The organism is Clostridium sp. MCC345 (assembly GCF_018785345.1).
In the GTDB taxonomy this organism is placed as follows: domain Bacteria; phylum Bacillota; class Clostridia; order Lachnospirales; family Anaerotignaceae; genus Anaerotignum_A; species Anaerotignum_A faecicola.
The window spans coordinates 111,667-169,337 of the sequence record NZ_WQPP01000003.1 but is presented as its reverse complement, the minus strand read 5'-3'; the positions used below and the strand labels follow the sequence as shown (position 1 = coordinate 169,337).

At 46.4% G+C, this 57,671-nt stretch carries 48 protein-coding genes, 3 tRNA genes, 2 pseudogenes and 2 riboswitches (2 of these 55 only partly in view); of the genes and pseudogenes, 11 read left to right on the top strand and 42 right to left on the bottom strand.

What is annotated here, in order from left to right:
- The 9 genes from GPK49_RS00920 to GPK49_RS00880 all read right to left on the bottom strand — a co-directional run.
- Positions 1-433: the 5' portion of a dihydrolipoamide acetyltransferase family protein gene (locus tag GPK49_RS00920; protein WP_215676472.1), read on the bottom strand. Its footprint begins 806 nt before the window's first position; 433 of the gene's 1,239 nt are visible here — the first part of the coding sequence; the start codon lies at positions 431-433; the stop codon falls past the left edge of the window.
- 12 nt (positions 434-445) lie between these two features.
- Positions 446-1,426, bottom strand: coding sequence for an alpha-ketoacid dehydrogenase subunit beta (locus GPK49_RS00915; protein WP_215676471.1), 981 nt, complete (start codon positions 1,424-1,426; stop codon positions 446-448).
- Positions 1,423-2,391 carry a thiamine pyrophosphate-dependent dehydrogenase E1 component subunit alpha gene (locus GPK49_RS00910; protein ID WP_118581209.1) on the bottom strand — a complete coding sequence of 323 codons (969 nt, stop codon included), beginning with the start codon at positions 2,389-2,391 and terminating at the stop codon, positions 1,423-1,425. The genes GPK49_RS00915 and GPK49_RS00910 overlap by 4 nt, the downstream gene beginning before the upstream one ends.
- A gap of 75 nt (positions 2,392-2,466) precedes the next feature.
- Entirely contained in the window at positions 2,467-2,943 is a 477-nt protein-coding gene (locus GPK49_RS00905) for a PPC domain-containing DNA-binding protein (protein ID WP_016407895.1), read from the bottom strand.
- A 238-nt stretch (positions 2,944-3,181) separates the two neighbouring features.
- Positions 3,182-3,949 carry an MBL fold metallo-hydrolase gene (locus GPK49_RS00900; protein WP_215676470.1) on the bottom strand — a complete coding sequence of 256 codons (768 nt, stop codon included), beginning with the start codon at positions 3,947-3,949 and terminating at the stop codon, positions 3,182-3,184.
- A 106-nt stretch (positions 3,950-4,055) separates the two neighbouring features.
- Positions 4,056-5,330 (bottom strand): TRAP transporter large permease, encoded by a 1,275-nt coding sequence (locus tag GPK49_RS00895; RefSeq protein WP_118580795.1) that lies wholly within the window; start codon positions 5,328-5,330, stop codon positions 4,056-4,058.
- Positions 5,331-5,333: 3 nt separating this feature from the next.
- On the bottom strand, positions 5,334-5,831 hold the full coding sequence (locus GPK49_RS00890; protein ID WP_215676469.1) for a TRAP transporter small permease: 498 nt from the start codon (positions 5,829-5,831) through the stop codon (positions 5,334-5,336).
- Positions 5,832-5,867: 36 nt separating this feature from the next.
- The gene (locus GPK49_RS00885) at positions 5,868-6,872 is read right to left on the bottom strand and encodes a TRAP transporter substrate-binding protein (RefSeq protein WP_016407899.1); all 1,005 of its coding nucleotides are present in this window, start codon (positions 6,870-6,872) and stop codon (positions 5,868-5,870) included.
- A gap of 32 nt (positions 6,873-6,904) precedes the next feature.
- Positions 6,905-7,651 carry an SDR family NAD(P)-dependent oxidoreductase gene (locus tag GPK49_RS00880; RefSeq protein WP_118581212.1) on the bottom strand — a complete coding sequence of 249 codons (747 nt, stop codon included), beginning with the start codon at positions 7,649-7,651 and terminating at the stop codon, positions 6,905-6,907.
- A gap of 365 nt (positions 7,652-8,016) precedes the next feature.
- Here GPK49_RS00880 and GPK49_RS00875 point away from each other — a divergent pair, with 365 nt between their 5' ends.
- Positions 8,017-8,679, top strand: coding sequence for a GntR family transcriptional regulator (locus GPK49_RS00875; protein WP_215676468.1), 663 nt, complete (start codon positions 8,017-8,019; stop codon positions 8,677-8,679).
- Positions 8,652-8,816 (top strand): hypothetical protein, encoded by a 165-nt coding sequence (locus GPK49_RS00870; RefSeq protein ID WP_423780972.1) that lies wholly within the window; start codon positions 8,652-8,654, stop codon positions 8,814-8,816. Before GPK49_RS00875 ends, GPK49_RS00870 begins: the two co-directional genes overlap by 28 nt.
- 281 nt (positions 8,817-9,097) lie before the next feature.
- On the opposite strand, the gene GPK49_RS00865 is transcribed toward GPK49_RS00870, so the two are convergent.
- Positions 9,098-9,898: an aldo/keto reductase gene (locus GPK49_RS00865; protein WP_016407902.1), complete on the bottom strand. Its 801-nt coding sequence runs from the start codon at positions 9,896-9,898 to the stop codon at positions 9,098-9,100.
- A 207-nt stretch (positions 9,899-10,105) separates the two neighbouring features.
- Here GPK49_RS00865 and GPK49_RS13110 point away from each other — a divergent pair, with 207 nt between their 5' ends.
- Both GPK49_RS13110 and GPK49_RS00855 read left to right on the top strand, forming a co-directional pair.
- Entirely contained in the window at positions 10,106-10,456 is a 351-nt protein-coding gene (locus GPK49_RS13110; RefSeq protein ID WP_118580804.1) for a transposase, read from the top strand.
- A 20-nt stretch (positions 10,457-10,476) separates the two neighbouring features.
- Positions 10,477-11,295: pseudogene (locus GPK49_RS00855) on the top strand (IS3 family transposase); the annotation flags it as partial.
- 162 nt (positions 11,296-11,457) lie between these two features.
- Here the strand turns inward: GPK49_RS00855 and GPK49_RS00850 are convergent.
- The 3 genes from GPK49_RS00850 to hcp form a co-directional block, all read right to left on the bottom strand.
- Complete coding sequence (locus tag GPK49_RS00850; protein WP_118580810.1) at positions 11,458-15,723, bottom strand: DUF3783 domain-containing protein; 4,266 nt, start codon at positions 15,721-15,723, stop codon at positions 11,458-11,460.
- Positions 15,724-15,930: 207 nt separating this feature from the next.
- Complete coding sequence (locus GPK49_RS00845) at positions 15,931-16,143, bottom strand: hypothetical protein (RefSeq protein ID WP_016406712.1); 213 nt, start codon at positions 16,141-16,143, stop codon at positions 15,931-15,933.
- A 210-nt stretch (positions 16,144-16,353) separates the two neighbouring features.
- Entirely contained in the window at positions 16,354-18,024 is a 1,671-nt protein-coding gene (gene hcp, locus GPK49_RS00840) for a hydroxylamine reductase (RefSeq protein ID WP_215676467.1), read from the bottom strand.
- Positions 18,025-18,320: 296 nt separating this feature from the next.
- Here hcp and GPK49_RS00835 point away from each other — a divergent pair, with 296 nt between their 5' ends.
- The 3 genes and pseudogenes from GPK49_RS00835 to GPK49_RS00825 all read left to right on the top strand — a co-directional run.
- Positions 18,321-19,634, top strand: a complete 1,314-nt coding sequence (locus GPK49_RS00835; protein ID WP_215676466.1) for a hypothetical protein — start codon at positions 18,321-18,323, stop codon at positions 19,632-19,634.
- Positions 19,635-19,942: 308 nt separating this feature from the next.
- Positions 19,943-20,608, top strand: coding sequence for a hypothetical protein (locus GPK49_RS00830; RefSeq protein WP_215676465.1), 666 nt, complete (start codon positions 19,943-19,945; stop codon positions 20,606-20,608).
- Between the two features lie 67 nt (positions 20,609-20,675).
- Positions 20,676-20,876 (top strand): annotated as a pseudogene (locus GPK49_RS00825) (manganese catalase family protein); the annotation flags it as partial.
- Between the two features lie 129 nt (positions 20,877-21,005).
- Here the strand turns inward: GPK49_RS00825 and GPK49_RS00820 are convergent.
- From GPK49_RS00820 to GPK49_RS00740, 17 genes are all read right to left on the bottom strand, one after another.
- Positions 21,006-21,090 (bottom strand) — tRNA-Leu (locus tag GPK49_RS00820).
- A 501-nt stretch (positions 21,091-21,591) separates the two neighbouring features.
- Entirely contained in the window at positions 21,592-21,912 is a 321-nt protein-coding gene (gene cas2, locus GPK49_RS00815; RefSeq protein ID WP_215676464.1) for a CRISPR-associated endonuclease Cas2, read from the bottom strand.
- Entirely contained in the window at positions 21,905-22,804 is a 900-nt protein-coding gene (gene cas1, locus GPK49_RS00810; protein ID WP_215676463.1) for a type II CRISPR-associated endonuclease Cas1, read from the bottom strand. The genes cas2 and cas1 overlap by 8 nt, the downstream gene beginning before the upstream one ends.
- Before the next feature lie 12 nt (positions 22,805-22,816).
- Positions 22,817-26,023, bottom strand: a complete 3,207-nt coding sequence (cas9, locus tag GPK49_RS00805; protein ID WP_215676462.1) for a type II CRISPR RNA-guided endonuclease Cas9 — start codon at positions 26,021-26,023, stop codon at positions 22,817-22,819.
- Positions 26,024-26,342: 319 nt separating this feature from the next.
- Positions 26,343-26,427, bottom strand: a tRNA-Leu gene (locus tag GPK49_RS00800).
- Positions 26,428-26,595: 168 nt separating this feature from the next.
- Positions 26,596-26,680, bottom strand: a tRNA-Leu gene (locus tag GPK49_RS00795).
- Positions 26,681-26,761: 81 nt separating this feature from the next.
- Complete coding sequence (locus GPK49_RS00790) at positions 26,762-27,349, bottom strand: lysine exporter LysO family protein (RefSeq protein WP_016406707.1); 588 nt, start codon at positions 27,347-27,349, stop codon at positions 26,762-26,764.
- A complete protein-coding gene (locus GPK49_RS00785) occupies positions 27,346-27,627 on the bottom strand; it encodes a LysO family transporter (protein ID WP_016406706.1) in 282 nt (93 codons plus the stop codon). Before GPK49_RS00785 ends, GPK49_RS00790 begins: the two co-directional genes overlap by 4 nt.
- 81 nt (positions 27,628-27,708) lie before the next feature.
- Complete coding sequence (locus GPK49_RS00780; protein ID WP_016406705.1) at positions 27,709-29,328, bottom strand: ABC-F family ATP-binding cassette domain-containing protein; 1,620 nt, start codon at positions 29,326-29,328, stop codon at positions 27,709-27,711.
- 196 nt (positions 29,329-29,524) lie between these two features.
- The gene (locus GPK49_RS00775) at positions 29,525-30,418 is read right to left on the bottom strand and encodes a hypothetical protein (RefSeq protein WP_215676461.1); all 894 of its coding nucleotides are present in this window, start codon (positions 30,416-30,418) and stop codon (positions 29,525-29,527) included.
- A gap of 165 nt (positions 30,419-30,583) precedes the next feature.
- The gene (locus tag GPK49_RS00770) at positions 30,584-31,915 is read right to left on the bottom strand and encodes an MATE family efflux transporter (RefSeq protein ID WP_215676460.1); all 1,332 of its coding nucleotides are present in this window, start codon (positions 31,913-31,915) and stop codon (positions 30,584-30,586) included.
- Between the two features lie 177 nt (positions 31,916-32,092).
- Positions 32,093-32,812 (bottom strand): tRNA threonylcarbamoyladenosine dehydratase, encoded by a 720-nt coding sequence (locus tag GPK49_RS00765; RefSeq protein ID WP_118580831.1) that lies wholly within the window; start codon positions 32,810-32,812, stop codon positions 32,093-32,095.
- A gap of 10 nt (positions 32,813-32,822) precedes the next feature.
- Positions 32,823-34,184 (bottom strand): HAD hydrolase family protein, encoded by a 1,362-nt coding sequence (locus GPK49_RS00760; RefSeq protein ID WP_215676459.1) that lies wholly within the window; start codon positions 34,182-34,184, stop codon positions 32,823-32,825.
- A 157-nt stretch (positions 34,185-34,341) separates the two neighbouring features.
- Entirely contained in the window at positions 34,342-35,160 is an 819-nt protein-coding gene (locus GPK49_RS00755; RefSeq protein WP_215676458.1) for a hypothetical protein, read from the bottom strand.
- Positions 35,161-35,172: 12 nt separating this feature from the next.
- Complete coding sequence (locus GPK49_RS00750; RefSeq protein ID WP_215676457.1) at positions 35,173-35,937, bottom strand: amino acid ABC transporter ATP-binding protein; 765 nt, start codon at positions 35,935-35,937, stop codon at positions 35,173-35,175.
- Positions 35,938-35,953: 16 nt separating this feature from the next.
- The gene (locus GPK49_RS00745; RefSeq protein ID WP_016406698.1) at positions 35,954-36,604 is read right to left on the bottom strand and encodes an amino acid ABC transporter permease; all 651 of its coding nucleotides are present in this window, start codon (positions 36,602-36,604) and stop codon (positions 35,954-35,956) included.
- Positions 36,605-36,721: 117 nt separating this feature from the next.
- Complete coding sequence (locus GPK49_RS00740; protein ID WP_016406697.1) at positions 36,722-37,510, bottom strand: amino acid ABC transporter substrate-binding protein; 789 nt, start codon at positions 37,508-37,510, stop codon at positions 36,722-36,724.
- Between the two features lie 333 nt (positions 37,511-37,843).
- Positions 37,844-37,931: riboswitch (cyclic di-GMP riboswitch) on the top strand.
- A gap of 12 nt (positions 37,932-37,943) precedes the next feature.
- Between GPK49_RS00740 and GPK49_RS00735 the strand changes: the two genes are divergently transcribed.
- From GPK49_RS00735 to GPK49_RS00725, 3 genes are all read left to right on the top strand, one after another.
- On the top strand, positions 37,944-38,771 hold the full coding sequence (locus tag GPK49_RS00735; RefSeq protein ID WP_016406696.1) for a transglutaminase-like domain-containing protein: 828 nt from the start codon (positions 37,944-37,946) through the stop codon (positions 38,769-38,771).
- Between the two features lie 529 nt (positions 38,772-39,300).
- A riboswitch (cyclic di-GMP riboswitch) is annotated at positions 39,301-39,388 on the top strand.
- Between the two features lie 57 nt (positions 39,389-39,445).
- On the top strand, positions 39,446-40,693 hold the full coding sequence (locus GPK49_RS00730) for a hypothetical protein (RefSeq protein ID WP_215676456.1): 1,248 nt from the start codon (positions 39,446-39,448) through the stop codon (positions 40,691-40,693).
- Positions 40,659-43,361: an S-layer homology domain-containing protein gene (locus GPK49_RS00725; protein ID WP_215676455.1), complete on the top strand. Its 2,703-nt coding sequence runs from the start codon at positions 40,659-40,661 to the stop codon at positions 43,359-43,361. Before GPK49_RS00730 ends, GPK49_RS00725 begins: the two co-directional genes overlap by 35 nt.
- Before the next feature lie 159 nt (positions 43,362-43,520).
- Here GPK49_RS00725 and GPK49_RS00720 read toward each other — a convergent pair whose 3' ends face one another.
- The gene (locus GPK49_RS00720) at positions 43,521-45,917 is read right to left on the bottom strand and encodes an S-layer homology domain-containing protein (protein WP_215676454.1); all 2,397 of its coding nucleotides are present in this window, start codon (positions 45,915-45,917) and stop codon (positions 43,521-43,523) included.
- Positions 45,918-46,318: 401 nt separating this feature from the next.
- Between GPK49_RS00720 and GPK49_RS00715 the strand changes: the two genes are divergently transcribed.
- Positions 46,319-47,434 carry an alanine racemase gene (locus GPK49_RS00715; RefSeq protein WP_215676453.1) on the top strand — a complete coding sequence of 372 codons (1,116 nt, stop codon included), beginning with the start codon at positions 46,319-46,321 and terminating at the stop codon, positions 47,432-47,434.
- Positions 47,435-47,496: 62 nt separating this feature from the next.
- On the opposite strand, the gene GPK49_RS00710 is transcribed toward GPK49_RS00715, so the two are convergent.
- From GPK49_RS00710 to secA, 11 genes are all read right to left on the bottom strand, one after another.
- Positions 47,497-48,408, bottom strand: coding sequence for a stalk domain-containing protein (locus GPK49_RS00710; RefSeq protein WP_215676452.1), 912 nt, complete (start codon positions 48,406-48,408; stop codon positions 47,497-47,499).
- A gap of 181 nt (positions 48,409-48,589) precedes the next feature.
- A complete protein-coding gene (locus GPK49_RS00705; RefSeq protein ID WP_016406691.1) occupies positions 48,590-48,787 on the bottom strand; it encodes a DUF896 domain-containing protein in 198 nt (65 codons plus the stop codon).
- Positions 48,788-48,807: 20 nt separating this feature from the next.
- Complete coding sequence (gene thiI, locus GPK49_RS00700; protein ID WP_016406690.1) at positions 48,808-49,983, bottom strand: tRNA uracil 4-sulfurtransferase ThiI; 1,176 nt, start codon at positions 49,981-49,983, stop codon at positions 48,808-48,810.
- Positions 49,984-49,998: 15 nt separating this feature from the next.
- Positions 49,999-51,147 carry a cysteine desulfurase family protein gene (locus GPK49_RS00695; RefSeq protein ID WP_118580855.1) on the bottom strand — a complete coding sequence of 383 codons (1,149 nt, stop codon included), beginning with the start codon at positions 51,145-51,147 and terminating at the stop codon, positions 49,999-50,001.
- Between the two features lie 10 nt (positions 51,148-51,157).
- Positions 51,158-51,883 (bottom strand): 16S rRNA (uracil(1498)-N(3))-methyltransferase, encoded by a 726-nt coding sequence (locus GPK49_RS00690; RefSeq protein WP_215676451.1) that lies wholly within the window; start codon positions 51,881-51,883, stop codon positions 51,158-51,160.
- Between the two features lie 5 nt (positions 51,884-51,888).
- Positions 51,889-52,866 (bottom strand): 50S ribosomal protein L11 methyltransferase, encoded by a 978-nt coding sequence (prmA, locus tag GPK49_RS00685; RefSeq protein ID WP_215676450.1) that lies wholly within the window; start codon positions 52,864-52,866, stop codon positions 51,889-51,891.
- A 150-nt stretch (positions 52,867-53,016) separates the two neighbouring features.
- Positions 53,017-53,751: a nucleotidyltransferase family protein gene (locus tag GPK49_RS00680; protein ID WP_215676449.1), complete on the bottom strand. Its 735-nt coding sequence runs from the start codon at positions 53,749-53,751 to the stop codon at positions 53,017-53,019.
- 27 nt (positions 53,752-53,778) lie between these two features.
- The gene (locus tag GPK49_RS00675) at positions 53,779-54,753 is read right to left on the bottom strand and encodes an RluA family pseudouridine synthase (protein WP_215676448.1); all 975 of its coding nucleotides are present in this window, start codon (positions 54,751-54,753) and stop codon (positions 53,779-53,781) included.
- 19 nt (positions 54,754-54,772) lie between these two features.
- Positions 54,773-55,877, bottom strand: a protein-coding gene (gene prfB, locus GPK49_RS00670; RefSeq protein WP_118580866.1) for a peptide chain release factor 2 whose coding sequence is annotated in 2 segments (ribosomal slippage) — positions 54,773-55,801 and positions 55,803-55,877 — 1,104 coding nt in all. Because the reading frame shifts where the segments join, the coding sequence is not laid out codon by codon here.
- Between the two features lie 92 nt (positions 55,878-55,969).
- Positions 55,970-56,590 carry a C39 family peptidase gene (locus GPK49_RS00665; RefSeq protein WP_160117362.1) on the bottom strand — a complete coding sequence of 207 codons (621 nt, stop codon included), beginning with the start codon at positions 56,588-56,590 and terminating at the stop codon, positions 55,970-55,972.
- Positions 56,591-56,683: 93 nt separating this feature from the next.
- Positions 56,684-57,671, bottom strand: the end of a protein-coding gene (gene secA / locus GPK49_RS00660; protein ID WP_016406682.1) for a preprotein translocase subunit SecA. The gene runs 1,607 nt beyond the window's last position; only the last 988 of its 2,595 coding nucleotides appear in the window; the start codon falls outside the window, past its right edge; its stop codon occupies positions 56,684-56,686.

The following is a 57,671-nucleotide window of genomic DNA, read 5'->3' as shown; positions in this document are numbered from 1 at the left end:
GAGGGCCGGAGCCTGCCACTGTTGTATAATCTACCCCCAGCTTTGCCGCTGTTTTCTTTGCCAGAGGGGAAATTCTGATTCTGCCGCCTGCCACAGGTGCAACAGGTGCTGCAGGTGCTGCTGCGGGCACGGGTGCCGCCGCTTCAGCCGCAGGCGCTTCTGCCTTTGCCGCAGGTGCATCCCCAACCTGTTCGCCTGCTTCGCCAATATATGCCAGCAGACCTTTTACAGGAATGTCCTCGCCTTCCTGCGCAACAATCTTCAGCAATACGCCGTCATGCTCGCTTTCTACTTCGCTTGTCAGTTTATCTGTTGTAATTTCCAGAATGACATCACCTGCTTTTACAGTGTCGCCTTCCTGTTTTACCCATTTTGTGACTGTGCCTTCTTCCATTGTCAGTCCCAACTGAGGCATCTTTACTTCAAAAGCCATGGTTTTCCCTCCTTATTTATTCAGAACCTTTTTCACTGCCTTTACGATATCTGCGGGATGAGGGAAGTTTTCATCCTCCAATGTAGGGCTGAAGGGAGAAACGATATTCAGACCGCAAACACGTTCTACGGGTGCATCCAGTTCATCAAACAGCTCCTCTGCAATCTGTGCGGAAATTTCAGCCGCATAGCTGCCACGCTTTACCTCCTCGGACAGAACGATTACATTGTGTGTCTTGGAAACGGATTTCACAATTGCATCCCAATCCAGAGGAACCAGTGTACGCAGATCCAGAACCTCTGCGTTGATGCCTTCCTTCGCCAGCTCTTCCGCTGCCTCCAGTGCAAAGTATACCTCACGGCTCCATGTTACGATTGTAATATCTGTACCCTCTCTTTTCACATCCGCAACACCCAGAGGGATGGTGTATTCCCCTTCGGGAATCTGCTCCTTCTTTGCATACAGCAGCTTATGTTCAATAAAGATAACGGGATCCTCATCACGAATCGCGGATTTCAGCAAGCCCTTTGCATCCTCCGCGCTGGAGGGTGCCACAACCTTCAGACCGGGTGTGTGGCAGAAAATATTTTCAAAGCACTGCGAATGCTGCCCTGCGTTTCTTCTGCCTGCGCCCATGGGCAGTCTCAATACCATGGGTACGGTTGCCTGTCCGCCTGTCATATATCTCATCTTTGCAGCCTGATTAATGATAGGATCTGCCGCAACGGTGATAAAGTCATCATACATCAGCTCTACCACAGGGCGAATCCCTCTCATTGCAGCCCCCACTGCCATGCCGCAGAAGCCGGATTCGGAAATCGGGGTATCAAACACGCGATTTTCACCGAATTCCTCCTGAAAGCCAACCGTAATGCCGAAAACATTCCCCATCTTACCCATGTCTTCGCCCATGATAATTACATTTTCATCTCTTGCCATTTCCTCATGAAGAGCCTCGCCGATGGCTTTACTGATGCTCAATTTTTTACTCATCTTACAACGCTCCTTTCATTATCAGAGAAATATACGTCTGTTGTTGCTTCGGAAGGGTCAGGATATGCGGATTCATTTGCAAACTGATAAGCCGCTTCCATCTCATCCTCTACTGCCTTTTCCACAGCCAGAATTTCTTCCTCTGTTGCCACGCCATCCAACAGTCTCTTTCTCATATTGGGGATTGCGTCCTTCTTATGCGCTTCCTCCATGTAGGATGCAGGGCGATAATTTGCAGGGTCACCGCAATAATGTCCCTGATGGCGGAACGTCATGCACTCTACGATAGAAGGGCCGTTGCCCTCTCTTGCATAATCTACCGCTTCTTTTACTGCTTCATATACGGTAACGGGATCATTGCCGTCAACTGTTTTGCCGGGGATATTATACGCCTGCGCACGCACTGCAATCGTATCCGTATTGGTTACGGAATGAATATTAACAGAAACGCCGTAGCTGTTGTTTTCACACAGGAATACTACAGGCAGCTTCCATGCCGCCGCCATATTTACCGCTTCGTGGAAGGTACCCTGGTTGGATGCGCTGTCACCGAAGAAGCACAGGGTAACATGCTTATCTCCCTTAATCTTGGACACCAGTGCAGAGCCTGCCGCAATGGGAATACCTGCGCCTACGATGCCGTTTGCACCAAGGCTGTGCAGTCCTGCTACATCCGCGATGTGCATGGAACCGCCCTTACCCTGACAATACCCTGTTTTCTTACCGAACAGCTCTGCCAGCATTTTATCCAGAGATGCGCCCTTTGCGATACAGTGACCATGCCCTCTGTGGGTAGATGTCATATAATCTTCGGGTTCCAGTGCATAGCAAGCACCTGTGGGCACTGCCTCCTGCCCGATGCACAGGTGAATATTCCCTGCCAGCATACCCTTTGTGAAGCATTCTGCCGCTTTTGTTTCAAATGCTCTGATACTCAACATTGTTTTGTACATATCCAAAAGCATTTCCTTGGGATATTTTTTACCTTTAGAAGCCAATGTGATTCACACCTTTCTTTTTTCTCATTCTTTTTATGTTTTTTATTTTTGCTTGGGTGCAAACAGAGGCACCCCGAGTTCCTCATCAAATCTTCTGCCCATAACCAGCCCATCCAGCTCCGCAATCACCATATCCGTGGTCAGCAGAACCTTTGTGCCTTCAATAAGATGACCGCCATGCCCTGTGCCATGCTGGTCGCTCATGCTCATGTGTACATGAAGCAGAAGGTTGCCGTCATCATCGTGGCAGATCATGCCGGCTGCCGCAGTCAGCTCGATGGGACCATACAGAATCGTAGGTTCTCCGTAGCCGTATCCTGCTTTTTTATCCTTCAAAGGAACAGGATTACAAAAGGCTGCACCGTCCAGACTACCAATCCCGCTGAGGATTACGCCGTTTTTAATATTTTCTGCTTTGCAAATCTCCTCGATGCCCTTCAAAACATCCATACCGGGCTTCAAGCGGAATGCAACGACTCTTTTTATGCTGCCTGCAGCATGTTCGATGGATTGCATCATTTGTATCTCCCCTTCTTTATTTTGTATTCTTTTTATTTATTTTGTATTCAAATTTTATCATTAGAATTTTTATGTGTCAATACAATACCGCCATTTTTTTCCTTTTTGGCGTAATTTACAGAATGTATTTCTGATTTTTATTTAAAATTCATAAAACTACTTTTGTATACAAAATGATGTCTAAAAAAAGAGGTTCTTGTCAGAATTTTTTATCAAAAACCTCAGAATCCTATTTTTCTTAAATCAGGCAGGTCTGTCCTTCCTCCATAAAGAACAGCGCATTTTCCTGCCTTCCTGCGCGCATTTCCTGCTCCACAATCTTCCGTATCATCATTTTATCCTCTCCTGCAAAGGGAATATGATAAACAATCTTCGTTTTTGTCTGCAATACGCCTGCTGCAAATAATGCCTTGCCCTCCTCGCTGTGGCTCATCAGCGGATTGACAAACACCGCATCCAGCGCCATGCCACGCACCATGGAAAAATCCTCCTGTGTAAAATCCACATCCGCCGTAAAAAGCAGCTTCTTCTCGCCGCACTCTAATAAATAACAGAAATGCGGCACATCCCAGTAAAGCTTATCCAGATGTCTGGTCTGGAAGGCACGAATACGAATCTCCTGCTCCGGGCGAAAAACGGTTTTCCTGCATAATTCCCGATGCAGCAGAACACACGGAATCCCCATCCCCTCCGCCTTTTTCTGCAACGCCCGCAAGGCAGCAGAGCCGTCTCTCGGCATGAAAATCGCCTTCGGCTGCCGGTACTCCAGATATTCCGCCACCCTCTGCGGCGAAAAATGATCCCCATGCTCATGGGTAAACAGCAGATACTCAATACCTGCAAATTCTCCCTCGCCCGCCTTCAGCTTTTCCCATTGCCTTTCGGAAAGATTGCTGAAGCAATGTCCGTTTTCATCATAAATCCCGTCGATTAGCAGCTTCGTCCCCCGAAACTCCAGAAGCACTGCCGCATTTACCAGAAACGTTGCCTTTACCTGCTCCTGCATCTCTGTTCCCTCCTTCTGAAAAATGCTGCATACCCAAGCAGTATGCAGCATTTTCTTTTCTCAAAATTACATTTTCAAATCTATTTTTTTATTTATTTTTTACATCTTATTTAATCAATCCCGGCAGGAAGGTTGTAACCTGCGGAATATAAGTAACCAGCATCAGCACCACAACACCGATGAGCAGCATTGGCATAACCGATTTTAGCGTTTGCACAAAGCGTGCCTCGGCAATCTGGTTTGTCATCAGCAAGCAGATGCCGACCGGCGGTGTAACCAGACCGATACACAGGTTGAAGCTCATCATGATACCAAACTGCAAAGGGTCAATGCCAAACGCATCCAGCAGAGGCAGCAGGATAGGTGTCATCATGATAATCGCTGCATTTGCCTCCATCAGCATACCGATAACCAGGAACAGAATATTCAGCAGCAGCAGAATGACAACTGTACTATTGGTAAAGGAGCTGAATACCTCCAGAACCTGATGAGGCAGACCGGATGTTGTGATAACATAACCGGAGGATTTGGAAATCCCTACCAGCATCAGAATGGTTGCTGTAGAAATCGCACCATCCACGAAAATGCCGGGGATATCCTTAATCTTAATATCCTTATAAATCAGCAGGCTGACCAGAAGCGCATACACAACTGCAACCGCTGCGGATTCCGTTGGTGTAAAAATACCGCCGAAAATACCGCCCAGAATGATAACGGGCATCAGCAGAGCCCAGATACTGTCTTTGAAAATAAGCAGAACCTCTTTTGCAGATTTTCTTTCATGCGCAGGCAGGTCATTCTTCTTACCATAGAACAGCGCATAAATAATCAGACCGACTGCCATCAGGATACCGGGAATGACAGAGCCGACAAACAGCTTGGATACGGACAAATCCGTAATGCTCGCATATACGATCAATGTAATGGAAGGCGGGATGATAGGCCCCAGAATAGCCGCAATACCGGAAATCGCCGCTGCGAAATGGTCGGGATAGCCTTCCTCCTTCATGGCAGGAATGGTTGTGCCGCCAACCGCAGATGCCGTTGCAACACCGGAACCGGAAATCGCACCGAACAGCGCAGATGCCAGTACGGTAACAACCGCCAGAGAGCCTTTAATCCAACCGATCAAGGCATTGGAAACATCAATCAGCTTCCCTGTAATACTGCGAGACATAATATTCCCTGCCAGCATAAAGAACGGGATTGCCAGCAGTGAGCTGGAGTTCATGCCTGCAAAAAGCTTCTGCGGAAGCACGATAAACGGCATATCTGCCATATTCAGGGCAACCAGTGTGCCAATACCCAACGCAAGATAAATCGGAATACCCAAAATGGATAATACCAATAACAAAATAATTACAATCAAACCGGCATTCATGTGTTACGCCTCCCTTCTGCTTAATTCCGCAATTTCCGCAAGCTGCTTCATAATAACCTCAATAGAGGTCAAGATCATCAATACTGCACCAATCGGCATACATGCATACGGCACAGACATCGGAATCTTCAAGCCGGCAGAAACATTCACTGCCGCTGCCTGACACAATACAACAGAATAGCAGAACAGAAATACCAGAAATACAATCCCTACGATGGTTGCAATCACTGTATAGATTGCCTTCGTTCTGGGCTTAAGAATACCGATAAACGCATCCACCTGCAAATGGCTGTTTCTTCTTGTGGCAATGGCTGCTGCTACCATAACATCATAGATAAACAGATACCTTGCCAGTTCCTCACTCCACGCATTGGACGCAGAAAAAACATATCTTAAAATAACCTGATAGGTAATGACAATAATCATGATTGCAACCGTTACCGCCAGAAATAATTTTTCTATCTTTTCAATTCCGTCCAGAAATTTTCCGTACCCTTTCATTCGATTCACCTCGATTTTAATGATTTTCCTTTGTATTTACTCCTCTGTGCCGACAGCACGAATCTTTGCTGCCCAATCTGCCAAATAAGGGAATTTTTCATCTGTAAAGTCCTTGAAATATTCGATAAACTGGTCTGTATCCACTTCAATGATATGGCAGCCCTTATCAATCAGCTCCTGCTCTGCTTCCTTTTCCTTCTGCAGCTGCTGTTCACTGACAGTTACGCCTGCATATTCAGCTGCCTCCCGCACTGCCTGCTGAATATCCTCAGGTAATGCATCAAAGTATTCTCTATCCATGATGATAACGTTACTGCTGTAAACATGGTTTGTCTTAATCCAATATTTGCAGACCTCATCAAATGCATAGTTCAGGGAGTCCGTCATAGGGTTTTCCTGCCCGTCTACCGTCTTCTGCTGCAAAGCTGTATAGGTTTCTGTCATCGCAATGGGTGTAGGTGCTGCCTTCATCCATTTCCAGGTTTCCAGATACATCTCCAGATTTGGTGCTCTCAGCTTAAAGCCCTTGAAATCCTCGATATTTTTCATTTCCTTTGTTGCCGTTACGATACGGGGACCTCTGTATGTGCCGCCCAGCAGCTTAAAGCCGCTTTCCTCACCGACAGTCTCCTTGATTTCCTCGCCGACATCGCTGTTCCATGTTTCCATGAAGTGATCATAATCGCGGAACAGATACGGGGTTGCGTCAATATTCGCCATCGGGGTAAAGGTTGCCAGTGTACCTATTGATTCACACATCACGTTGGCAACGCCGAATTTCATCCCTTCCAGAACCTCAGAAGTTGTACCAAGGCTGCCGCCGCCATAAAGAACAACCTCTACTCTGCCATCCGTCAGCTCCTCTATCTTTTTCGCGAAGGCTGCGCCTGTATCGTAAGCATTGTCCCCTTCTGTGGAGTTCAATGCCATTTTCCATGTATATGTACCGTCATCATTGATACCCATACCATTATTACAGCCGGTCAAGCCCAATGCCGCAACAATGGCTGTCATTGCAATCGCCAAAATTTTCTTTTTCATGAAAATTCCTCCTCAACCTTTTCTTACCGATATCAGCCGTCCATTGTTACGCCACCGTCCACATCACTGATTTCACCGGTAGCAAAGCTTGCCAGATCAGATGCGTAGAACAGAACCATATTTGCAATTTCTCTCGGCTGTGCGCCTCGTCCCAAAGGAATGGTTGCGATAATCTTCTTTGTCTTTTCTTCTCCCATATTGGCAGTCATCGGTGTCATTGTCAAGCTGGGGCATACGCCGTTGCAGGCAACCCCATAAGGTGCGCCTTCTCTTGCAACTGCCTTTGTCAGCCCGATTACGCCTGCCTTGGAGGCCGCATAGGCGCTTGTTCCCAAAAGACCGCCGCCTCTTTTTGCCGCTACGGATGCTACATTTACAATTCTGCCATATCCGTTTGCCTTCATAGAGGGATAAACTGCACTAATTGCAGTATAAACACCTGTCAGGTTAATGGCAATTACTTTATCCCATTCTGCCTGTGTTACCTCATCAAAGGGTACCGTGCTTACGATGCCTGCATTGTTGATCAGCCCATGTATCTGCTTAAAATCTGCAACAATTTTGCCAAATACCTCTCTGATTTCAGCACTGTTCGCCAGATTTACCTTGTAAGCAGAGGTTTTGTCCTTGCCCAGCTCCTCTCTGAGCTTTTCGGCTGCATCCAGATTCAGATCAACAATAATCGCATGACCGCCGCCTTCTACCACGCCGGTTACGATTGCTTTGCCGATGCCGCTCGCACCGCCTGTCACAATAATGTTCTTTCCTGTGAAATCCATACTTATTTCCCCTTTCGCTTTTGTATTGTTTTCGTTATTTTTGTATTCAATTTTTCTTTTTTGAATTTGTAATTTGATACTAATATTCATTTTTGCAAATGTCAATCCATTTTTTGTTAATTTTTAAAATTTCTTTATTTTTGTATATTTTTGCAAAAACGCATTTTTGCGTATTGCTAAAAACCAACTTTTTTGAATTGTCGAAATTTATCAAATTTTCACAGTTTTCTTATTTTGAAAGAAATCCTATTTTTTGTATACAAAATCTGCTTTTTGATGTATAATGATAAAAATTGTTTTTAAGGGGATACGCTCACATTTGTTGAGGTATGATTTATTTATTTTTTTATTTTAGGAGAGATAGTATGAAAACTTCAGATTCTTTACAGGATTTCGCTTATGAAGAAATTAAAAAACGAATTCAAAACGGGGAATACGCCCCCGGAACAAAATTAAATACGCAGGAAATATCCGATTCACTGGGCATCAGCCGCTCCCCTGTCCTTGCTGCAATCAACCGTTTGATTGCGCTTGGTCTGGTAGAGGCAACGCCGAGAAAGGGCACAACCGTTGCACAGCTTTCCGATACCCAGATTAGAAATATCATTGAAGCACGTCAGATGATGGAGCTTTTCTGTGTAAAGCTCTGTATCCGCAATATTGAGTATCATCCCAGCATCATCAAGGAGATGGAGACCGTTGTACAGGAATTTGAAACCGCACTGGAAGCCGGATATCCCGCGGCGGCAGAGCTGGAAACAAAATTCCATACACTCTATATCTCCCTCTGTGGCAATCCGCAGATTATGAAGCTCTATGAATCCAACTGGAGCATCGGCACCATGTTTTATATGTATAGCGCAACCAACCTCCCTCTGGATCAGCTCAAAACCTCCTTCCATCAGCATAAAGAAATTCTCAATACGCTGAAGGCAAAGGACGAAGCCGCCTTACAGAAAATTATTGAAGAACACATGAGCATTGTTTATGAAACACTGGAATGGTATTCTCAGGCAGCCAAGCACTGATTCCCACAAGGATTGATTGCCCTTACGCCATCGCAGCAGTAGAGCCTGTCAGCACAATGCAGCCGCCCGTATTGGTTGCCATGGCGGTTTATATCGGCAAAACCAGATTGATTGATAACTTCATTTACGAAGGCTGAGGATATAAAAACGGTCTGAACCGCAGGGTTCAGACCGTTTTAAGGTGTCGACAAAGTCGACCCCTAAGTCGAAATCAGGATTTCGACTTGTTGAAACAGAAGAATAAACAGATGCGTTCCGGCGATAGCAAGCACCTTGAAACGCCCTGTTTTCCTCGAGGGGGCAAAGCTCCCTCTGCGGATTCCATTCCGGAGAATACTTACCTCCCAAGAAGGGGCGGCAGGCAAAGCCTGCTTTGCGGAGCAAAGTAATGAGCTATTCGTTTCCCGAACCCTTCCGCTCAATACCACCCAAACAGGGTTTTTCCGCCATCCAATTTCTCAATTTTTTTCATATCCTCCTGCGAAATTTCAAAATCAAAGACAGCGAGGTTTTGTTTCATGCGCTCCTGATGGACGGATTTCGGAATTACCGCAATTTTATTCTGCACCAAATACCGCAGTGCAATCTGTGCAGATGTTTTTCCGTATTTGTTCCCAAGCTCCTGCAATAACGGCTCCGCAAAAATATTTTTTCTGCCCTCCGTAAAGGATGCCCAAGACTGCATTTGCGTTCCATGCTTTTCCATTTCCTTTTGCAATGCCAGCTGCGGATAGTACACATGGGATTCCACCTGGCTGACCGCAGGCACAATATCACAGGCGGCAACAAACGCCTGATATTTCTTTTCATTAAAATTGGAAATGCCGATTGCTCTTACCTTTCCTGCCCGATAGGCCTCCTTCATGGCTTCATACATTTCCAAAGCGGAATCATACGGCTCATGAATCAAAAGCAAATCAATATAATCCGTCTGCAATGCCTGCAAAGATTTTTCGATTGCGGCCTTTGCTTTTTCGTAGGTAACGCAGGGACGGTACAGCTTTGTTGTAAGAAAGACCTCTTTTCTCTCCAGACCGCTTTCTTTTACCGCCTGCCCGACGATATCTTCATTTTCATACATTTGCCCTGTGTCAATCAGCCTGTATCCGCTGTCCAATGCGGTGAGAATCGTTTTCTTGCCTGCCTCTCCACGCACATCCCATGTACCAAAGCCAATCATCGGCAGCTGCACGCCATTATTTAAGGTTACATATTCCATCTGCGTTCCGACTCCTTCCCAATTCTATGATTCTGTCTATCCGCTTTCCGAAAGCCTGCCGAAAATATGCTTCTGTCACAAGCTTTCTCTTAAAATTTGAATAATCTCCTCTCGATTTAATACCTTATATCCCTAATGAAAGATAAGTGAACTGCACCCCATTTGTTAGACAGTATGATATACTATTTAGCAAGTGGGGTGATTTTTATGCCAAAAGGAGCACCAAACAAACGATATACTCCAGAATTTAAGAAACTGGTGGTAGAAACAATGCTGGAAGAAAAACTGAGCTACAGTGAAGCGGCAAGACAATTTGAAATAAATGATCACGGAATCATTCAACGTTGGGAGCGAATTTATCTCGAAGAAGGTTCAGAGGGGCTGGCTATCGAGCGTCGTGGACGCAAAAGCACCGGACGGCCAATGAAACTACAAAAAGAGGTAGAGGAGGATTTGATCGCAGGGGTGCAGCGATTGCGCGCAGAAAACGCATACCTAAAAAACTTGCAAGCCTTGGTTTTGGAAAACGAGCGACAGCATCACAGAAAACACAGGTGATTTAGAAACTAAGGCAAGAATTTTCACTGGCAATCCTGCTGGATGTCGCTCAACTGCCTCGTGCAACCTTTTACTATCATCTAAAACAACTGAAGAAAGCAGATAAATATCATTCTGTGAAAGAAGAAATCACTGCTATTTTCCATGAGAATAAAGGAAGATACGGTTATCGACGTATTACTGCAGAACTTCGAAATAGGAATATTTATTTAAATCATAAAACTGTTCAGCGTCTTATGCAGAAGTTGGGCTTAGTTTGCCGTGTCAGGATGAAGAAGTATCGTTCTTACAAGGGTGAAGTGGGCAAAATCGCACCAAATCTGTTAAATCGGAACTTCCATGCCGAAAAACCGAATCAGAAATGGGTCACGGATGTGACAGAGTTCAGCCTGTTTGGTGAGAAACTGTATCTGTCCCCAATTCTCGATTTGCACAGTAGCGATCTGGTCAGCTATACCATATCGGATCGTCCTGTGCTGCGCATGGTGACAACTATGCTGAACGAGGCATTTGCAAAAATTCCGGACGGAACAAATCACATTCTCCATTCTGATCAGGGCTGGCAGTATCAGCACAGGCAGTATCAACGGATGCTCCGGGAGAAAGGCATCCGGCAGAGCATGAGCCGAAAAGGGAATTGTCTGGACAATGCTGTGATAGAAAATTTCTTTGGACTGCTCAAGAGCGAACTGCTGTATTTGCAGGAATTTCAGTCCATGGAGCACTTCAAACAGGAACTCGTTGCATATCTGGATTACTACAACAACCGCAGGATCAAGGCAAAACTGAAGGGCTTGCCGCCTGCAATTCACAGACAACAAGCCCTTTCGGCTGCTTGAACAATTTTTACTTCAAAATATTTGTCTAACTTTTTGGGGTCAGTTCAATGCCCTATTTTACTCAAATCGAGTCTATTTTAACTCATAGAGTCAATCTTGACTCAACCTTTTCATAAAAAATAGTCTGAACCACAAGGATTCAGACCATTTTTATTTTCCGCTTTAGCCTTCCCTTACGAGCGTAACTGTTTTTTCCGCTTCATTCCAAGAAGTCTGTGCGCCAAGCGCATCCGCTACAAAGCGAACAGGCACATAGGTACGGCTATCCATGATGACAGGTGCAACGCCATATTTTTCAAGCGTTTTCCCAATCGTCATCTTAATTTCCTTTCCATCCAAAAGCAAGGTAACCTCTTTGCTTTCGCCGTTCCATGCAACCGCACCGCCCAAAGATTCTGTAATGAATCTGATGGGAACCAAGGTTCTGCTATTCTGAATCACGGGAGCCGCATCCTTTTGGGCGAGATTCCCGTTAACAGAAATGCTCTTTCTGCCAATCTGCATTTCGACGATTGTTTTCTCCTTTGCTTTTGTTTCGTTGTTTTCCTTCGTTTCCTCTACTTTTGTTTCGTTTTTCTGTGTTTTGGATTTTCTGCCGCCGGAGGAAGAACCGCCGCCGCTCTCCGGCTTGGCAGTCAGTGCTTTATAGGCATCCTGCAAGGCTTTTGTGGCATTGTTATATTCCTCTGCCGTCGCTTCAACCTTGGAAACCTCCTTTGCATCCGCCAAAACCTTTGCAAATGCCGCCCATTTCTCTGCGGAGTAATCCGCTTCCTGCAAAGCCTCTGCCTCTTTCACTGCATTTTTCAGTGCAAGCCAAGCCTGCATTACTTCATGCTCCTCTTCGATTTCACCAATCAGCTCTTTAAAGCTCCACTGCTTATTGGTTTCTGTCACTGTTGCCTTATGGTCAATCACCGCATCTGCCGCACGCATTTTTGCAAGAAACTGGTCAAGCTGTGTTTCGCTCAAGCCGCTCATCAGCATAAATTCCGCTGTGTAGCCACTGCCTGTAAATGCCTCTGCATCCCCTGCAAAGCCTTTGTACCCTGCAAGATATCCAACGGACTGGTTAATCTGGCTTTTTTCAACCGTAACTGCCTTAATTCCCATTTCCTCCAGAATTGCTCTGATTTTGCTGCCCTTTACGGTATCCGCACCGAGGTTGAACAGCAGTACCTTTGCTGCGGGGATTTCTTCCTCCGCACCAATAATGGGAACGGAATAGGAAAGATAATCCGCTTCCTCTCCTGCCCATTCGGGATGAGGCAGTCTAAGCTTTACAATCAATCGTTTTCCTGCCTCAAACGTATTCGCCTTAACGGGAATATTGATGGTTGTGAAATGCTCCTTGCTTGCTTTATTCGCATCACGCTGACCGATACGCTGTGTAATCGAGCTTTCATGCAACTCCTTCTTCTCAAATTCATCATCTGTATAGTCGGAGGGGAACTGATATGCTGTTACGTTGCAATAATAGTCGCTCATTTCCGTATAGCCTGCATCGTATGTCACTGTTACAGGAATGGTAGTATCTGTCACTCTGACTGCGGCAACATCAATAGAAACGGTAGGTGTTGCCCAATCGGGTGCCGCCTCAACGGTTTTCGCATTGGAATATACCACTTTGCTTACGCCGTTTTTCACAAGCGTCAGCTTAATCATCAGCTTGGAGCCTGCTTTCAGCGGCTTTACGCTTTCTCTAAAGCCCATGGTTGTTACGCCGGGGCTGTAAATGCTGCTTTCTGCCGCAATTTTTGCTTTGCTTTCATCCAATTCCTCGCCTGTGTAGTTATACAGTACATAGCTTACGGAATCATAATAATTTCTTTCAAAGTTCAGATAGGTTTCCATCTTTGTATCGCCTTCGGATACATGCTCCTCTCTGATATAAGCAGAGGGTTCTATAATCTGAGGGGGTGCCTGAATGGTTTTTGCATCGGAGATTTTTACCACTTCGCTTTCGCCGCCTGGCAGCGTAAGCACCGCAACGATTTTATCTCCTGCCGTCAAATCATTGGTAAATGTAATTTTACTGCTGTATGCGGAAGGCGTTACCGCACCGGAATACAGCAAAGCATTTCCTACATTTGCACTGTCAAATGCACCACCATAGCGGTAGGTATACAGCTTCAAATTGCCTGTAAGCGCATTGTCGAAATCCGCCTTTACATAAAGATTCTTATCCGTAGAAAGAATTTTGGAGGAGGTAATTTCAACAGAAGGCTCTTTTACCACCTTGCCACCAATCAGAATATAAACCTTATCATCACTGTAATGGGTTCTGCCAGTGTCAACATCATATTTGTAAAGATATACCAATACATATTTTTCAGGCGTAAGATTTCCCTTTACATCAAAGGTATAGCTGCCGCTTCCCGTAAAGCTCTGACTCTTGAGGGATGCCGCATCATCCGGATGTGTATTGTTTCTGTCTGCAAGCCTTACAAACACATAGCCGCCCTTATAGCTGTCATATCCGTTTACGGAAACCGTAATGCTTTCCGTATCTGCTGTGAGTGCTTCGGGGGAAACGCTGATGCTGTCCCCTTCCGCTTTCGCTTTTACCGTAAAGGCTGTGCCGGGGTAATAATGCGTTTTATCTTCATCATCAACATAATAGATATAAGGAATAATCACATCCCCTGCCGTTAAAGCCTTTGTAATAGTGATTTCTACATTATCCCCACTGATAACAGGACTTTTACTGCCGACAGAAACGGGGTCTCCATATACATCAGCGTCTCCGTTTTCTTTTGCTTTATATAGGATAATCATTCCCTTGCCGGAGGGGATTAAATCCGTTTTGCTCACCGCAAGACTTACCTTGGTATCCCCTTCATATACATTCCCGTTCACAATCAGTACGGGCTTTTCCATCTCTGTCTCCAAAACAACGGGAACCGCATTGGAATATGCAACAACCGTTCCGCCCTTCATCAGCACTGCCGCAACATATTTGCCTGCTGCCAATTCCTTTTTTATAGCGGAATTTTTCTCTACCGAAACCGTTCCTGCTTCGGAAACACTCTTGTTGCCGAAAAATTCCCAATCGTCCCCCTGTACCGCATCCGCAGACGCATATTGTCTGATGATAAGGTTAGAGCCTTCTTCCACATCACCGGCAACCACAACGCTTACTGCGCTCGCACCTGCCTTAATTTTATCTGCGTTGATTTTCACTGTCGGCGCAACAGGCACAGCAGGAATCAAAACGGAATCATCAGGGATGCTCTCCGCCTCATAGTCATTGCCTTTGGGGATATACAGCGCCGTATTCTGGTTCCAATATACAACGGCACGCACACGATAGCCTGCCAGAAGCGGTTCCTCCAGATTGATTTCATAGTTTGTCAGATTTTTCGTAAACTGCAGCGGAATCGTCAATCTGCGCATATAGCTGCCTTCAAAGTCGAATGTTTTATCCTGCGGATATTGCTGGATGGAAACTGTCATATTGAAATCTACATTTTCATCCTTTGCGTATGCAAGCAATCTCTCATCTGCGGAAAAATTGATGTGCAGCTTGGTATCGCCTGCTTTTAAATCCGTATCCGCAATGCTTACCTCGGGCCATGTGTAATCCCGAAAGCCCTCGCCGTTTTTATCCACAACCGTAAGCTCACGGGATTGCTTTTGCTTGTAAAAAACATCATTCTTCGTTTCTGCAACAGGCACATTCAGATAAGCGCATACCTTCTGCCCCACCTTCAAAGGGAGAAGGGACCCTGCGAAATTACAGGTATAGCTTTTTCCGTTTTCCACCCGTACCGAATAAAGTTGCTTTGTGGCGGTGCTGTCGGGATCAAAGACTGTATTTGCGGGGTATACCGCAACAATCATGTAGCAGCTTTTCACACTGCTGTGCAGCTTCACATTTGCCGTAAGGGATGTTGCATCCTCTGTAATTTTTCCGTCTGCAAAACCATCTATTGTTACCTCGCAGCCTGCCAAAATTTCCGCCTGTGTCGGTTTGGTTGTTTCTCCGCCGGAAGAACCTTCGGAGGCAGTGACCGTAATCGGTGCAGAAGTATATTCCTGCATTTCACCGCTTGATCTATCATGCAGTACCGCTATTACCTCTTTGCCTTCCGTTGGTGCTGTTGTAAGCGTAATCGTATTACTTCCTTCGTTCAAAGCTGTATATCCAATCACACCGCTCAAGTCCGTATAGCTGAAAAGTTTAGTCGTGTCATACTCTTCTCCGCTGTCAAGCTGTATGACCTTTGCAAAGCCGGTTGTAATACCTTGTGCAAGTGTAACCTCAATCGATTTTGTATTCGGTGTAATGGTGCTTGTTGTGATGGAAATTCCCTGTTCCTGCGCAAATGCCGAAGCTGCCGCAAAAGGAACTGTCGAAATTGCCATAATAAGTGCAACAAGCAGACTGAATACTCTTTTACTGATGCTGCTGTAAATTGTTTTCATTTTCCTCCACCCTTCTCTAGTGATTTTTATATTGTTAGCTGCGGCTAACTAAATTCCATTATAATTTGCCTCTTTTTCATTTGCAACCGCTTTTTTCCTTCTTGATAAGTGTTCTCATTTTGGCACTGCAATAAAAAAATACCCTCCCTGCCATTTGGCAAAGAGGGTATCCTCCATTTAACAAATCAATTTTATTTTACGAATGTTTCACAAAAGCGCCTCAGCATAGATGCCACCCTGAGATACATCTACTTCTTCCTTGGGTGCTTCCTGCGGCTCTGTTTTTCCTTCTTCCTTGCCCTCTGCGGCACCCTCATTTACCTCCGCCGCTGCGTTTGTTTCCTCAGCAAGCGCCGACACAGACGTAAGAGAAAGCGCTATTGTCACGCACACCAACTGACTGATTAGCTTTTTCTTCATAAAATCCCTTCCTTCTCTTGTGTCCTTCCATCAAGCAATATCCTGCGAACGCTGTATTTTTCGACAAAACCCGCGAAAATACTGCATTTGCCAAAATTATAGCAGATTCTTTTCGCAATGAACATCCTACCAAAGTATGAGACGGCAACCTTATTTTTTCGCCGTTTTTGTAATAAAAAAATCGGCTTCCGCCGAAACCGATTTTTCTTCTTACATATTCTGCTTCAAGCAGGTTTTGATATCATCCTCGGGGTTGCTGACAGCACGCAAATCAAAGGTATCCACCAGATACTGCAGCACATTCGGGCTTAAAAATGCAGGCAGTGTCGGCCCCAAATAAATGCCCTTCACGCCAAGGCTCAAGAGTGCCAGCAAAACCGCCACCGCCTTCTGCTCATACCACGAAAGAATCATGGACAGCGGCAAGCCGTTCACATCCGTCCCAAAGGCATCTGCCAAAGCCGTTGCAATGCGGATGGCGGAATAGGCATCGTTGCACTGCCCCACATCAAGCAATCTCGGCAGACTTGCCACCTCGCCGAACTCCAGCTTATTAAATCTGTATTTGCCGCACGCCAAGGTTAAAATGATACAATCCTGCGGCACCTTTTTCGCAAATTCCGTATAATAATTTCGCCCCGGCCTTGCGCCGTCACAGCCGCCAATCAAAAAGAAATGTCTGAGCTTTCCGCTCTTGACCGCCTCCACGATTTTATCGGCATAGCCTAATGTGGCATGATGCCCGAAGCCGACCAAAATTTCATGTGCCTCCTCATCCTCGGGATAGCCGCCCAATTCCAACGCCTGCGCAATGATTTCGCTGAAATCCTTCTCGCCGTTTTCCTTCTTGCCGATATATTTCACGCCCTCCCAGCCGACCACATTCGTGCTGTAAATACGGTCCTTGTAGCTTTCTCTCGGGCGCATCAGGCAGTTGGTTGTCATCAAAATACACCCCGGCAGATTGTCGAACTGCTTTTGCTGATCCTGCCACGCACCGCCGAAATTCCCGACCAAGTGCGGATATTTTTTCAAGCCCTCGTAGCCATGGCAGGGCAGCATTTCCCCATGCGTATAAATATTGATGCCCTTGCCCTTCGTCTGCTTCAAAAGCATTTCCAAGTCCTTCAAATCATGCCCGGAAACCACGATAAACGGACCTTTTTTCATGTGAACATCAACGGTATGCGGAGAAGGATTGCCGTAAACCTCGGTGTTTGCCTCGTCCAGCTTCTGCATAACGGCAATCGCCATCTCGCCTGTGCGCATCGTCAAGCGAATCAGCTCCTCTACCGTCAGGTTATCATCCGTAATTGCCTCCAATGCCTCGATATAGAAATTGTCCACCTCGTCACTGTAATACCCCAACTCCCTCGCCTGATGCCCGTAGGCACTGATGCCCTTCAAGCCATACAGCACCGTCTGCCGCAAGGAGCGGATATCGGGATCTAAATCCTCATACATAATGCCTGCCATGGGTGCATCCTTGAGCATTTCGGTTTTGGTTTCGGGGAGGGTATAGGTAACGTGTGCCGTATGATTGTCAATCTCCCCTGTCATGCCTTTCAGCGTATCCTTGATTTCCTGCGATTCCTTCAGCAGCTCCACATGAACCGCCGCATCAAAGTTTACATTCGTCAGCGTGGTAAACAGCACATTTTCGATAAAGCGAATCACGCTTTTGTCAATCTCCTTCCCCTGCGCAAGCAACGCCTTGCCGTAACAGCTGATACCCTTAATTTGAAAAATCAGCAAATCCTGCAAATTGGCAACCTCCGCCGTTTTTCCGCAAACGCCCAGCTTCGTACAGCCCTTGCCGTTTGCCGTCTGCTCGCATTGATAGCAAAACATTTCATAGCCTAAATCCATATTGTTGCTCATAAATCAACCGTCCCTTCTTTTCCTTTTGCAAGCTAGTGTTTCCCAACAAATGGAGATTATACGCAAACCGAAGCAGGAATCCGCCTGTTAAAATAATATACAAATTTTTTCCAATCCTACTTTAGTAGGATATACAAAAAGAATTTTTCCTGCTATAACGAATGTGAAATCACAATTAGAATTTTATGATTTTCACGGAAAAGGAGGAACGAGATGGGAAGACACACTTTTACCCAAAAATTCCTGCCTCTGGCGCTGGCGGCGCAAACGGCGTAATGCTGGATAGCAGCCTAAGCGTGAAAAAGACGGTAACCGCCACAGGGGTAAAAGCGCCCACCATCACAGGCGGCAGCAGTGGTGGTGGTGGCGGCACAGCATCCACACCGAAGATTGCAATCAACGGTTTGAAGAACCCCATCGGTGAGATTCAGATGAATGTCGGCGACCTCAAGGACGAGACAGAGGCGAAAAAATCCCTGCCGAGCATGGTAACGCTGTTGGTGGATAACAAGAAAATCAAGGATGTTACGGCGAAAATCAAAAATGGTGCCTTCGATGGAAATACCGCGGGCAGCTATACCTTTGTCGGGACGGTAAAAATCCCCGAGGGCTACGCCTACAGCAACGGCACACTGACCGCAAAAGCCACCATTACGGTTGTGGCAAACAATGCAACGAAGAAACAACTGACAACGGACACCATTGTGCAGTATGAACGAATAGAGTCGTACACTGAGATTGACAAGGAAATAAAAGAGGCTCTCCCGACCGAGGTTCTCCTGAAATGCGAGGATGGTTCTCTGATTGTAGGTACAATAAAAAATAAAGACAGCTGGAATCGTTTCGGTTCGCCATCGTCCAGCTCAGGCGAAATGAGTGGATATATGGAGTATCCATTCCACTGTGATTGCGCCAATATTACTCTACCCGCCGGGTATGTATTCTCACAATCAAGCACAATTACCGCTCATGTTTATGTAAAGAATAGGGATAATAGAAAGCTGCAGACAGCACTTAATGCGGCATGGGTGCAGTTGGATAGAACCATAAATTCGGAAGCCGAGGCACTGGCGAATCCGGACAAAATCTATCTGCTGCCGACAAACGACGACGAAAGGAATGTTTCTCAAGGGGTAAAATATGTGCAGGAAAGCGTAGCCGGTGCGCTGAAGAAACTTTTGACCGACGGCGAACATTCAATAAAGAACGCAGACAGCTATAACCCCGGTGCAGACAACCGCAATCAGAAAACCATTGATACCTTTGCGGATCAGATAACGACTGCAGCGAAAAAACTCGAGACTGATCTGGGTAACGCCAAAACAGGCGATGCATTTACGGATGAGAATATTTTGGCAAATATAAGGACATGGCTGGGGACGGGTAACAGCAATTATGCTTACTCAGATAGCAAACAGCCATGGACACCGGAGAAGTACAATGCGATTGGCAGTACGAATGGCATTGCCTTGCCGTGGGAGGCTACATGGATCAAAATCAATGACACCGGAGATACCGCGTCAAGCTTGTATGGAGCATGCAAGATAATGCCGGTGCAGAACTACTATGGGAGAATACCGGCGGAGACAAGAGACAATATATACGGGTAACCGGAAAGGCGACTGAGCCGCAAACCGTACAGCTGACCGTTACGGCACTAAATTATACGGATTCCAACGGTAGCACGGTGAACTTGGGCCAAGAGGTTGCGACTTACACCTGCACAGTCGGTGCGCCGGTCAGCAAAGCAGACGAATTACCCACACTGCTTACCTCCGGCAAAGATAAAGCTAATGTCTATATTCGCCTGAAAGGCACGGGAACCGCTTCTGTGATTACAGTGTCCGATGAAGCAGACATAAGCGCGGAAGAGACCGTCAATTCTAGCAATTCCGGATTGTTTCAAGATTCTATCTCCGTGGGATCAGCCACTACGGAAACAGATACCACTCCACCAAATTTTGTTGTATTTTTAGGCATGACAGTCACATCGGAGCAGCTTCCTGCGGTTGCGGTGAATAGCTTCGATAGAGAGGAAAAGAACCCCCACAAAACAACCTCAGTGACATTTACCATCCCGTCCGACAAAGTTTCCCTCGCGAATGAGGGGAAAACAGCCGGCTGGTATATCCCGCAGGGTGGCTTGAAGCTGACAGCGGAGGATGTGCGGGTGTACCAACCCAAGGTTCTTGCCGAAAAAGCTAGCGTTGCGGATACAACAGTGACAGTGCCGCTCCAAGTTCTGTTTCTGAATGAGGGTAAGACTCTGAATGTGGCTCTTGTACCGACGAGCACAACATCCTACGACGGCAAAGACAATAATGCAATTTCCGGCACAGATATGCGCAATACGGAAAGTAAAGAGCCTCATTACTACTTCGCCCTATCCGGCAGCCAAAAGTACGAGTACCGTATACCCATCAGGCGCTATACGGCAACATTCGACAATGTCACAGCAGGTACCTATGCTGTTTGGGTTCAGGTTGATGACACGGATACGTGGGTCAAGGTAGGGGATAGCATAACTGTCGGCAATACGGCAGGCGGGGATTCCGATAACACCGGGAATCCTACCACCGAATAATCGCAAAATTCAAAAAGGCAAGGGAATCCTTTGATTCCCCTGCCTTTTTCTTTGCACTTACGCCAACGCAGCAGAGCAAAAAGCGCGCAGCACCTACGAATATCTCATCGACCTGACGGATGACCCCGATGTGCTCGCGCCACTACGCTTCCTGCGAGAACGGGAAATCGTGCATTTCCAGCGTTTCGGAGAAGCTCTGGACTACGCCAGAGATTATCTGAAGCAGCAGCATTATTTCTTCATGCAGAAAAACGGCTGCAACAGCTGACAAATCATAGACACTGTTAAGCCGGTGTATGCACTGCATTCCTATTTCAGGCAGCCGTTAAAGGCCCGTCTTATTCTGCCTGCATAAAAAAAAGACCATCGATTTCTCGATGGTCTTTTCCGCAATTACTGCGGATGACAGGACTTGAACCTGCACGGGCGCAATGCCCACTAGAACCTGAATCTAGCGCGTCTGCCAGTTCCGCCACATCCGCACAACTTAGTGTGCTTGACTATAATACCGTATCAAAAAGAGTTTGTCAACACCTTTTTTAAAATTTGTTCCCCAAAAAATACATTCTTTTTCAAATCGAAATTCAATCCTTCCTTACCGCCTGACACCGGATGAAAAGTTGAAGTTCCCTATTTATTTTGGTATGGTATAATAGTATTCTATTCAAGAATGGTATAGGAGCAGTTGTAGTTCCCTATTTATTTTTGGTATGGTATAATAATCACGCCCACCATCCGCCTGTCCTCAATGTTGTAGTTCCCTATTTATTTTTGGTATGGTATAATGCAGAAGGATACAACCAACGTGTCAGAAACGTTGTAGTTCCCTATTTATTTTTGGTATGGTATAATCCTTTTGGCTCACGTTAAGCAGAATATGATGTTGTAGTTCCCTATTTATTTTTGGTATGGTATAATAGGCAGATAAAACCCCTTGAAATCTAAAGATTCCAAGGGGTTTTATCATTTTGTTTTTTCCCTTTTTATAGCAGTGTAAGCTGTTCTCCGGAAAAAGATTTTTCATTTTTTGACATCACTCCAAGAAGAACAGCCATATTTTGATATTGCTTCTCCGTAATTACCAATAATCTAACCGAGCCATTCGGCGGTAAGCTTGCTTTTAATCTCTTTGTATGCTTTTCTACTGCATCATTTCCATTGCAAACACGAGAATAAACAGAAAATTGAACCATATAGTATCCTTCTTTTAACAAAAAGCTTCTAAACCTTGCTGCTGCCTTTCGTTCTTCCTTCTTTGTTACAGGGAGGTCAAAAAATACAAGCATCCGCATATACTTACTCATATTCATGCTGCCTCAAGGGCAAAATTGCACATAATTTTAATTGATCTTCTCCCGCAATAATACTCGATTGAAAGGTCTGCACTGTTTTTTCCACTCCATAAAACAAAGGATGCTTCTGTGTACCAAACAAAACATCACAGCTTATCAAATGGTATAATATCTGTTTATCTTCCGTTGTTAAAAAATTCTGCTCTTTCTCCTGCATCTGATACACACATAAATCTACTACGGGACGAAACACCTCCATGATGTCATCCGCAAGATTAAATGCATTTAATTGGCTATGGTGATGAATACCAAGGGCCGGCTCCAGCCCATATACTGTTAAGCTACGGCAAACTAAGCCTCTGATAATAGCATATCCATAGTTCAATCTGGCATTCGTCACAGTATCTTGTCCTCTTGAAAATCCACTGCCGAACAAATATTTGAAGTATTGTGCAGCCGCAACCGCTTCCATGTTATCCTTATCATTCAGTTTTACCTTTTTCGCAAATGACATAATTTGGTCATCTCCGGATAACGATGCTAACTCCAGAACCTTCGCTTGATTCCTAATCTTCTCAACAACTATTTTTGACCACAAATGTTTCTTCAATGTCTCTTTCGTCTGTATCTGTGCCTGCAACAGTTTATATTTTCTGCTATGTGTATGAAATCCATTGACTATTCCACAAGGCAAATGCTTTTCATCACAAAAGAAAACCAAAATACCATTTCTCGCACACTCCGAAAGAGCAGCAACGGAAATATTGCTTTGATTGTTTTCTATCATGACAGTAGAAATATCTTCCATAGGAAACGAGTATTCTTCCGTTGTTTTTACAACCAATTGTCTATTCCTTATATTGATTTTAGAAGGTGATGATATAAAAATATTTCGGTATGCCATAAGACCACCTCTTTACTTTCTTTCCTCCACCGCCGCCTTGTATTTATTGCCTAATACATCCACATGATATTTTTCAATACGGCTTAATGTTTTAACACCCAAGCTCTGAATCGTATAGTTGTTATCATGTGTCACAACTGTAATAGTGGCCCCTGAGATTTTTGCCTCTCTATAATAAACAAACGCTTCTTCTGCCTCAAAGGAATCTTTTTTCTCGCCTTTTTTCTTTGTAAACTTCTTAGGAGTAGAGGACTTAATATACAGTAAGTCATTTGGATAAATCGAATACAGGAAATCTTCATCCTTCATGTTCTTCCAATCATGATACTCCTTATGTGGCACACAGGCTTTTTTAGGCAGTTCCTTTTTAATTAAATCGGAAATATAAATCGGAATAAAATAATATCCTTCCCCCTCTACATAATACAAATCAATCCTTACCATATTGCCATTTGCGGCAACACCATGATTGACGGGTATATTCAAATTAGAAACATCGTAAATCTTAACCTTTTTCACTTTTGGAGCAACACCCCCATTCGGTGTCGGTTTATACACAAAGCCTTCGGGGAATGCCTTTTTCCCGTTTCCGCCGGCTTCTTTCAGGCGGCTCCGTAACAGCTCATATAACAGAATATCACTGGAAGGATTATAATACCCCTCAATTTCGCCGTCCTTGTCCAGCTTCAGTTCCTGAATAGGTGTCTTTGTTACAGTTCTCATTTTGCCATCTACTTCACGGTAGGCACGAATCGTCTCTTTATGCGCTTGTCCTGTCACCTTTTTCTTTGTCATTCTGGAAACAAAAATCGGTTTGATACTATCGATATCCACATCCTGATAATTCGCAAGAGACACCTTCCGCAGCATCTCTTTTGGCTCCTTACAGGTACGAATATCCAATTCTGTTGAAAATTCCGGCCATGGCATAGGAAATTTTTCCCTCATCACAGCATCATCTTTATTCAAATATCGATTTTCTTCCCGCTTCGCATATTCCGTTACCGTCCGAACGATACCCGGCGTAATACATGCGACTACAACCGCATCAACGCTGTGGTGCAAATCACCATCTTCTCTGACTTTGTTGATCCCCCAGCGCTTTCTCATATATGCAGTTACTCGACCATTTACAGCGGTAACACGCTGTTTTCTATCATATGCTTCATCAAACAAAAGGTAATCCTTGATGTAGTTCATCATAAATCTCGTAATAAACTGTGTATCCTGTAAGCTTCTCTGCTTCATCTCTCCTATATCTTCCTCTGTAAGTATAGGCTTCAGCAGCTTTTCTCTTTTTGCTCTGTTTTTTATCAGCGTGTTTACACGAATTTCATATTCTTCCTTATCCGCAACATATTGCATCGGAATCCGATTTCCTTTATCCCTGTTTGCTTTTGTCAGAACAAGCACCTTGTTGGTATAGCTATCATCAAAAGAAATACTATACGGAATAATATGGTCAACCTCATAATAACCGGGTACAAACAAATTCTCCGCCTTGATTGGTTGGCCGGTATAAACACATTTGCAATCCTGCTCCTGCCAAAGCTTATACTTCACAATATCCTGACCGGAAGGTTGTGCAACATGGAAGGTATCCTTAATCTCATCATAAATTCTTTGGTTCTGTGCAGCATTATCATTCTGCTCTTTCTCAATTCGTTTCCTATCCTTAAAGGACTTAGACATCTCTCTTGCAAGCTCGATATTAACTGCAGCCGGAGAACCATGTCTTTTAATAATCTCATTTACAACCTTGATTGTCTGATTGATTGCTCTTTTTACCACAGGGCTTGTAATATCATATGTATCTCCCGGAAGCTTCGGCAAATACTTTTTCTTTTCCGCAACACTGTGTGCCCGAAAATCATAACCGGCCTGTTCGCAAGCCTTATCATAAGTCAACCCTTTTTCTAAATAAGGAATCACCTTCTGCATTGCTTTTACAGACAAACTACCAAATTTTGAAAAATTTTTCATTCCCAAAATTGCATTGATTTCCTCTTTTGAAAAATTACCTTCTAAAAGCGCTTGTTGAATTTTGTCATCGGTTTTATAATATGTAATTGCAGTACCGATTAAGTCTCTTTGCGTATTGCTAATCTGTAAAATATGATTTTTACTTATCTTATCAAATGCTTTACGCATCTCATGGTACACAGGCAAATACTGGAATTTTGCAGCCTCTACCTCTTCCACTTCTTTTCGGCCATAGGTTAAATTAGAAAACAGCGCATCTTGCCCCATCTCCAATTCCTTGCGTATTCGCTTGTAATCAACCTTCTCCGTTTTATGGCATAAAGCAAACAATTTATTTCTTTCATCATCCGTCAATCGTCTTTTAATGCCGTCTTGTAAAATACCGATACTATTCATTTTCTGCCACAAATTAAATAGTTCAAATGTATAAGTAGCCTTTGATGCACGTTTTTCCTCTTTCTCAAAGGGACATTTTCCAACCATTTTTTCAATCTGATTTCCGGCATAAGGACTTTCTCCCCCCGGACCTTCTTCAAATGCTCTTTGGCTAAAAAGAATCTCCAAATATTTTTCAGAAAATGCATCCGTAACATATAAACTGCCGAATGCCTTCTGCTTCTCAAAAATGATTCCAATTTCTTCTTTCAATTGACTGCGCAGAAATGTATTGGAATAATCCCCGCCTTTGTTCCTTTTGTTTTCCGCAAACCGTTCATCTTTCCACAGCATCTCACCAACTGTGCGATATCCTTTTTCCTTCAAATATTTTTCATTATCGGCTGTTGCGGCAAGCAGCTTTCCTTCATCAGAACCCTTTTTTTCATTTTTGCGATTCGATTTAAAGCCTCTTCTTTGCGCAAAATGAATCAAAAGCCTTGTCAGCTCCTCATTATTTAACTTTCTCTCCAATGATTCATATCTAATTTGGTAAATATCCATTAGAATATTACCTTTTGCATGATATAGAGAATCCAATTTTTCTTTTGTGTAGATACCTTCGCTCTGTATAAGTGCTTTGATTCTGTCCAATCTATGCTTATGCCTTCTATTTCGCCTGCGAGCCCCCCTCGCCTCTCTGCGAGGTGCTGCAAGAGAAGACCCATCATTCGGATTCTCTGCCGCTTCAAAAGTCCTCACATGCATATCAATGATTCTATTTGGCTCTCCATAATGGTCTATATTTAGTATCGCAGCCCCTACCGATGTAGTACCAATATCTAAACCTAATCTGTACACAAAAGCACCCCCTCATATATCACAAAAATATTATATAATCAATTATAAAACAAAAGCGCCGCGACAAGCGCGGCACTTTCGGGTTACAGCACCATGCTTTCACAAGGGCTTTATTGCAGTAACCTATTTACTTTTGGTATAGTATAAGTATTTTCATACTAACATGTTCCTTCTTGGCTGTCAAGCTCTCCTTGTCGATGAGCTACACCCTCGTTTTCAAATTTTGTTCTCAAAAAATACAATCCATTCTCTCAGATAAGGACTCCCCTCGGAAAACAAAAAAGACCACCGATTTTCTCGATGGTCTTTTCCGCAATACTGCGGATGACAGGACTTGAACCTGCACGGGCGCAATGCCCACTAGAACCTGAATCTAGCGCGTCTGCCAGTTCCGCCACATCCGCACAACTTAGTGTGCCTGACTATAATACTGCATCAGAAGAAAAATGTCAAGCATTTTTCGATAAAATTTTTTCTTTTTTTTAAATCTTTCTTTTATCTCCGGAAATACAACTTCTTTTTGGAGAATAAAAAAGACCACTGCAATCCACAATGGTCTTTTCCGCAATTACTGCGGATGACAGGACTTGAACCTGCACGGGCGCAATGCCCACTAGAACCTGAATCTAGCGCGTCTGCCAGTTCCGCCACATCCGCACATCTCAGTGCGCTTGATTATAATACCGCACCGAAACACTTTTGTCAACACATTTTTTATATTTTTTTCATTTTTCTCTTTTACAGGAACAGCGGCACCAAAAGCGGCACCAGAAGCGTACACACAATGCCGTTCACAAAGGCAAGCACAGCAATCGTACCATTCGTGTTCTTGCTGATAATGCCCAAGGTGGTATCCATAGAGGTAGCCCCTGCCGGCGCAATGGCGGAATAATAATTCAAATGGCTTGCCACAAACGGCACAATGACAAACGTCAGCATTTCACGAAACACATTTGCGAGAAACGCAATCGTACCGCCGACGGGGTTGCCTGCCTCCGTAATCAGCACGCCGGAAAGGCTATACCAGCCCAAGCCTGCGGAAATCGCCAAGCCCTCCTTTGCAGGCAGGGAAAGCAAAAAGGCAGTCACCACACCGCCGCAAAGGGAGCCGAGCGCAACCCCGAACGGAATCAGCAAAATCCGAAAGCCCAATTCCCTAATGCGTGTGAAAACAGCCTTATTCAGCCCTGTATCAATCCCGACGGAAAACAAAAGGAGCAGCAGCATATAGGTGGATGCGCTATCCAGAAAGCCGCTCACATCCGCAGGCATCAGGTATCCTGCCCCAACGCCAAGCACCAGAACAATCAAAATCACAAGGCTCATTTCTTCCCCTCCTTCTCCAAAAACAGCGTGGAAAGAATATAAACCACAGCAATACTGCCAATCGCCGTCATCACTGCAAACAGCACTGCCTTACCACCCAAAAGCGGCAGGCTTCTGACCACCTCACCATTTCTGCCGATACTCACGCCCATGCAGAAAATCAAAAGCAGCAGCCAAACCGTCTGCAATCTGCTGTTCCAGCGGATTCCCCTCTCCCGAATCCAACCTTGATAGCCAATCAAAACCCCTAATCCGATTGCCAAAAAGATATATCTCATATTTCATCCCTCCAAAAGCTGCCCCTACGCAAAGCGCAGAGGCAGTAAGCTTACAGAACTTATTTTTTTAGCATATCCCGTTTAGGATAATTTTTCGCGGATTGCGTCAATGCTTTCATCCTCGATATATTCGTCATAGGTCATCTGTCTGTCGATGATGCCGCCGGGCAGGATTTCAATGATTCTGTCTGCAATGGTCTGCACAAACTGATGGTCGTGGGAATCAAACAGCAGTGTCCCCTTATACTCCGTCAGCCCTTCATTCAGTGCTGTAATAGATTCCAGATCCAAATGGTTGGTAGGCTCATCCAGAATCATCACATTTGCGCCGCTCATCATCATCTTGCAAAGCATACATCTTACCTTTTCACCACCGGAAAGCACGCCGGCCTCCTTCAGCGCTTCCTCACCACTGAACAGCATTCTGCCCAGCCAACCGCGAATATCGGAATCGTATTGCTCGCCTTCCTTTGCAAAGGGACGCAGCCATTCAATCAGGCTGTCCTTGTTGCCCTCAAAATATTCTGTGTTATCCTTCGGAAAATATGCGGTTTTTGTGGTAATTCCCCATTTAAAGCTGCCCTCATCCGGCTCCAGTTCGCCCATCAGAATCTGGAACAGCGTAGTTCTTGCGATTTCATCCTTGCCGACAAAGGCAACCTTTTCGTGCGGGCGAATCATAAAGCTAACATCATTCAGCACCTTCTTGCCGTCAATGGTTTTGGAAATTCCATCCACCAAAAGCACATCGTTGCCGACCTCTCTGTCCTGCTTAAAGCTACAGAAGGGATATCTGCGGCTGGAGGGCTTAATGGTATCCATCTGCAGGTTATCCAACAGCTTCTTTCTGGAGGTTGCCTGCTTCGCCTTGGAGGCATTCGCACTAAAGCGCTGGATGAAGTCCTGCAGCTCCTTAATCTTCTGTTCCACGCGCTTATTCTGATCCTTCAGCTGACGCTGTGTCATCTGGGTATAACTGTACCAGAAATCATAGTTGCCGACAAACATGGTAATCTTGCCATAATCGATATCCGCAATATTTGTGCAGACCTTATTCAGGAAATGACGGTCATGGGAAACTACGATAACCGTATTTTCAAAGTTCATCAGGAAATCCTCCAGCCATTTGATCGCATGGATATCCAGATGGTTGGTAGGCTCGTCCAGAAGCAGAATATCGGGATTGCCGAACAATGCCTGTGCCAGAAGCACCTTCACCTTCTGTCCGCCTGTCAGCTCCTTCATCTTCGCATAATGGAATTCATTCGTAACCCCCAGACCGTTCAGCAGCATTTCCGCATTGGATTCCGCAGCCCAGCCGTCCAGCTCCGCAAATTCACCCTCCAGCTCTGCCGCCTTAATGCCGTCCTCGTCTGTGAAGTCCTCCTTCATATAAAGTGCGTCCTTCTCCTTGCGGATATCATACAGTCTTTTATGCCCATATAACACGCACTCTACCACATCAAACTCATCAAACAGGAAATGGTCCTGCTTCAGAACTGCCATTCTTTCCCCGGGGGTAATGAATACAGAGCCCTTATTGGGTTCCAGCTCCCCTGCAAGAATTTTCAGAAATGTGGACTTACCGGCACCATTGGCACCAATCAGTCCGTAACAGTTGCCCTTTGTGAAATTGATATTCACATCGTTGAAAAGTACTCTGCCGCCATATTGGAGGCTGACACCCTGTGCAGCGATCATGTTTTTCTCTCCTTTTTCTCATTCCTTTTTTTATTACGCTACGGCACCTTCGCCGCCATGTTCAAAAAACAAACTAAATTTGATTATAACATGAATATCATACAAAATAAAAGCCCTATTTCCCATAAAATCCACTGAAATCAAAGAAAAACCCGCCCTGCGCCATGCAAAACGGGTTTTTGTTGTCTCTTATTTCTTATTTATCGGATTCCAACATGGAAATCTCTCTTTCATAATTGATAGCACTGCTCTTGACCTCATCCGGAATCTCTCCAGCCTTCACATTGCCCAGTTGTGTCAGCTCGGAGGAAATGCGGTAGGTTTGCACGGTGATACCACTGCTTTCATTATCACTGCTCAGCTCCGAAAGCACATTATTCGTGACCTTTTCCAAGGCCTGCGCCAAATCTATTTCATAGGAAATCGGCGCGCCTGTTTTTTTGTCCAACACAAAGGTAACAGGCACATCCCCTATACCCTTGAAATAAACCTCAGAAAGGCTGCTCATGCCTGCAATCTGGAAGAAACGTCCTGCCGCCTCCACATCATACAGCTTTTCCGCAGGGATATCCGCAGAAATGACAGCCTTGCCGCCGTTCTCCTGCATGGTGCAGTTTTCTGCCGCCGCAAGCAGGGTTTCCATGTTTTCCGCCGTGTTGTAAATCTGCACGCTGTTCATGGCATCGGTTTTCTGCAAGGTCATTTCCGTCCATTGTCCATCATAATTCATGTATTGATTCACGCCATCCTCGTTCTTTTCCGCTTCGCCCTTTTGCAGATAAAGAATGTATCTCTGGCTGCCATTATCAAAGCCCATATCCGTATCCACTTTCATATAAAGCGGCTCCTTCACGAAGGTTACGGTTCCCTTTGTAGTCATGCTGCCCCTTCCTGCGTTGTTCATTGCAATCGTGGCATCAAAATTCGCCGTAAAGCTGTCCTGTCCTGCAAGTGCCGTTTTTGCCGCCTGCACATATTCCTCCGCAGAGCCGAGCGCCGCCTCCTGTGTACCTGCGCCACAGCCGGATAAAACCAGACAGACAATAATAAAAGTCATACCCAATCCTCTGCTTTTTCTTTGTTTCTTCATAGGGATTCCTCCTTCATGCCTTCGCGCCGCAGCCCGACAAAAGGCAACAGAACACCGCTTTTCTCAATCCGATTGTAGCGTAAATCTCCACTCATTGCAAGTAAGTTCCCCTTTTCTTCATAAAATTCTAAGAAAATTGTAAGAATTGAGGGATAATTCTCCACTTCACAGATACTGATACCTCTTTCGCAGGGCGGAGAAAGCACCTATGGTAATCAGGATAGAGGCAAGCTCCGCCACCGTAATGGCGCACCAAACGCCATCCAAGCCAAAAAAGAGAGGCAAAATCAAAACTGCCGCCACCTCAAAAACAACTGTACGCAGGAAGGAAATTGCCGCAGAAACCATCCCGTTGTTCAATGCCGTAAAGAAGGACGAACCGAAAATATTAAAGCCGCTCAAAAGGAAGGAAACCGCATAAAAGCGAAGTCCTCTCACAGTCATGGCATAAAGCTGTGCATCATAGCCGACAAAAAGCCCCGAAAGCACGCCGGCAAAAAGCACCCCTATCGAAAGCAGCACAATGCCTGTCCCCAAAAGCAGCTTCAGGCTCTTTTTCAGCACATTCTGCAGCTCCGCCTTCTTCCCCGCACCATAGTTGAAGGCAACGATGGGCGCAGAGCCATAGGCATAACCCAGATAAATCGCAATAAAAATAAAATTGACATATAGAATCACGCCATACGCCGCCACGCCGTTTTCCCCCGCAACCTTCATCAGCTGTGCATTATAGAGCATTCCCACCGAGGACATGGAAATATTCGACACCAGCTCGGAGGAGCCGTTCGTACAGGTTCGCAGCAGCGCACCCCCCAGTAATTTTGTTTTTACCAAGGCAAGCCGACTGCTGTTTTTCCTTGCAAAATAAACAAAGGGAATCAAGCCGCCGACACATTGCCCCAATGCCGTTGCCACCGCCGCACCTGCCACGCCCCAGCCAAGCACCGCAATGAACAGCGCATCCAGAACCATATTCGTCAGCCCTGCCGCAACCGTTACAATTAAGCCAAGCTGCGGCTTTTCCGCTGCAATCAAAAAATTCTGGAACATATTCTGGAGCATATAAAAGGGAATCCCCAAAAGCACAAGCCTCCCGTAAATCATGCCGTAGCCGAGCATGGCATCATCTGCGCCCATTTTAAGAAGGATTTTTTTCAATGCCGCAATGCCGAGCATCGTCAGCACAAGCCCCAAGCCAATCGCAAAATAAATCAGCATGGAAAAAATCCGATTTGCCTCCTCTTGCTTGCCCTCTCCCAAGGTTTTCGCCACAAGGGCAGTGCCGCCTGTCCCCAGCATAAAGCCGAAGGCGCCCAAAACCAATGTGAAAGGGATCACAAGATTGACTGCCGCAAAGGCGGTTTTCCCAACAAAATTGGAAACAAACAGCCCATCGACCACGCCATAAATCGAGGTCAAAATCATCATGGCAACCGAAGGGATGACAAACCGAATCAGCCTGCGATAGGTAAAATGATCCGATAATTGGATATTCATACGTCTTCTCTCCTTTTCAATTCAAAAAAACAGCCCGGTTATTTGCATAACCGAGCGCACTCGACATCTTTTCAACTTTGTAATTGCGACTACAAGTTCTCCGATGAAGATATATTTTATTTGATGATGACTATTGTAACAGAAATAAAGGTGCTGTCAATCCCCTTTCTTATGCCCTTATGCCAAATCCACGCCAGCAATATGCCGGATAACCTCTCCTGCCAGAATCATCCCTGCCACAGGCGGCACAAAGGAAAGACTTCCGGGAATCTGTCGTTTGCCCGTCTCCTGCGATTCTGCCGGCTTTTGGGGCAGCTCCTTGGAATAAACCACCTTCACGCCGCGAATGCCGCGCACCTTCAATTCCTTCCGCATCACCTTCGCCAGCGGACAGACGCTTGTTTTGGAGATATCCGCCACCTCAAAACGGGTCGGGTCAAATTTATTTCCTGTCCCCATGGAGCTGATAACCTCTGTCCCCGCTTTTTTCGCTTCTTCTATCAGAATCAGCTTGGAGGTCACCGTATCAATCGCATCCACAATGTAATCATACGAAGCAAAATCCAGCAAATCCCTGTTTTCCGCACCGTAAACCACAGGATATTCCACCACCTCGGTCTCCGGCAGAATCTCATGAATTCGCTCTGCCATGACAGACGTTTTCCTTCTGCCAATCGTTTTCTGCGTTGCAATCAGCTGACGGTTGATATTTGTCAGGCTTACCACATCTCCATCCACAAGGGCAAGGTGTCCCACGCCGCCTCTTGCCAGTGCCTCTGCCACAAAGGAGCCGACACCACCAATACCGAACACTGCCACACGCGCCTTTCTCAGTTTTTCTATGCCTTCCTCTCCCAGAAGCAGCTCCGCTCTGGAAAATTCATTCAATTCGCTCATATCATTCCTCTCATTCCTTTGGTTCTCTCAGCTCCTTGGGCAGCTTTTCCCAAGGCAGCCGCTCATACAAACGGAAAATCTTTCGCACAATGCTGTCGCCGCCATGTCCCTTTAACTGCCGCTTCGCCGCCGCCTTTGCTTCCGCTTCGGCATCCGCAGTTGCATAGGAAAGCTGTGCAGAGGTCAGCATGGAAAGATCGTTTCGGTTGCTGCCAAAGGCAACACATTTCTTCTGCGGGATTTCCTCCATCAGCCGCTCCAGCATATATTTCTTCGTTGCATTTTTATGATAAATCTTCAAATGACAGTATGTCTCCGGCGTTTCCGATTTATCCCGCAGGAAAAGCAGCTCCTGTTCGGTATCCATCTCTTTTAGTTCTGCCTCCAGTGCATCCGCATCCGCATCCTGCAGCACCAGCAGGATATACACCACAACACCATCCTCCGGCATTTCTCCATAAATATAATTGCGGTAAGGCGATCGGCGGTTAGAAAGATACAATTCTCGTTCCACCTCATTTTTAAATTCGCCAAAATAAATCAAAAGCACATTTTGCCAGACCACGTTCAGGAAATAATGATACTCCTTCTCCTTCACAAGGGTGCAGATTCTGTCCACCCATTCCTTCGGCAGTCCGCTTGTCGCACGGTATCGCTTATCCTTCACATCATACAGCACCGCCCCATCCATCGCGATAACAGGCAGGCGCAAATCAAGCCCCTTTAAATCCGCCATCAGCGAAGCGGGTGTACGCTCTGTCGCAATGGTAAACGGCAGGCCATCCTGCAAAAGCTGATTCAGCTCAAAGGAGGCATAGGGCGAAATACCGTTTTTTTCGTCGTATAATGCCCCGTCAAAGCCCGTCACAAAGAGATAGTCCTCTGTCCTTTTCCGTGGCAGATGCAGATTATTGACCCCCAGAGAAACCAGAATCCCGATAATCGTTTCGACAGAACGATTGATTGCCCCCTCCAGTGGCGTATACCCCACATTAGAGAGGCAGACACTCAGCAGTACAATCCCTGCCAGCGCAGAAGCACCCGTGCGCTTCAATAAAACCGTCACATACATCACAGGAATGACCGCAAAGGAAATCACCAGATATCGCAGGATACGCACCTGATAGGGAATATATTGGATCAGATACAGCACCAGAAGCGCAAAGACTGCCCCCAGCAGTGTGCCGATAATACGGTTTATGGAAACCTGTATGCTGTTTTCCGCATAGGGCTGCATACAGATAATCGCGGCAATCGTAGAAAAAATCGGTACGCCTTCCTCTCCGCGCAGAACATAAAGAAAAAAGCAGATGGCAACCGCCAATGCTGTTTTCACCATACGCATACCGACTCTCGGAATATTTGCAACCATAGGATTTCACTCCTTTTCGCTGTTCTTATTGGCAAAGTATAGAGGAAATCCCTTCTTTCTGTCAAGCTATCTGCCAAAAAAATGCAGGAAAATGCTTATTTTACACGGTTTCCCCCTCACATAACAAAAAAACGCAGACTTTTCATCTGCGCTTTTTTTATAAATATGCCGTACCCTCTGCCACTATAGCAACACTGCCCGTAATTTCAATTTTCGTAACCGCTCCATTCTGATAAGAAACCGTTGCGTGCATCACGCCGCCGGGCTGCTTGAGGGAAACGGTAATATCCTTTTTCTCCCTTGCCGCCAGATATGCCCCGACAGCAGAGGTTCCGCTGCCGCAGCCTCTTTCCCAAATGAGACTGACATCCTCCACCGCAACCAGAGGTTTCAGGCTTTTCTCCTTCTCATCAAACAGCAGAAGCCCAAACACAGGCGGCAGCTCCTTCGCCCAGACCCTTGCCGCGCGTTCTGCCTTTTTTGCCGCATTCTCGCCCCAAAGGGACACAGGGACGAGGATATGCGTAATGCCTGCGAAAACAACTGCGGTCAGTTCGATTCTTTCGCCATCCAGCGTAAATGCTCTCGTTTCAATGCACTGCGGCAGGGGCATTGCCACCCTGCCAAGAAAGCGGTGCTCCGTTTCTCGTTCTATTTCGCAGCGAACAAGCTCCTCCGCACCGGAAACCTCAAGCGTAATTTCCGTTTTTTCGCCAATCGGCAGATTTTTCTTCTTCGCCAGCCATGCCGCCAGAGAAAGACTGGCATTGCCGCAAAATTCCCCTGCCATCATTTGCAGGCGTTTTTCTGCCGCAGGATTTTCCGCTTCCTCGATATAGCCTGCCTGCTCAGCGTATACACTGCCATAGGCAATCAGCCTTTCTGCCACAGCAAGCTGCTTCTCTCTTGCCACAGGCGTTTCGATGAGCAGCGTCATATTTTCCGTAGGGCTTGCTTTGATGAATTTCACTTCCATCCGACCACTTCCTTACTGCTGAAAACGGCTCAGGAAGGCTTTGGTACGTTCTTGCTGGGGATGATTGATGACCTGTTCGGGTTCGCCCTCCTCCACAATCACGCCGCCATCCATAAAAATAATATGATCGGAAACATCCCTTGCAAAGGACATTTCATGTGTCACGATTACCATTGTCATGTGTTCCGCCGCCAAATCCTTGATAACCTTCAGAATTTCGCCCGTCAGCTCAGGGTCAAGCGCGGAGGTCGGCTCGTCAAAGAAAAGAATTTTCGGCTTCATCGCCAATGCACGCGCGATAGAAACACGCTGCTGCTGTCCGCCCGAAAGCTCACAGGGATAAGCGTTTTCCTTGTCCGCCAGTCCCATTTTTTTCAGCAGCTCCCTTGCCTCGGCATAAATTTCCTCTTTTTTGCGCCTGCCGATCAGAATCGGCGGTTCGGTGATATTTTTCATGACGGAATAATGAGGAAACAGATTAAAATTCTGGAACACCAGACCGAAATGCTTTTTGATGCCCTGCAGGGTTTCCTTTGCGGCATAAACCGCCTTGCCCTGTGCGTCCGCCTTTGCGGCATAGTCTCCCAGATAAATCAGATCGCCGCCGTCCATGGTTTCCAGCATGGTTGCGCAGCGCAGAAGGGTGGATTTCCCAGAGCCGGAAGGCCCAATGATAGACACAACCTGTCCTTCTGTTACAGACAGAGAAATATCCTTCAGCACTTCGTTTTCCCCGAAGCTTTTATTGCAGTGCTTAATTTCCAATACCTTATTCATTGTATGCCCTCCTTTCTTAATGGTAATAGCTCAGTTTCTTTTCAATGCGTTCCATTGCGAATGCAACCACACCATTGAAGATGAAATAGAACACACCCGCAACGAACAGGGGCATAATACTTGTTCTTGCAGATGCAATCTGTTTTGCTACAGTAAACATTTCCTCATACGCCAGTACGAACGCAAGAGAGGTATCCTTTACCAGTGTGATAACCTCATTCGTCACAGGAGGCAGTACGCGCTTCACCATCTGCGGGAAAATGATGCGGAAAAAGGTCTGGTTTTTATTATACCCCAGAACGGATGCCGCCTCATATTGTCCCTTGGGGATGGATTCGATACCGGAACGGTAAATTTCCGCAAAATATGCTGCATAGTTAATAGAAAAGCCGATGATAATCGCAGCGAAGCGGTACCATCTGGGCAAAGAAATACGGAACAGATAATAAGGTGCAAAATTCACCACCAAAAGCTGCAGCATCAAGGGCGTGCCGCGCAGAATGGCAATGAAAACCTTAATGACTGCCTGCAAGGGCTTTATTTTTGACATACGCCCGAAGGCAACCAAAAGCCCCAAGGGCATGGAAAACAGCAGTGTCAGCACAAAAATCATCAGGGAGGAACCCATGCCGCTTACCAGCTGCTGTGCAATAATCGCAAAATTCATAGTAAATTTCCTTTCTTAACCGTAAAATGCAGGAATCCGAGAAATTCCTAAAACGCAGGAAAGGCGGCAGGAGCCTTCCCACCGTCTTTCCCAGCTTTTTTCATAACTGTTTCTTTCTTATTTTCCCAGGCAAAGCATCTGATCCAGATTGTAATCCTTATACTTTGCTGCGATTTCCGCCAGAGTACCGTCCTCTGCCATTTCATCCAGTGTTGCCTGTACCTGATCTCTCAGCTCTTCATTGCCCTTCTTGAAGCCGATTGCATACTGCTCTGTGGAGAGGGGCTCTTCCAGCATTCTGAATTTATCTGCCTTTGTTGTCAGCTGATACTGTGCTACGCCGATATCTACCGCGATGGCATCATTTGTACCTGCCTCCAGATTCATAAATGCTGTGTTGTAATCTGCGATTTCATCCAGAGATGCGAAGGAATTTACGACATCTGCCTTGGATTCATCCTGCAAAGCGGAAAGTGCGGAGGAGCCTGCCTGTGTGATGACGTGCTTGCCTGCCAAATCAGCCTCTGTCTGAATATCGGAATCCGCTCTTACAACATATACGATGCTGTTGTCAACATAGGGCTTGGAGAAGGTGTATTCATCCTCTCTGCCTGTCATGGTGAAGCCGTTCCAGATACAGTCGATTGCGCCGCTGTTCAGCTCCATATCCTTTGCATCCCAGTCGATGGGCTGCTTTACCAGCTCCCAGCCGTTTCTTTCGCAGACCTCAGCAGCCAGATCCAGATCAAAGCCGGCATAATCGCCACTCTCTGTTCTGTAGCCATAAGGAGGATATTCCGCATCGAAGCCTACAGTGAAGGTCTTTGCGCTGTCAGAGCCGCCGCAACCTGCCAGAACAGACGCACCCATAACCATTGTCAAAAACAGTGCCAAATACTTTTTCATACGTTATCGTCCCCTTTTTCATATCGTTTTTTCATTCCTGCGGAGCGTCGCTCCTTTGTTCTTCATCATAGTATCACATTACCACACTAAAGTAAAGCAAAAGAATCTGCTTTTTCGCCATTATTTTTTATGCAAAATACACAACTCCTTTCGCGCCCTGTGTGCAGTGCCTTCCATCCCTTTCTCCCATCCTTCTGCACGCCGAGTTTTTGTCGATTTTTCAAGATTTTTTACGTTTTTCTATTGACAACCGCGAAAAAAGGTATATAGTGTAGGTATAAAAATAATACAATCAATATCAGTAAAAGATGCAGCCGTAGTCGACAGCATCTCAAACGATAATAGCAAACCCATCGAAAGGTGGCGACGCAAAGCTATAGGGCCTTACCCCTTGAAAAAGGGCTGGCAGCCAGTTACCGAAAGGAGATTCCGTATGAAACGGCTTTTTTCTTGTGTTTGCACATTTGTTGCAGCCTTTATTTTAATGTCTATGACAGGCGTGGTAACAGCCAGCGCTTCTACAGGTTCTATTGATACTTCCCATGCAAAAGATGGTTTTGTTACCGTAAATTACGCTTCCGATTCCAAATTGAAGGTCGGCATCCAGTACGGTGACAATAAGACCTCCTATAAAAACTGCCCCAGCGGCAAAACTGCAGAATTCTCTCTGGACCAGGGCGATGGCACATACACTATTACCGTATGTGAAAACATTTCCGGTACAACCTATCAGGTTGTCAGCAGAGAAACCGTAAATGCAAAAATCAAAAACGAATATGCTCCCTACCTTATCTCCACCGCAGATGTGCAGTTTGCAGCAGGTGATGCAGTCAGCCAAAAGGCGGCTGAAATCTGCAAGGGCGCAGCAACCGATGCAGAAAAGGTAACCGCAATCTACAACTACATTGCAGGGCATTACACCTACGATACAAAGCTTGCAGATGAAATTACATCCGGCAAGGTAAGCAAATATATCCCTGACACAAGTGCTACGCTGAACAGTAGCAAGGGCATCTGCTATGACCTGTCTTCCCTGTTTGCAGCTATGTGCCGCAGCCAGAGCATCCCTTGCTCTTTGACAAAGGGCTATGCCGGCAGAAGCTACCATGCTTGGAACAAGGTAAACGTAGACGGTGCTTGGTATCAGATTGATTTGACCTACGCTGTAACAGAGCGTGTACTGAACGCAAACAGCCTGTCCGATTGCGTATCTCCTTTGCACTACGCACAGCAGAGCGATTCTCTTGCAATCGCAGCATAACAGATTGTAATAATGTAATAAAGAAAAAACACATAGCAGGAAGTCTTTTCTTCGCTATATGTTTCCTATAACAAAACCATTTCTACCTTTACAGATAACGCAGACACAAACGCATGGTATTATCTGGCGGTACAGGAAGCAACCAACAGCCACTACAACACAAGCAAGGAAAACTCTGCCTATGAAAAATGGACAGGATTGCGCAAAACACTTGATTAAATCGAATTAAGCTGATTATATTCGATTCGGTTGTTTTGCATAAAAACAGCGCTTATTTTCCACCATAAAACAGACAAGTTTTCTAGGTTTAGATGGTGACATGTCCCCATTTTCCGTGCCGCCATCATTTTTCCGGATTTTTTTCAACAAAACTTGCATATAATTGCATACAAATATGTTGAGAATCCACAAAAATACTTGAAATTTTATCAAGCTGTGATATAATACATTGTAACACGACTTTGCAATGTATTTTATCTATATAAATACATTATAGTATTATCTGTGCGGCTCGTTGAAAGAGCGTGTGTACAGACAAAGGCACAGCCGACGAAAGCCGGTGTCGCAAAGCCAAGGGCCTAACCGAATTTTTCTTCGCAAGGCAGCCGGTTGCCAAAAGACATATCGTATCCTCCTTCTTCGGGTCTCACAAGAACAAAGAAGGAGGATTTTTTATGATGAAAAAGAAATCAGGCAAACGCTTTCTGTCCTGGCTCTTGGCTGCCGTAATGATAATTGCGTTGATGCCGGCGACTGCGTTTGCCGAACCACCCACTGAAAGCAGCGGAAACACAGAACCTGCTGTTACAGCCTACTGTCCCAGTTCCGAGGGCGGTACAGATGTTTCCGTAGGGGGATATGATTCCTCTCCGGCAGCAGAAACAAAGGATACTCCCACAGAGGAGCCTGCAAAGGATACTCCCGCAGAGGAGCCTGCAAAGGATACTCCCACTGAGGAGCCTGTAAAGGATACTCCCACTGAGGAGCCTGTAAAGGAATCTCCTGTGGCAGATAAAACAACAGAAGGCGCTCCTGCACAAGAAGGGGCTATAGAAAACTCCACAGACGAGAAAATCACCGAGGACTTGAAAAATGAAGTATCTGCGGCTGAACTCGCAGGGCTGACAGCCATGTTCGCTGCTCCCGTATCACTGGAGCTTTATGCAAATAAGAGTTACCCCATTTATGTTTATGGCTACTTCGTAAATGGCAAAGACAAGAATGATGAGGATAATATTCTTTCCGGGAAAGACGGTCTTTTTGGTAAAGACATTAAAATTCAAAAAGATAACAAGAAGGTACAGACTGTTAAATGGAATGATTATTCTATTATAGGAAAGCCCAAAAGTGATTACATTACCTTTGGCAAAATCGAAAATGGTACAACTGTGAAACCTGCTAAAGATGCTGAAAAAGAATCCATCTCCGCCGATGTTTTAGAAGCAATGCTGACTGCTTCCTTAGGCGATAGCACTGATATGCAGAATCAGTATTTCAGCTGGAAGGATGTTGCGATTGATGATTGGGATTTGCATATTGCCCGTGATGCAACCAACTATTCTGATGAGGATGGCAAGTACACTTGGCACATGGATGGTAAAATCCACACATACAAAATCAAGTATATGGCGGATAGCACTGATGTTTCCAAAGAGGCTCACGTTGACAAAAACACCTACTACTGCGGCACATACACTATCGACACTTACAAACCGAACGCCCCCAAAGGGAAAGTCTTTGCAGGTTGGACAGTAAACGACGACACAAATAGTGGCAAATATTATCAGGGCGGCGATACAATCACTCTGAAAGACCACGATACAGATAATACCGGGAAAATCACTCTGAAAGCACAGTGGGAAGACCAAAAATACCCCGTGTATGTTTATGGCCTCTTTGAAATACAAAAATACGACCTTTGATAAGAACTCCAGCCTCTATATCAACGGCAGTACCGATTCTATCAACTTGAATAACGACAGCTTCATCACTTTTGGTGCATTAAATGATGCAACAACCTTTGACCCTGCCCCCTACAAAGATCAAGGTGTAATTTCCAAGGAAACAATCCCCACCGCTGAAATCGAAGCGCGGATAGAAAAGGGGGATGTGGAACTTAGCGACTCTACGGGCAGTGCAAAGACAAATGGTCTGCTTACAGAATCCACCAAGATTTCTCCACTTGTCAGCAAATGGTATGGCTTAAAATCTTGCCCCGGCGCTACAGACTATGTTGAGGGGGATGACGCCACTTGGCATCTGGATGGCGAAATCAATCTCTACAAAGTAACTTATGCAAAAGGCAACATCCCTGACGGTGAAGATTTTACGCTTCCCAAAGAAGAAACCTACTTCTTAGGTGACTACACTGTTCGGAAGATGGAAACCTCCTCTCAGAATTATAAATTCTTGGGTTGGGTGTATGAGAACGAACTCCTCAAAGAAGGGTCCACAATTAAGGCCCCCAACAAAGATATCACCTTGACCGCAAAATGGGAAAAGAAACCCGTGGTTTATAAAGTTAACTATGATTGGGGTACTTTCGCTCCTTCCGACCAAACTTGTCCTACTAACGGAAATTCTTATGAGACCGAAGCTGCAGTTCCTATGGATACTACATTCAACAGCAATTCTACCTCCAATGCAAATAACGGAGAACAAAAAGGTCTTTGGACTTTCAGCGGTTGGACGAAAGATGCAACTATCCAAACCAATTACGGCGATGATGTAATAACTAAAACCATCACCTACAAAGGTACTTGGACATTCGAGGCGAAGCCTATTACAACAACCTATAAGGTTGTATACAAATGGGATGGTGGCGACGGTGTTCCCGAAGGTGTTACCCTTCCTACAGACAGCACCTCCTATGACTCCGAAACCGCAGCCAAAAATGCGGTGGATAAGAACTTTACAAGTGCATCCACTTCCAACGCAAAAAAAGGCGATAAAGAAGGTCTTTGGAAATTCTCCGGTTGGACACCTTCCGATCCTGTAGATTCTACTACGGAAGAACACACAAAAGTTATCACCTTCACAGGTACTTGGACATTCGCAGAAAAGGTTGTCAAGGTTACCTACGATTGGGGTACTCCCGCTCCTTCCGACAAAACTTGTCCTACAGGTGGAACTTACAACACCGAAGAAGCCGCTAAAGCAGATATGGATAAGATCTTTACAAATACATCCACTTCCAACGCTCCTAACGGCAGTATTGCAGGTTCTTGGAAATTCTCCGGTTGGACTGAAACAAAAACTACTTCCGATGATGGAAACACTATTCTCATCGCTCTGACCGGTACTTGGAAATTCACACCATCCGAAACCAAGACCATCACAGGTGTTCTGAACACTCTGGTTTGGAAATCCTTCACTGCACAGTACAACTACAGCACAGAAGGAACCTTCACTGCAACCGCAAAGGTTATGCCTGTTCATCCAGAAATAAATTCCTACGCGGCTGAAGTAGATGAATCTAGCGACAACAACACAAATACTCCGGGTACAGACAATGCAAAAACCTTCACCGGTACGGTTAATCTGAAAACAGGCGAAACAAGAGCCTTCAACTTCTCCGCAGGTAAAGGTGTGGCTGATGTATTAGACCCCGACACATACTACGAAGTCAGAGTCTCCGAGGTTGAGGGCAACCTTTCCAAAGTAACCTATGACACCACAAAATACATCCTCACATTTACCACAGATAGGAATGCTGTAGTGGACTATATCTGGATTGCAAAAGAGAAGGATAGTGAGAATGATCATCCTGAACTAGAACCCGTAGAAGGCACAACAATCACATTCCACAATATTTACACCTACAAGCGTCACCATTCCTCCAGCGACGGTGGTAATGGCGGCGGCAAAAAAGAGGAAAAACCTACCGTAGAAATCAAGGATGACGATGCACTGGGTCTGAATAACACAGACCACTTCGCATACATCGTTGGCTACGGCAATGGCGAGGTAAGACCTCAGAACTCCATCACCCGTGCAGAGGTTGCGGCTATCTTCTTCCGCCTGCTTGAGGATGACGTTCGTGATGCAAACTACACTCGTCAGAATAAATTCACAGATGTAAGCAACGATGCTTGGTACTGCAGTGCAGTATCCACACTGAGCGCGATGGGTATCATTTCCGGTTATCCCGATGCTACCTTCCGCCCCAACGCATCCATCACTCGTGCCGAATTCGCCGCAATCGCAACTCGTTTCGATGTAAACGGCGATAAAACACCCGCAAGCTTCAACGATATCGCAGGCCACTGGGCAAAGGACGAAATCGCTGTAGCAGCCAATAACGGCTGGGTAAACGGCTATGAAGACGGTTCCTTCCGTCCTCAGAACAAAATCACTCGTGCCGAAACAATGTCTCTGGTAAACCGCGTGCTCAACCGCAAACCTGAGACAGCCGAGGATCTCCTGGAAAACATGGCAAAATGGACAGATAATGCCGATACCAACGCTTGGTACTATCTGGCAGTACAGGAAGCAACCAACAGCCACTATTATAAATACAAAGAAAATTCTCAGTATGAAAAGTGGACAGAATTGCGTGAAACTCGCGACTGGTCCGAGCTTGATAAATAAATCATAAGCGCTTACAACTCGGAAGGGTTGCTCCCTTCCGCTCCTCTTTTAGACCTCCGGTTTTAAGCCAAGAAAAACCGGAGGTTTTTCTTTTGCTTTTCTGCAATCAAAAAGGACGAAACCCCGTTTTCGGAATTTCGTCCTTTTTCTATTCCTTTTTTATCCTGCAATTGCACAGATTCTTACAATTTTACCCTTAGAATCCTTCGTCAATGCAACCGTGCAGTCATCCCTTGCATCCGAGCAGGCATCCAGAAAGTCCTGCAGTCCATACAAATCCTCATCATATCTGAGGTTTCTCTTATAATCATCCGCATCCGCCGCCGCAGAAAGCTTATACACAAACTCTGCACGGGTGCTGATTTCAAATGTCTTTTTGCTGCCGTCTACCCTTACCTCGATTTCATCTGCTCTTCTGTCAACAGATACCAACTCGCCGCGTGCATCCTCCCAGAACGCCGTAATCGTTTTTACCTCACCACTGCCGTTATAGCCCAGCTCCACATAAATCTGGGAATCGCCATAGGCATAGTCCAACTCGCTGTTCAGCTTCGTCAGACTGATGCTTTCGCCGCCCAATTTCACTGTTACGCTGCTTGCCAAATCCATCTTGATATTCAGCCCTGCCGCCGTAACGGTAATGGTTCTCTTATCCTCAACCAAATCTCTGAGATAGCCTTCCTTCGCGTCTGCCATCTCCGCGGTAATTTCGCAAACATCACCATTCTTATCGAACCCCAACGTAACATTGAAGCTGTAATCCTTATAGCTGTCAATCAAATCGGAAACATCCCTGTTCTTGCCATTGATGGTTACATCCACATCATCCGCCAAACCATAGGTATAGTCCTTTTCCTTCGCTACAATCGTAAGCTCTCTCTTGCTGATTTTACTCAGCTTGCCCTTGTTATTACTGCTGAATTTCGATACCGCAAGAATCTCCGTTACCTCGTCATCCCTGTTGGTGTCCACCGAAACGGTGTACGCCTTGCCATCGCGATAGCTTTCCCGCAGGGCAGAAACACTGCTCTTTTTACCGTCAATCCGCACTGTCACATCATCACTCAGGTTATACTGATATGTCTTACTTCCTGCCGTAAATTCAATGCGTTTGCTGTTGAGGAAGGTCAGCGTGCCGTTGTAATCATCCTCCATAGAGGTAATCTTAATCTCCGAAACCCTGTTATTCTTATCCAGCTTCAGGGAAACCACAAAATTGCTGTCATCATAATTCCGTTGGAATTTGCTGAACTTCATCGTATTGCCGTTATAGGTAACCTCCACATCGCTTGCCAGAGTGTAGGTATATTCCTTCTTGCCGGATTTGATGGTAATCTCGTCATCCTCCACATCCGTCACAGTGCCGTCAGTGGGGTTGTTTGCATTCACCACCGCTACAACCTTCAGCACATATTCATCCTTATCCAGAGTCAGTGTTACGTCATAGGAGGTATCCTCCAAGGCTCTGGAAAGCTTGCTGACGGTCGATTTCTTCCCATCCAGTCTGATTTCCACATCATCATCCAGATAGAATTTCTTTTCGGTCGAGCCATCCTTGACCGTAATCTTGGAATCGGTGATATCCTTCAGCTCATATTTCTTTTCAGTTGTCTGCTTGATGCCGTTCTTGGAATATGTCACCGTGATACTGCTCATATACTGCCCTTCGTAGGTCACCTTCACAGTATCCCCTGTTTTGATATCCGAAAGAGCAATCGTCTGTCCGTTATATTTCGCCGTTACCTTTCCTTTCACCCCAAACAGGCTCAAAGAGGAACCGCTTGCCGTCATCGTCAGGAAAATATCCCCATTCTGCATCGTCTTGCAGTCGGTCACTGTCCCTGTTGCGGTTTTCCGGTTGGTTTCCGTTCCCTTATTTTCCACCAGCTTATTATAGGATTTTACGGAAAGCACCGCCATCTCCGCACGAGTGATGTTCTTCTTGGGATTGAATTTATTATCCGAATCCCCCACCATCAAATTCACTCTGTACAGCAGCTCCAGATAGGGCACTGCCGTTGCGGAAATCGCATCCTTATCGGCATAGCCCAGTGTTGCGCCGGATTTTACGTCATACCCCTTTACGGTATCCATCGCCTTCCCGAAAATCACGCCGACATCCTCGCGGTTTGCCGCCTTTGTGCCGCCCTGCAGCTTATTCAGCTCCGCCGTTGTCAGAATACTATTTTCCAAGCCGTATGCCGTTGCCTTATACGCCCATGTCGGGATGTTATACGCGCTGATTACAGGCTTCCATTTTGTCACCGTTGCATCATTGACATCCTGCTTCGTGTATGCCTTCATGATGGAATACATCAGCTGTACCGCTTCGCAATAGGTCACGTTGTTTCTCGGCTTGCAGTAACGCTTGCCGTTTTCCTCGTAGCCGCTCATCAGCCCAAGCTCTGCCGCCTGATTCAGAAACGGCTTAAAGCCCGACCACGTCACCGTGTTGATATCCACAAAGGTTGTTGCCGCATAGGCAGGCACTGAAATACTGCCCATCAACAGGCTTGCCGTTGTTGCCAAGGTTAGAATCTGCTTTGTTTTTTTCATACCTTCTGCCCCCTTCTTGTTCTCTGTTGTCTCCAAAAGGACAAACCTCTCTGCCATAATTGTATCATAAATTTCAGGAAAAAATTCTTTCAATTTCCTTAATCTTTCGCATTTTTTACGACTATCTTTTCTTTTAGACGAAAATTTTTCCGTTTTGTTCCATCCCTGTCCCCTGCTTCGCATAAACAGAAGCCATCCGGTTATCCATTAAAATCGTCACTTCATTTTTTCTTTCTCCGCTGAAAGCCCTTTCGTCATTTTTCCTATACAAAACATCGGCTTTTCTTCACTTTAACATAGAAAAAGCCCCTCTGCAATCGTGATTCTGCCGATTGACAGACGGCTTTCTTTTCGGTAATGTATTTCTATAGAAACACGATTTTAAAGGAGGTATGATACCCATGAAAAAACATGAATTACAAACCCCTGCCATCCTCTTGGATCTGGATAAGCTGGAACACAATATTCAATCCTGGCAGGCACTCTGTAACGAAAACGGCAAAGAGCTGTGGCCCATGATTAAGACGCATAAAAGCACCGCCCTTGCGAAAATGCAGCTGGACGCAGGCGCAACAGGCTTTCTCTGCGGCACATTGGATGAATGTGAAATGGTTTATCAGCTTGGCGCAAAACATATCATGTATGCTTACCCCACTGCGAACCCTGTCAATATCCGCCGCCTGCTGCCCTTTGCCAAGGATGCAGAGCTGATTATCCGTCTGGATACTGTCCGTGCGGCAGAAATTTTAAACAGTGAAGCGGAAAAAGCAGGTGTCATCGTATCCTATACCGTCATTGTGGATATGGATTTCCACCGCTTCGGGATGCCCGCAGATGCAGTTGTGGATTTCGTAAAAACGCTTTCCTCCTTGAAAAATCTGAAATTCCGCGGCATTTCCACCCATCCCGGACAGGTTTATGGCTGCACCACAAGAGCCGCTCTGGAGGAGGTTGCTAAGCTGGAAAAGGATACCATGAAAAGGGCTGCCGATGCTCTGGCTGCGGCAGGCTTCCCCTGCGAGATCATTTCCTCCGGCTCTACCCCCACCTTTGAGATTGCCGTAAAGGATAAAACCCTCAACGTAAGCCATCCCGGCAACTATACCTTCTTCGATAACATCCAGATTTCCCTTGGCACCTGCGGCGAGGATGCTTGCTCCTTACGCGTATTGGCAACCGTTGTTTCCCATCCCTCCGAGGGGTTCTATCTCTTTGATGCCGGCTCCAAATGTCTGGGTCTGGATCAGGGGGCGCACGGAAATTCTGCCATCAAGGGCTTCGGGTATGTTGTCGGGCATCCTGAGCTGACGATTGTCGGGCTTTCCGAGGAGGTCGCAAAGGTAAAGGCAGACGGCACATGTGATTTGAAGGTCGGTGATCAGGTTGAAATCATCCCGAATCATTCCTGCTCCACCGCAAATAATACCGGCTGGTATACCTGCGTGCGCGGCGATGAGATTGTAGATTTCATTGCAGTCGATGCAAGAGAAAACAGTAAGAAAAAGGGTGCACTATAATACGAAAAAGGGGGTCCATTCGGACTCCCCTTTTTTAACTTGAAATTCCCGATTTCAAGTTATTAATTAAAAATCTCACTGGAAACGTATGTCTTGCCGTCCTTCAGCTCACTGGGCATTGCCGCCTTCATCACCATATCGCCCTCAACTACATATTCTGCGCTGCCGAGCGTAATTTCAATGGAGGTGCCGTCCTTTTCCAGAACGATGGGCTTCTGCTTGCCCTGCCATTTTACGGTATAGCCGTTTTCCTTTGCCGCCTCTCTCAGAGGAACCATCATCTGTGCCTGCATTTTAGGCTCATTTCCCATTTCTTCCCCTGCTTCTTCTGCCTGTGTCAGCAGCAGCACCAGAGAGGGTGTTGTCTGTGCAGGAATGCTTCTTGTTGTAATATCATAGAATACCAGTGCATCCTGATTCTTTACATCCTCAGCGGAAAGCTTGATTTTTGCGCCCTCCATGTTCAAAATTCTTGTTTCATCGGAAATATTCAGCTGCAGCTTATTTGTCTTATCTGTCAGGTCATCCCCGAAGTGTCCAACCATCATATTGTCCGCATCTGCATTGGCAACTACTGCTGTCACGCTGCCCAGATAAGGGGGCAGACTCATACCCATAGGGCTGTTTGCGCTGTAAACCACTGCAACCTCCATGCCCTCTGTCAAATCAGCCACTGTCTTATAGCTGCCGTCCTTTCTATCCAGAATCAGGCTGTTTGCATCAACTGCAAAGCGCAGACCGCCATTTTTGTTTTCGATTTCCACAACGGAAACACCGTCTGTTCCGGATTTCTCTACAGAAACAATCTTGCCGCTTTCGCCCAAGAATGCAGCCTTAGCCTGCTTTGTGTCCTCTGCGGTTGCCAACACGCCCTTGGTTGCCTCTGCCGCTGTGCCGCTCGCAAATGCTGTTGTGCCTGCCAGCATTGTCAGCACCATACCCATTGCCATAACCTTTGTCATATTCTTTTTCATATTCATTTCCTCCTAACTAAATGGTGTGGTATTGTTTTCTGTTTTCGTTGTATACCAATCAGACGTAATCTATTTTGCAAAAGTTCCGCTTTTTTTAAAAAATTTTCAGATTTTTATTGTTTCTTTTTCCAAACAAAAAGATCTGCTATTTCATCCTTCTGAAACAGCAGATCCTTCGCTTTTATTTTTCTTCTTTTTCGTCCTCGTCCACAATTTCAATGTTATCCAGCTGTGTCTTGAAATTTGCGCGGAATTTAATCAGGAATTCCTGACGCAATAAGGTCTGCTCTTCCTTTTCCGCTTCGGTCAGACCAACGGTTTTCGCTTTCTTCGCCAGTTCATTGATACGCTTTGTCAAAGGGGTTTCCTGTTCAAACATCTTTCATCCTCCTTACGCCATTACAAATCGATAATTTCCGCATTGGCAACCGCTTCCTCCAGCAGTCTGTCCAATTCGGTCAGCTTATGCTCCGCCTTTTCAATATAATTCAGACGAGGCTTTGTCACAGGATGCTTTGCCACAAAAACAGTACAGCAGTCCTCATACGGGCGAATGGAAATTTCAAATGTACCGATTTTTTCCGCACGTTCAATGATTTCCGCCTTATCCATCCCTGCCAGAGGGCGCAGTACAGGCAAATCGCAGACTGCATTGATGACCTGAATCCCCTGCATGGTCTGGCTTGCCACCTGTCCCACGCTTTCGCCTGTCACCAGTGCCAGTGCATCATCCTTGTGTGCGATCATTTCCGCCGCACGCATCATCGCACGTTTCAGATGAATCGTCAGGCGATCATGTGCCGTGTTATCCAGAAGGTACAGCTGCAATTCCGTAAAGGGAACCACATACAGCCGAAACTCCCCTGTAAAATCCGCAATGCGCTTCGCCAGATCAATAACCTTTTCCTTCGCCCATTCGCTCGTATACGGGGGGCTGTGGAAATAAACGCCCTCCACCTCAACGCCGCGTTTTGCCATCATCCATGTTGCAACAGGGCTGTCGATGCCGCCGGAAAGCAGGCTGACTGCCTTGCCGTTGCTACCATAGGGCAAGCCGCCGTAGGTGCGGATTGTTTTGGAATGTAAATAGGTGCTGTTGCGAATCTCAATATTCAGCGTCACATCCGGATGCTTCACATCCACCCTCATATTCGGCATGTGATCCAGAAGATACGCCCCCACCTCCATGCTCATTTCCATGGAATGCATGGGATAGCTTTTATTCGCACGGCGTGTATTTACCTTAAAGGTCATTTCCTTATCGCCGTAAAATTCCTGCATGTGCGCCAATGCTTCCTTGCAGATGGTATCAAAGCTGTTATCCTCCAAACGCACTCCGGGGCAGATGGAATGCAGCCCGAAGATGGTTTCCAGCTTGGGAATGGTAAAATCATAATCCAATTCGCCATCGCGATTTTCCACAATCAGGCGACCGGGGTCACGCACAACATAATAGTTGCCGTAGGGGTCGAGATTTTTGCGAATCGCGGAAATCAGACGGTTGATGAAGATATATTTATTATTGCCGCGCATGGCAATTTCACCGTATTTCACGATTAAAACCTTTTCAGCCATTATTTTCTCCTTTTCTTATCTGTTATATTTTCTGAAGAAGGGAACCAGTTCCTCCAACGCTTTCAGACATTCCTTTGCTTCCTCCACTGTATTATAGCGGCAGAAGCTGAAACGGATTGCCCCTTCAATTTCCGAGAAGGGCAGTCCCATTGCCGTCAGAACGGGGCTGCCGACCTTCTTCTTGCTGTCACAGGCAGAGCCGGCAGAAACCACAATGCCCTTGCTTTCCAGCGCGTGCAGTAGTACTTCGCTTCTGAGCCCCTTGAAGGTCACATTCAGCACATAGGGGCTTGCCTCCTCCAGGCTGTCCCCGTTCAGCTGGGTATCTGGCAGAGCGAGAATCCCTTCCAGCAAGGTCTGCTTTACCTCTCTCACATGGGCAATGCTTTCCTTCATGCTCTTGAAGGCTTCGTCACATGCCACGCCCAATGCCGCCGCGCCGGGGCCGTTTTCTGTACCGGGGCGCTGTCCTCTCTGCTGTCCGCCGCCGAGCATCAGCGGTTTCACCTTCAAGCCCTTGCGCATATAGAGCATCCCAACGCCCTTCGGTCCATGAATCTTATGACCGCTCATCGTCAGCAGGTCAATTTTCATTTTTTCCACATCAATGGGGTATTTCCCGAAGGCCTGCACCGCATCCACATGATACAGACACTGCGGATTCTTCTCCTTAATCAGCTTGCCGATTGCCGCCGCATCCTGCACCGTTCCCGTTTCGTTATTTACCAGAATCGTGCTGACCAGAACCGTATCGGGGCGGATGGCATTTGCCAGCTCCTCCAAGGAGATATGTCCCTGTCTGTCCACCTTCAGCCATGTGACCTCTGCGCCCTTTTCCTCTAATAGCTTCATAGGATTCTTCACCGCAGGGTGTTCAATTTCCGTTGTAATAAAGTGTTGTCCCTGTCTTTTATAGCCCTCTGCCGTGCCGTAAATCGCCCAGTTGTCGCCCTCTGTGCCGCCGCTGGTAAAGAAAACCTCGTCATATTTGCAGTGAATCCCTCTTGCGATGATTTCCGCCGCATTTCTGATTTCCTTTTCCGCCGCCAGACCCATGGCACTCACAGATGCAGGGTTGCCGTATTGTTCGCAGAGCATTGTGCTCATTTTTTCTGCTACCGCAGGCAGCGCTCTTGTCGTTGCCGCATTATCAAAATAAATCATACTTGCCTCCTCAATCCAATTCATATAAAAGGATAGCTGTTGTTGTCATGCCGGCCGTTTCCGTCCGCAGGATGCGTTTCCCAAGGGTGATTGGCGTAATGCCGTTTTCCTTCGCCAGTGCGATTTCTTCCTCAGCAAAGCCGCCCTCCGGCCCGATAAAAACGCCGATGCTCTCACCCTCAAAGTCCTTCACAAATTCGCGCAGCCCCATCTTTTCTTCCCGCTCATAAGGGATAATCGCGCCATCCAGCCTTTTTGCCTCTGCAACGGCATCCTTGAATTTTAGCACCTGTCCGCCGATTTCGGGAATCTTCCCTCTGCCGCTCTGCTTTGCCGCTGCCTCGGCAATTTTCTGCCAACGCTCCAGCTTTTTGCCTTCCTTTTTATCCAGCTTCACAATGGCGCGCTCCGTGCTGACCGCAACAATCCGCTCCACGCCAAGCTCCACGCATTTCTGAATAATCAGCTCCATCTTATCCGCCTTTGGCAGTCCCTGATAAAGCGTAATTTTTGTTTTCGGCTCTGTTTCGCAGGGCGCTTTGGAGAGAATCTCCAGCTGTACCCCATCTGTCAGAGAGGAAATTCTACATTGGTAATCCATGCCCTCTCCGTCGCAAAGCGTTAGCTCCTCGCCCTCCTTCGCGCGCAGAACGGTCTTAATATGCTTTTCGTCCTCTCCATGCAGGCAAATCTGTCCTTGTGTCATGTCGATTTTATCAAAGAAAAATTTCGGCATCCCCATCACCCCACATATTTCGATGCGATGGCAACCCAGCCCTTTTTCTCACGCACATCCTGCACGTCAAAGCCGCCTGCCGCCAGTGCCGCAAGCACATCCTCTTTTCTCTCGGTAATGATACCACTCGAAAGGAAAATACCGCCGTCCTTAATATAGTCAGGCACCTGCTTCGTCAGTGCAATGATGATATCCGCCACAATGTTTGCCTCTACCATGTCATATTTTTTGCCGCTGTATTTTTCATGCAGTGCCGCATCCTCCAGAATATTCCCTGCACAAACATGGTATTTCTCTCTGGGAATATCGTTCCTGTCGCTGTTTTCATAAGCAATCGCTATGGCATTCGGGTCAATGTCCACTGCATCCGCCTCCTTCGCCTCCAACAAAAGAGAGGCAATCGAAAGAATCCCGCTGCCACAGCCGATATCCAGAACCATATCGTCCTTTTTCACATATTTTTCAATCAATTCCATGCAAAGCTGCGTGGTTTCGTGTGTCCCTGTGCCGAAGATATGTCCGGGGTCAATTTTCAGAATCACCTTATCGGTTTCCTCCGTCAACTCCTCCCAAGAGGGCTTAATCATGATTTTTTCGCCGACAGGGAAGGGCTTAAAATATTTCTTCCAGTTGTTCGCCCAATCCTCCTCCTGCACGTTTTTCATTTTTAGCTCCAAAGAGCCTAAATCCAATTCCTTCTCACTCGCCTTCACTGCCGCCAATGCGCCCTGAATCTGTGCAAGCTGTTCTCTGCCGTAAAGGTTATCGCGCAGGAAAAAGGTAATTCCTGTTTCCAGTTCTTCCTTTTCCTCCACCAGCTCATCTGCCACATAATCCCATTCTCTGTTGGGGTTTTCCAGAAATTCCGCAAAATCCGCCTCATCATGAATCATCAGTCCTGTCAGTCCGCACTGATACAGCACGCCCTCCACAGGCTCCAGTCCAATCCGGCTGGTCGCTACGAATACTTCAATCCATTCCATTTCAGGTTTTCTCCTTCCGTTGATCCGTTGCCCGTCAAATGTCTGAGCAAGTGCACAAATGCGTCTTTATGCATTTGCTCACCCGCTTGTCGGGACTTTTTTTATAAAAAGGAAATAAAGCCGTCCTTAAATCAGCAGAACGGCTTCGTGTTATTTGTCATAGAGTTCGCATACTTCCCGATAGCTTTCCGGTGTCCCGATGTCGTAGCATTCTCCCTCAAAGGTATAGGCGTATACCTCCTTCTGATGATAGAGCCATGCCGGGAAGTTGCCGGGGGAATCCGGCTTATTGCCTGCCGCCAGATATGCGGCAAACATGGGAACGGTTTCTTTCTTATAGAGGTATGCGGCGAATACAACCGTATTGGATTTGGGCTTTGCGGGCTTTTCCTCAATATCCAGCACCCTTCCGTTTTCATCCAGAAGGGCAATGCCGAATTGGCTCAGCGCCGCCTCGTCCTCCCAGACCTTCACGCACACACAGTCGCGGTTCTTTTCATGGAAGAAATCCACATATTCCTTCAGCGAATAGGTGAAGAAATTATCTCCTGCAATTACCATCAGGTCATCCGCAATCTGCATTTCGTCAATCACAAAGGAAATATCCCCGATTGCGCCGCGCTTATTGGAATCATCTGTTGTGCCGTCATTCAGAACGGTAATGGGTACGCGGCTTTTCGCCGTTTTTGCCCAGTCCGCAAACTGCTCTGCGAATTTATCATTGGAAACCACATAAATCGCATCCAGCTCTTTTACGGTATTCATCTTCTCTACAATATGATCAATGATTGGTTTTTTGCCAATGGGGAGCAAAGCCTTCGGCGTATGCAATGTCAGCGGATATAATCTTGTGGCATAGCCCGCCGCCAAAATAATGGCTTTCATCTTCTCTCCTCCTTCATGTTGTTTCTTTTATTCTGCCCTGCCAAACAGACCATCGCAGATTTCCTGCAGCTGCTTCGGCAGAGGAGCCGTCATTTCCTTTCCGTAAAGATAGCCCAGAGGACCCTCCTGTTCCTTCCATTCCACCCGAAGGGCATGTAAGAACTGATTGGAAAGGGCATATTCCTCTCGGAATTTTCGATTTGTCGCTTCCGAGCCGTATTTTCTGTCACCTGCAACGGGATGCCCGATTGCCTGCATGTGGGCACGAATCTGATGCGTCTTACCCGTAATCAGCTGAATTTCCAGAAGGGTATAGCCCTTTGCATGTGCAAGCGGACGATATTTCGTCATCGTTCTTGCGCCGCTTCCCTCCCGTTTGGAAATGCGCACCTGATTCTTTTCTGCATCCTTCGTCAGATAGGCGGTAATTTCGCCCGCCTCATGTATTTCCCCTGCAACTAGTGTCAGATAAAACTTATTCAGCTTGCGGCTGCGAATGATTTCATTCGCCGCCTGCACAGCCTGCAGGGTTTTCCCCGCAATCACAATGCCGCTTGTGTTTCTGTCCAGTCGGTTGCAGAGTGCCGGGGTAAAGCTGCTCTCCGCCGCAGGGGTATACTGCCCCTTCTGATAAAGATAATAAAGCACCTGATCAATCAGCGTATCGGTATCACTGCTTCTTTCGGGATGTGTGAGCAGTCCTGCCGGCTTGGAAACCACCAGAATCTCGTCATCCTCATACACAATGCCGAAATGCCTTTTTGCCGCAGGCACCGTTTTTTCCTCCATAAAGGACTGCATCGTTTCCTCGGCGAGGTAAAGCCTGAGGGTGTCCCCTGCCCGAAGCAGTTCGTTTCCCTCTGCCTTACCGCCGTTGTATTTGATGCGTTTTTTCCGCAGCATTTTATAAATAAAGCCCTTGGAGGCCTTATTCATATATTTCAGCAGAAACTTGTCCAGCCTTTGATTTTCCTCGTTTTTGGTAATGATAATCTCTTTCAAGGCTCTTCCCTCCGGAAAATCAGCTGTGAATCCATGCCAGATATGCGCTGATAAAGTTATCAATCTCACCATCCATCACCGCGTCCACCTTACCGGTTTCCTCGCCTGTCCGGTGATCCTTTACCAGAGTATAGGGCATAAAGATGTAGGAACGAATCTGGCTGCCCCAGCCGATTTCCTTTACATCCCCACGGATTTCCGCCAGCTTCTGCATCTGCTCCTCAATCTTGAGGGCAAGCAGCTTACTTCTCAGCATTTTGAATGCCTTATCCTTATTGGCAAACTGGCTTCTCTCCTCCTGACAGGATACCACAACCCCCGTAGGGAAGTGTGTGATACGGATTGCAGATGAGGTCTTGTTGATGTGCTGACCGCCTGCACCGCTGGCTCTGTAGGTATCAATACGGATATCATCCGGCTTGATTTCAATTTCCGTATCATCCTCAATTTCAGGCATAACATCGCAGGACGCAAAAGAGGTCTGCCGTCTGCCTGCGCTGTCGAAGGGAGACACACGCACCAGACGGTGAATCCCCTTCTCGGATTTCAGATAGCCATAGGCATTTTCGCCGTTTACCTGAATGGTAACGGATTTCAGTCCGGCTTCATCGCCGTCCAGCATATCCAGTACCTCCACCTCGAAGCCTTCCTTCTGCGCCCATCTGGAATACATGCGGAAAAGCATATTTGTCCAGTCACACGCCTCTGTGCCGCCTGTCCCCGCATGCAGGGTAACAATGGCATTGTTGCGGTCATATTCGCCATCGAGCATCGTTGCAATGCGTAGTGCCTCGTATTCCGCAAGGAAGGAATCGTTCATTTCCTTTACTTCTTCATATACGCTGTCATCCTGCTCCTCGATGCCCATTTCGATGAGAGTCAGAATATCCTCGTAGGTTGTTACAAGGCCTTCATATTTGCCGACCTTATTTTTCAGTGCTTTCAGCTTCTGCAATGTTTTCTGGCTCTTTTCCAGATCATTCCAGAAATCGGGGTCTGCGGAAAGCTCTTCTAATTCGTTTATCTTCTCCTTCGCGCCAGCGACGTCAAAGTGAAGCCCCCATTTCCTTTAATTTTTCGTCATAAGCAGAAAGGCCCAGACGGATCTGTTCTAACTCGAACATAAAAAATCATCTCCTTCATAATGAAAATAGAATTGATTTATTAGTTGACAAAGCATCCTGCGGCTTGGGCTTGCCACCAAAGACAGTTTGTCCTATTTATCTTCCTCGGAAAAATTTTCCGTTGAAAATCGAATGAAATTGCCGCCGAAGGAGGCCGAAAAATCTTCTATCGGCACCCACCAATTCGGCTTGTTTTGCTCCAAAAAGGCAGACGGATGATGCACCAGAAAGGCTGTCAGTCTGCCGTCCTCGGTCTCATAGCCAAGCACAGGCACCAAATGTCCGCTTTTCCCGTAAACACCGCTGCCGTCCGGCTTGGGCTTGCCCCCTTGAAAAAGGGGTGCCACAGAAACCATGCAGGGATGCCCTGCATCCAGCTCCTGCTTTAAGTCCTCTGCTGTTTTTTCGCGCAGTGCCTCGCCGTAAATGCCGTAATCCGCCGCAAGCTTCGCCAGCCCCCAGTGAATCCAGCCGACACCTTCTTTATAGGCACCTGCCGCAACACCCTTTGCAATCATTGTGCCATGGCGCTCCACCTGCTTGCCAAGGCCCTCCAATATCATACGCAAGGAGGCAATACCGCAACTGCGAAAGGTCCAGCTGTCCGCCTCAGAGAAGGAGGAAAAGCCCTCCTCCTTCCATGTTTCCTGCGTCATTCTCTGGGTATAAAAAGGGAAATCCATCTGTAGCCGATATTGCTTTTTTTCTCCCATTTGTTTCCCTCTTTCTGTCCCAAATGCTGCAAAATACCTGTGCATCTGCGTAAGCAAGCTTCCGCCTTGCACAGTCGCTTGATAACGCTTTCTTTACACATTTCTGCCACAGCACTGCTTATATTTCTTGCCGCTGCCGCAGGGGCAGGGGTCGTTTCTGCCGATTTTTTCATCAGCGCGCTTCTTCGGCTGCTTTACCGCAGAATCATCCTTATTGGTGAACATCTGCTTCGGCGGTTCCTCCTGCTTCACCTCTGTCTGGATACGCACGCGGTAAAGAATCTTCAGCGTATCCTCCTGAATATGATTGCTCATTTCCTCGAACATATCATACGCCGCAAATTTATATTCTGTCAGAGGGTCTCTCTGTGCATAAGCATGCAGCCCAATCCCCTGACGCATCTGATCCATATCATCAATATGATCCATCCATTTCTGGTCAATCACGCGCAGCATCACCACGCGCTCCAGCTCACGCATGCGTTCTTCGCCCTCAGCCTGTCCCTGACCGATTTCCTTTTCCTTCATTTCATACAGCTGATTGCCCAGCTTTGTCAGGGTTTCCTTCAGCTTATCCTTTGTCATCTGAGGCAGTGCTTCATCCTTGATATTCACCTTGCCGACAGGAATAATTGCACTCAGAGATTCGCTGAATGCCGCCATATCCCATTCCTCAGGCAGCTGGTCATCGCTCATATGTGCGTCCACCGTGCGTTCCACAACCGCGCCAATCATGCCGACAATGCTGTCTCTCAGGTTTTCACCGTAAAGCACGCGTTTTCTTTCGCCATAAATGATTTCTCTCTGCTCATTCATGACCTGGTCATATTCCAGAAGGTGTTTACGAATGGCAAAGTTGTTGCCCTCTACCTTCTTCTGTGCATTTTCAATCGCCTTAGAAAGCATCCCTGCTTCAATCGGCTCGTCCTCTGTCATGCCCATCGCATCTACCAGCTTCATTGTCTTTTCAGAGCCAAACAGACGCATCAGGTCATCCTCCAGAGAGATATAGAAACGGGATTCGCCGGGGTCACCCTGACGACCGGCACGCCCACGCAGCTGGTTATCAATACGTCTGGAT

Coding starts and splice junctions, on each gene's coding strand:
- GPK49_RS00915 (WP_215676471.1), bottom strand. CDS start 1,426: ATGAGTAAAAAATTGAGCATCAGTAAAGCCATCGGCGAGGCTCTTCAT.
- GPK49_RS00910 (WP_118581209.1), bottom strand. CDS start 2,391: ATGCTTTTGGATATGTACAAAACAATGTTGAGTATCAGAGCATTTGAA.
- GPK49_RS00905 (WP_016407895.1), bottom strand. CDS start 2,943: ATGATGCAATCCATCGAACATGCTGCAGGCAGCATAAAAAGAGTCGTT.
- GPK49_RS00900 (WP_215676470.1), bottom strand. CDS start 3,949: ATGCAGGAGCAGGTAAAGGCAACGTTTCTGGTAAATGCGGCAGTGCTT.
- GPK49_RS00895 (WP_118580795.1), bottom strand. CDS start 5,330: ATGAATGCCGGTTTGATTGTAATTATTTTGTTATTGGTATTATCCATT.
- GPK49_RS00890 (WP_215676469.1), bottom strand. CDS start 5,831: ATGAAAGGGTACGGAAAATTTCTGGACGGAATTGAAAAGATAGAAAAA.
- GPK49_RS00885 (WP_016407899.1), bottom strand. CDS start 6,872: ATGAAAAAGAAAATTTTGGCGATTGCAATGACAGCCATTGTTGCGGCA.
- GPK49_RS00880 (WP_118581212.1), bottom strand. CDS start 7,651: ATGGATTTCACAGGAAAGAACATTATTGTGACAGGCGGTGCGAGCGGC.
- GPK49_RS00875 (WP_215676468.1), top strand. CDS start 8,017: ATGAAAACTTCAGATTCTTTACAGGATTTCGCTTATGAAGAAATTAAA.
- GPK49_RS00870 (WP_423780972.1), top strand. CDS start 8,652: ATGGTATTCTCAGGCAGCCAAGCACTGATTCCCACAAGGATTGATTGC.
- GPK49_RS00865 (WP_016407902.1), bottom strand. CDS start 9,898: ATGGAATATGTAACCTTAAATAATGGCGTGCAGCTGCCGATGATTGGC.
- GPK49_RS13110 (WP_118580804.1), top strand. CDS start 10,106: ATGCCAAAAGGAGCACCAAACAAACGATATACTCCAGAATTTAAGAAA.
- GPK49_RS00850 (WP_118580810.1), bottom strand. CDS start 15,723: ATGAAAACAATTTACAGCAGCATCAGTAAAAGAGTATTCAGTCTGCTT.
- GPK49_RS00845 (WP_016406712.1), bottom strand. CDS start 16,143: ATGAAGAAAAAGCTAATCAGTCAGTTGGTGTGCGTGACAATAGCGCTT.
- hcp (WP_215676467.1), bottom strand. CDS start 18,024: ATGAGCAACAATATGGATTTAGGCTATGAAATGTTTTGCTATCAATGC.
- cas2 (WP_215676464.1), bottom strand. CDS start 21,912: ATGAGTAAGTATATGCGGATGCTTGTATTTTTTGACCTCCCTGTAACA.
- cas1 (WP_215676463.1), bottom strand. CDS start 22,804: ATGGCATACCGAAATATTTTTATATCATCACCTTCTAAAATCAATATA.
- GPK49_RS00790 (WP_016406707.1), bottom strand. CDS start 27,349: ATGAGCCTTGTGATTTTGATTGTTCTGGTGCTTGGCGTTGGGGCAGGA.
- GPK49_RS00785 (WP_016406706.1), bottom strand. CDS start 27,627: ATGAGATATATCTTTTTGGCAATCGGATTAGGGGTTTTGATTGGCTAT.
- GPK49_RS00780 (WP_016406705.1), bottom strand. CDS start 29,328: ATGATCGCTGCACAGGGTGTCAGCCTCCAATATGGCGGCAGAGTACTT.
- GPK49_RS00775 (WP_215676461.1), bottom strand. CDS start 30,418: ATGAAGAAACAAAGAAAAAGCAGAGGATTGGGTATGACTTTTATTATT.
- GPK49_RS00770 (WP_215676460.1), bottom strand. CDS start 31,915: ATGAATATCCAATTATCGGATCATTTTACCTATCGCAGGCTGATTCGG.
- GPK49_RS00765 (WP_118580831.1), bottom strand. CDS start 32,812: ATGAGCGAATTGAATGAATTTTCCAGAGCGGAGCTGCTTCTGGGAGAG.
- GPK49_RS00760 (WP_215676459.1), bottom strand. CDS start 34,184: ATGGTTGCAAATATTCCGAGAGTCGGTATGCGTATGGTGAAAACAGCA.
- GPK49_RS00755 (WP_215676458.1), bottom strand. CDS start 35,160: ATGGAAGTGAAATTCATCAAAGCAAGCCCTACGGAAAATATGACGCTG.
- GPK49_RS00750 (WP_215676457.1), bottom strand. CDS start 35,937: ATGAATAAGGTATTGGAAATTAAGCACTGCAATAAAAGCTTCGGGGAA.
- GPK49_RS00745 (WP_016406698.1), bottom strand. CDS start 36,604: ATGAATTTTGCGATTATTGCACAGCAGCTGGTAAGCGGCATGGGTTCC.
- GPK49_RS00740 (WP_016406697.1), bottom strand. CDS start 37,510: ATGAAAAAGTATTTGGCACTGTTTTTGACAATGGTTATGGGTGCGTCT.
- GPK49_RS00735 (WP_016406696.1), top strand. CDS start 37,944: ATGAAACGGCTTTTTTCTTGTGTTTGCACATTTGTTGCAGCCTTTATT.
- GPK49_RS00730 (WP_215676456.1), top strand. CDS start 39,446: ATGATGAAAAAGAAATCAGGCAAACGCTTTCTGTCCTGGCTCTTGGCT.
- GPK49_RS00725 (WP_215676455.1), top strand. CDS start 40,659: ATGGCCTCTTTGAAATACAAAAATACGACCTTTGATAAGAACTCCAGC.
- GPK49_RS00720 (WP_215676454.1), bottom strand. CDS start 45,917: ATGAAAAAAACAAAGCAGATTCTAACCTTGGCAACAACGGCAAGCCTG.
- GPK49_RS00715 (WP_215676453.1), top strand. CDS start 46,319: ATGAAAAAACATGAATTACAAACCCCTGCCATCCTCTTGGATCTGGAT.
- GPK49_RS00710 (WP_215676452.1), bottom strand. CDS start 48,408: ATGAAAAAGAATATGACAAAGGTTATGGCAATGGGTATGGTGCTGACA.
- GPK49_RS00705 (WP_016406691.1), bottom strand. CDS start 48,787: ATGTTTGAACAGGAAACCCCTTTGACAAAGCGTATCAATGAACTGGCG.
- thiI (WP_016406690.1), bottom strand. CDS start 49,983: ATGGCTGAAAAGGTTTTAATCGTGAAATACGGTGAAATTGCCATGCGC.
- GPK49_RS00695 (WP_118580855.1), bottom strand. CDS start 51,147: ATGATTTATTTTGATAATGCGGCAACGACAAGAGCGCTGCCTGCGGTA.
- GPK49_RS00690 (WP_215676451.1), bottom strand. CDS start 51,883: ATGCCGAAATTTTTCTTTGATAAAATCGACATGACACAAGGACAGATT.
- prmA (WP_215676450.1), bottom strand. CDS start 52,866: ATGGAATGGATTGAAGTATTCGTAGCGACCAGCCGGATTGGACTGGAG.
- GPK49_RS00680 (WP_215676449.1), bottom strand. CDS start 53,751: ATGAAAGCCATTATTTTGGCGGCGGGCTATGCCACAAGATTATATCCG.
- GPK49_RS00665 (WP_160117362.1), bottom strand. CDS start 56,590: ATGGGAGAAAAAAAGCAATATCGGCTACAGATGGATTTCCCTTTTTAT.